Below are 57,671 nucleotides of genomic sequence, written 5' to 3'. Positions count from 1 at the left end.
CGTCTTGCTGACTTTCGCTGACCTCGTTTCGAACGGGCAGTTGCTGGGCTTCGGTCAAACCGGAAACGAGTTCCCCTTCAAATTCACTGTCGGTTGCTGAATTGTCGGCTTGACGTGCCAACTCATTAATGACTCGCAGCGCGTCCAATGCGGTAATTCGTCCGTCACCATTTTGGTCAAAGTACCGACCGGGGAAATCACTGATCGTCAGCGGGTCTAACAAAATTCCAGTATCTGGATCTGAAAACGTTCCTCGCGCCAATTCGTTGATGATTTGAAGTGCGTCCAAGGCTGTGACTGTGCCGTTGTTGTTGACATCGTTAATTTGCAACACGTTTTGCCAAACCGCTGGCTTGCTAACCTCGATTGTTTCTCCGCCGCCATCAATAGTTTCGGCAGTTAACCGGAACTGGCCGTCGACCGTGACCGGATCCGCCATCAACCAATCCTCCGCGTCGGAAACGATCAGCGTGTCGAAGTCGGTGCTACCATCAGACGCCGGTGTCGTTTCCCCCAATAAGATGGAAAGCCGTGCGGTGGCGGGCGACCAGGCTTGAATGGTCGGCGCATCAATCGTGACGGTATTCAAATCAGGATTGGATAGATCGAGAGTTCCAAAACCGGTCACATTGATATTGGCGGAGGTGAAATCGATTGCACCACCATCGCCGACGACCGACAACGTGTTGCTGCCCGCACCACCGACGATGCTGAGTCCGCCGTTGGGAAGATCGATTCCGTCGACAACGTTGACGGTCAAAGTCGTGTCTTCCTCCGCACCGGTCAACGTGAGTGTTCCGGTGGCCGTTAACGGAGCACGAAAAACTTCCACCGTCCCGATCCGAACAACCGCTTCACCCGACTCGGTCGCAACGCTTGTTTGATCACCGGAAAACTGTATGCCAACGTTGGGTGTTGCCGAGCCATCAAGCAACGTTACTTGATAGTCTTCGACTTCACCGTCATCTGCTTGACCAAGCGGCGACAAACCGCCTGCGGTGCTGATGCGGAATCTAGCAAAGGTGGTCCCGGAATTTGCACCAGCGGGAATAGAGAAGGGCAGGGTGTTTGATCCGGCGGTCACATCGACACTGGCAAAGATCTGTTCGCCTGCGTCCAACCAATCGCCATCTTGATTGAAGTCAATCCAACCGTCCAAACGCCCCGCTTCGGACGCTGTGACTAGGTAAGCGGCCGTCGTGCTGCTGCTAGCGGAGGTCACAAAATCGCTGATCGCGATCAGACCATCATCGTCGGAGCCATCACCGTCGGCGGTTGCGGAAACCTGTCCGTCAACTTCTGCATCGACCTGATTTCCCAGAAACAATGATGACACAACATGCCGGGCTCCGTCATCGGATGCCAAGACGGCGTAGTCACCGCTGGCATCGCCAAAGTCTAAAGTAGGCGTCGAAACGATCGTCGAGAATTCGAAGGATCCAATATCGATTCGGTCATTGATGACTCTGGGGAACCCGTCACCGCGTTGATCGGTCGTTTCACTGGGTTCGGTTGGTGGGTTCGGGAAATTGGTATCTCCCGCGTCGATTGCGGGGCTTCCGCCTAGCAACGAATGCGTCAGCGTCGGACCACCGTTATCAGCCAGATCGCCGAGCAACGGGTCGATCAGACCACTGCCGCTTGAATCGCCGACCAGATTACCGGAACTGGGGTCAACCGATTGTGATTCGGTTAGCCCAGTCCCAGCATTGTTGCCGATCAAACTGAACGTCACCGAACCGGCTGTGTCAAGCGAATCACCGACCAACAAATCAGGTGCGGTGCCGGCCGTGTCGGTGTTGGCGGCGATGATGGAATGAACAGCGGTCAGTACAACTTGGCTAGCAGTTTCTGGTACCGCGACACCGCCACCGTTTCCACCGGACTGGTTGCCCGTGATGGTGCTGTGGTTGATGTCAACCGTTCCTCGCGACGCATACAAGCCACCACCATTTTCTATTGTAGCGGTATTCCCTGAAATCGTGCTGTTGATCAGGGTGACGTCGGTTCGCCGCGCAAAGATGCCACCGCCGAGTGAATCTTGCTCAGCGGTGGTGTTGCCTGAGATTGTGCTGGATTGAATATCCAAGGTACTGTTTTGAATCGCCAAGCCACCGCCGCTTGAATTGATTCCCCTGGTCGAGTTGCCGCTGATGGTTGAGTCTGTAATTGTGACGACGGTGTTGGTGGTGTAGATACCGCCACCGATCGCACTCTCGCCCTGGGTTTGGTTTCCCGAAACGGTGCTGCCCGAGATCGTCAGCGTTCCACCACCAGAAAACACTCCACCACCACCGGCGAACAAGCTGCCTGTTTGGTTGTTGGAGATCACCGAATCGATCACGGTTAAGCTGCCGGGATTATCTCGGTCGGCAATCGAAAAACCGGAAATCACCCCCGCGCCGGCAGCTCCCTGACCAAAGGTATTGTTGCCAGTGATCACGACACCATCAATCGTCAACATCCCCGTCGATAGTGATCGAATCCCAGCACCACCGGCTAGATCAGCGGTCGTGCGTCCACCGGTCAGAGTTAAGCCTTCGATCCGAACATCACCAGCATTGGCCGACAACTGGATCACTCGCGAATTGTTCATCGCATTCAGCGTGATTGCATCGGCACCTGGCCCAATTAGATCGACGGGATCATCGATCAATAGCTGCCCCAGACCAACCTCGAATTCGATCGTTCCCGTCAACCCGTTGGCGAACGAAATCGTGTCACGGCCTGCAAGCTGGTTTGCTAACGAAATCGCTTCTCGCAGACTTAGGTCCGACAAGTCGTCACCCGGATTCTGATCGAGTTCGTCATCCAGCGTCGTGACGACAAACGTCTGATCTTCGCCTTCCGCCAAGGAACTATCGGTGTCGAATCCAACTGAATCAAATCCCAGCGAAGCTGCCAACAAGCGACGACTTTCAAGCGATTCGCATCTCAGCCGTCGGCGATTACGAACGGTTTTTTGGCGACGATGGTACGATCTCATCAGCTAACCTAAACGTCAAGAAGAACAGTTGTTTTGCAAAACAACAGTATAGACGTTTTCAACGCAGTTTGGTTCCGCAGAAATCAGAGTCGCCTTTGGCTACTTTCCCGAAGTGAATTTCATCAGCAACCAATCGCCGAAACGTGGCGTGGCTTGGCCAGCGGCGATTAGGTATCGCAAATAGCCGGGTATCAGGATGTCTGGTTTGCGTTTGCGGATCATGCGGAGGACCTGGTTGACGACTCGTTGCGGATCGAGTCCAGAAATCCGTGCTCCCGCGCCAGGTTTTTTGGCCTGATCCGGCAAACTTGCATCGAGTTGGTTGTCGTAACGACTGCCCGCATCGCTGCGACGGATCGGGCCTGGATTGACGAGACCGACGTGAATGCCCTTGGGTCTCAGCTCCAGTCTCATTTGTCCCGTCATGGCAGCGAGCGCGTGTTTGGCGATCGCGTAACCGCCTAGAAAACGCGGACTGACTTTTGCGGCTAGCGAACCGATGTTGACAATGACTCCACCGGACTTTTCAAGCAACTCTATTGCTGACTGGCAGCACAGCATTGCTGAGACGACGTTTTGATTGATCAGTTCGTTAAGTCGATCGACCGTCAGTGTCGCAATTTGCCCGCGATCACTTTGCCCGACACAGTTCACCAGGACATCGAGTCGCCCTTGATTCTTCAAAACTTCATCAAAGACTAATTTTGCGTCCGACGAAACGGTAACATCAGCAACCTGGAAGGCGACACCTTTGACCGATCCAGCCTCTAATTGCCGGGCGGCTTCGCGGAGTCGTTCTTCGCTACGTCCCACGATTACGACAAAGTAGTCTTGTCGAAGCAGAGCTTGAGCGATCAAAAAGCCCAACCCCGCAGAGCCTCCCGTCACCACAGCGACCTTATTCACATCGTTCATCTTGTTTGAAATCTCAGTTTCTCGGATAACCTCTTGGATCGAAGACCGTAACCCTACTGTAATCTCTGAAACTTTCCCCATCTATTCCACGCTCTGCAAAAGCTAAACGATGCCTCCATTTGCTGCTCCATCGATTCCCAAAAAACGCCCTTTTGCCGGTGAAGCGTGTACCAAAATCGTTGCCACGTTGGGCCCCGCGTCCGACTCGGTGGAAATGATTACCAAGCTGATCCAGGCCGGTGCCGACGTGTTTCGCATCAACACCGCCCACGGAGATCGGGCTGCCCACCAACAAACCCTGGACAATGTTCGCCAAGCATCGGCCGAAGCGGATTTCCACGCAGCGGTGCTGGTCGATTTGGCCGGACCCAAAATCCGACTGGGTCAGCTTGTTACAGAACCGCTGCAACTGGACGAAGGAATGACAGTCTCCTTCGTCGCCGGTGACGACTCACCAAGCGAACTTGAACTGACCAGCACCTATGAAAATTTGATTTCTGAATTGGAAGTCGGCGACCGAGTCATGCTGGCCGACGGATTGGTATCGCTGCGGGTCACTCAGGCTACCGAGCAACGAGCCGAGTGTGTGGTGACCGGAGGCGGCGCGATCCGGTCTCGCCAAGGCATCAACCTACCCGGCGTCAAGCTGTCCGTCCTGGCCATGCTGCCTCGCGATATCGATAACGCAATTTGGGCCGCCAAAAACGAAGTGGACATCATCAGCTTGTCTTTTGTCCGATCACCCGAAGACGTCCACTCGCTGCGAAAACTATTAGATGAACACGATTCCAAAGCCATTATTGTTGCCAAGATCGAAAAGCCCGAAGCGCTTCAATGCCTGGAAGAAATCGTCGACGCAACCGATGCGATCATGGTTGCCCGAGGTGACTTGGGCGTCGAAATCGACATCGCGGAAACACCCGTCGCACAGAAACGCATCATTCGAGTTTGCCGCAGCCGAATCAAACCCGTCATCGTGGCGACACAAATGCTGGAATCGATGCACCATCACAGTCGCCCAACACGCGCCGAAGTCAGCGATGTTGCCAACGCGATTCTGGACGGTGCCGACGCTTGCATGTTAAGCGGTGAAACGGCGATCGGCGATCACCCCGTCAAAGCTCTGCAGACCATGAACCATATCATGTGCTGCACCGAGAATGACTTAACGTCAACCAGCATATCGTTCGGTCAAAAACAACACCGCAGAGTCGGACGCGTCCACGAAGTGACGTCGGCGATGACCGAAGCAGCGACAAACGTTGCCGAATCGATTGGTGCGAAGTTGGTGGTCATTGCAACTCGCAGTGGAAACACCGCATGGGTAAAGAGCCAAAGCCGTTCAATCATCCCGACATTGGGCGTCAGCGAATCAGTCGGAACGCTGCGTCGGATGAATTTGATGTGGGGCATTAAACCGTTCCACGTCGAATCAGTTGGCGAACCCACCGAGTTCATCCAAGCGATGTCTAACTGGGGCAAAGAAAACGATTTGCTAAAAACAGGTGACCGCGTCGTATTCATGACTGGCACCAAGCTGATCGAAAAAGTTCACAATTCAGTGGTGGTGCATACGGTTAAATAGCGTTCGCATAAAACAGCAACAACGTTCCGTGATCAATCGTCAATTTCAATGTGAACGGTTCCGCACAACAGCGGTGATTGATCGCCAGATTTTGCAATCTGAATTTCAATCTTGTTGGACAATTCAAGCTGCTTGGTGATCTCAACCCGAAGCGGGGTTTCCATCGGATCGTTCCACTCGATTGCCTTCTTATTGACTTGCAAACTTTGCAAACTTCCTTGCCATTGACTAATGGCCAAGAAAACGCGTGCTTGTTCGCTTAGGCCGGTCGGGCGGTTGAAAGACCGCCGATAGATTTTTTTATCCGACGTATTTGACAGATCCGAATCCGGCACGTCCGCCTTTGAATCGGTATGCAGATCGCCGGACGAGTCCACAGAGTCTCTTGTCCAAGGTCGCCTGAGTCGAATGATGTGCATCGTGTGTTCTGTGCGTGTGAGATTGTTGATTCGCGAGGTCGCGCGGGGCCGAACGCGCGGGGCGATGCCCACGCGGTTAAACGATTGAGCGTTTGTGTAGGCCGGAACAAGCGCAGCGCAGTTCCGGCAATTGCATTGTACTACTGTCGGATTGCCGGAACTGCGCAAAGCTTGTTCCGGCCTACATCAATTTAAAAAGCGCTCCACGCGGTTAAACGATTTAGAGCTATTCCATCGAATCAAATGGCAAGTCAAAGGCACCGGCAACCGCTTTGTTGGTGACCTTACCTTGGTGAATGTTGAGCGACGCTCGCAGCGGTCGTGAACTATCGATCGCTGCTCGCAATCCTGAATCGGCGAGTCGCAAGACCCATGGCAAGGTTGCGTTGCACAGTCCGAACGTGCTGGTCCGGCCGACCGCGCCTGGCATGTTGGCGACGCAGTAGTGAACGACTTCGTCGACGACAAAGGTTGGATCGCTGTGAGTCGTGGGTCTGCTTGTTTCAATGCAACCACCTTGGTCAACGGCAATGTCGATGATGACGCTGCCAGGTTTCATACGCGACAGATCTTCGGCAAGGACCAATTGCGGAGCCTTCGCTCCGGGAATTAACACCGACCCAATGACCAAGTCCGCGCGCTCGAGCTGTTCCAGAACGTTATACCGGTCACTGAATAACGTGTTGACGTTGGCCGGCATGACGTCATCGAGATACCGCAGCCGATCCAAGTCAACGTCAAGGATGACAACATCCGCCTGGAACCCTGCAGCGATCCGAGCGGCGTTGGCACCGACCACGCCGCCACCCAAAACGGTAATGTGAGCTGGCGCGACACCGGGAATCCCGCCAAGCAAAATCCCACGACCCATTTGCGGCTTCTCTAAATACTTCGCACCTTGTTGAATGCTCATTCGCCCGGCTACTTCGCTCATTGGCGTCAACAACGGCAAACGTCCCTTGGCGTCGCGCAGCGTTTCGTAAGCCAGACAACTGGATCCGCTATCGACCATCGCATCGGTCAATTCACGACTGGCGGCAAAGTGAAAGTAGGTGAACAGCAACTGGCCCGAACGGATCAGGTCAAACTCACTCGGTTGCGGTTCCTTGACTTTGATGATCAAGTCCGCGCGTTCAAACACATCGCTGCCACCGGCAACCAATTCTGCACCAGCCCGCAAATAATCGTGATCTGCTAATCCGCTGCCAAGACCGGCACCCGCTTGCACAATCACTTGATGACCACGTCGCACCAATTCCTCTACACCGACCGGCAACATTGCAATCCGATACTCATCGGATTTGACTTCACTGGGGATACCTACAATCATTTCTAAGATCCTTTTAAGCCATTCCGGCTTGGGTTGCTGTTCTTGCTTCGGTTGACAACGCGTTCACCATGGATCGTAGCCGCTGGTCCAATTGCTGCATCAAAGGATCCGTTTCGCCACGCGGTGCTTTGGCGGCGGGAACTTCGATGGCTTCGTCACACTGAATCACGACTTTCAACGGAATCTCGACGTTGGCTTTCCCCAAGAATGTTTCTTGCATCCGCTGAATCGTTTCGACAATGCGGGTGTCCGTCACTTCGTCACCCTGCAGATACGAATCGGGATAAGACAATAATTCTTGCGCCAAATTCGCATTGTCTGCTTCTTGCTGCAAGCTGGCCTGATCAAAACTTGCAACATTATGCTGCACGGACTGATCACGAGGACCAAATTGACGCGATACAACTTCGGATCGAATCGCACGCACTCGATCACGAACATTCATCTTGTCATTTTTGTCGTCGCCCAAAGCCAAGCGAGATTCGCCTGTTGTCAGCAAGTGGTCGATCAATGCATCGCGACGGTTCGGCAGCGGGCCGCTGACCGAATGCCCGAAGTGTTCGATCTCTTTTAGCGACAGCATGGCTTCGGCCAACGCGACAGTCCGCTGCAACACGGTGCGATCGTTGAAGCCTTGATGATTCTTACCTGACCATCCAAGTTGCGTTTCCATTTGCGAAAGCTGTTGCTCGGCCCAAGGTTTGGCGTCACCGACGCACAAGTATTTTAGTGCCATCGGATGCATCACAACTTTACCTTGATCCACTTTGGACCTTCGCCTGGCGGCAGTTCGTGCGATGAATGCGACACCATCAAGCAACGGCTTCAGCACATCGTTGGTTCGGTTGGTCGTGCCTTCGGGGAATAGGATCAGTGGACGTTCGGCGGTGGCTAAGATCGAGATTGCGGTTTCCAGCGATTGCCGATCCGACGCTTCGCGATGAATGCTAAAGCCACCCATTTTGCGAATCGCAAACGAATCAAAAAATCCGGTGTTAAACAAATGCCAAGACGCCATCGCAAAGACGTGCGTCCCTAACTGCCTAGCAGGCTTGCCGATGACCAACGGGTCGGCGTACCGACAATGATTCGGTGCCAACAAAATCCCATCGCCGCGTTGCAACGATTGTTGCCAATGATGCATGCCTCGCAAATCGTAATCGACCACACCTTCTTTCTTGGCGAGGTACCAATCAACGATCCGAAGAGCCTGAATTAGTGACGGCCAGAGGTTGCCGCGATGAGGCCCGACAAATTCGTAGGGCCTCGTAAGAACAACACTCATCTAGCTGGTCACTCTGGCGAGAAAAAATCCGATCGCAGCGGCGACAAAAAACAGTACCGTCACCAAAGTCCCGATCAACCAGGGGTTCATTCCACCATACTTTTTTTTCCCAGACGTTTTCCCAGAAGTTTTCCCAGAACCTCGACTGCCCGAATGAGACAGACCGGATCGACTGGCGTGACGATCCAAACTGACGGTTGATTTCCCGTCGGCGGACCCAGACAAACTGCTGACGCTGCTGACACTCCGGTGGACCTCAGACGCACCCGACTTGGAGGAATCAAATTGCTTGTCGTTTTTGCCCACTTGGGAATTTGGACGATACCCAGATTCCAACTGCAGATCCAAAAAACTGCCGCCCAAACTATCAGAGCGAAGTTTGACGTCCACCAATCGACCGCTGTCACCGCTGCTGATGCCGCCTTCCCGCAGAATTCGACTACGCGATTCCGCAAGCGTTTCTTCGTTCTTGTTGCTAACGGTATCGCTACCGATTCCCGAAAGACGCTGAAGATCATCCAACGAGATTGACGAAGAATCGCCAAACGGATCGACTTGCTGACCCAAGCCGACTGAAATTTTTGCGCCCTTGGGAACTGCCGCCGCAAACCTTTCCAACACTTCGGCAACGTCGGCCGCGTTTTGGTAACGGTACTTGGGATCCTTTTGGATCATCTTGACGCAGACGCCATCCAATTCGCCCGGGCAATCTGGACGATGCAAACAAATCGGTGGTGGCATTTCCGTTTGATGTTTAGCGATACGTTGAGCCAGGGTTCCATCAGAGAACGGCGGCTTTCCTGTCAGCAGAAAATACAAGGTGCAACCCAAGCCATAAATGTCAGCACGATGATCGACGGTATGACTGTTGAGAGCCTGTTCGGGTGCCAAGTAGTCTGCCGTTCCCAAAACATTTTCGTTATTGACGACCGTCAATGATTCTTCTTCCCCAGACGCAACCAGTGCCAGTCCCATGTCCAACAGCTTGACCACACCGTCGGGATCCACCAACAAGTTGGCCGGTTTGACGTCCCGATGAATGACACCTTTGCTGTGCGCATGCTGTAAGCCTCTTGCTGCTTGAGCGATAATGTCGGCAGCGGTGGAGAAGTCGAGGGCACCGTCACGTTTGACCAGTTGTTGCAAATCCAATCCATCGACATGTTCCATGACAATGTAATGGACATCACCTTCGTTATCGATGTCGTAGGCCAGCACAATGTTGGGATGATTCAGCGAAGCGATCGCTTTGGCTTCCAGTTGAAATCGGGCCAAGTAAGTTGCATCGGCAACGCGGCTTTTGGGCATCACCTTGATCGCACGTCGGTCGCCCATGCGAATGTGTTCAGCCAGATAGACGCTGCTCATTCCGCCGGTACCGATGTGACCGAGCAGTTTGTGTTTGCCTAAAAAGAAACCTTTATACTTTCCCGCCAGCAGTTTTTCGGAGTGCCACGGTGTGATCAATTTCTTTTTCTCGAACAGAGCGGCAAGTTTCCTTGGATCGCTGGGCAATCGACCATCGAGTTTTTCGCGCACCTTTCCCACCAGGCGGTCAAGCGCCTTAGGATCAACGATGCCGCTCTTGGCGACAATCTTCAGGAAGTGTTCGGAGTCGATTTTTTTTTGCGTCATGGGCGTCCAGCCGAGATCGCTCACTGTGGTTGCTAGCCGTGTTCCGTAATGTTGCAAATCATAATGTTGCAAATCATGTCGCTGGCACGGTGCATGTGAGAAGTTTCTAATTCTAGGGCAATCAGTGAAACCATTGGGAACTGGCCGAGGGAATTCTGGGCGTGCCGATTTACCCAGCACCTGTCAAGCTCTCTCCACCTACCCTAGTCTGCAAATGATGAGTCTGACCGATAACAAGCAAAAACGAAAGCAAACAGAGCATTCCTCCGTGCTGGGAGTGATGGCAAAGTTCTGGCAACCCGGCCGCGTGAAGACTCGATTGGGTTCCACCATCGGAATGGAACGGTCCGCGCAGCTTCATCAGTTGTTTGTCGGTCATTTGCTGTCGGAAATGACCGGAGATGAATCCGGGAAAAGAGGCTGGCACACCCAATGGGTTTCTTCACCGTCGGATTGCCTGGAAGTCAGTCGCCAGCAGATTTCACTCTGGAATCTGGAACAGAACGAGCAATGCGTTGACGTTGTTGATCAGGGCGAAGGCGATCTGGGAGACCGAATGTATCGCTGGTTTGACCGTCAACTCGGTGCAGATGATCTAGCCGCACACGAGCCCCCCAAACGCGAGGCCATATTCCAAAAGGCAATCCTGATCGGTGCTGACTGCCCGCTGATTTGCCGATCTGACATCACGCTTGCTCTGGAAAAGCTGCGTCATAGCGACGCGGTCTTGGGACCAGCAGCGGACGGGGGTTACTATTTAATCGGGTTCCGAGCTCCATTGAATCCGCAAACAAAACGCGTGTTCAGTGAAATTGCCTGGAGCCAAGATGACGTGTTCGATGTCACTTGTCAGCGCATCAAAGAAGTTGGAATGACAGTTTCCTTTCTACCAACGCAAGAAGATGTCGACACAGAAGTTGAACTGAACCGACTTCGCACGTCGCTTGCTGAGAATTTTCCAACGAGCGCTGCATCCGTCAAACGACTTTCTGAATCCATCGACCAAGTGTTGAAAACTGAACATGAATCCTAGCATCATCGTTGTCGGCGGCGGCGCGGTCGGACTCTCCTTGGCGTGGGAACTTGCACGACGAGATTGCGAGGTCACGCTGATCGATCGCGGCGAAGTCGGCAGTGGGACCACTTGGACGGCCGCAGGAATTTTGCCGCCAGCCAACTTGGAACACGCAACCGATCCCATGGACCGTTTACGCGGGTTGTCGCACCAACTTTATCCGAAGTGGTCTGAACAACTTTTGAAAGAGACCTCGATTGACATTGAATTGCGTCGATGCGGTGGTTGGTACCTTGCCGAAACCGCGGGGGAACGAGCGTTGATGGCGGGGATGATTGCATATTGGAATGAAATGCAAATCCAGTGTGACGCGGTGCCTTTGCCCGACGTTGCCCGACGCGAACCTAGTCTTGCAAACTGGACCACTCAGACACCCAGCGCTGCCGCGTGGTGGGTTCCCGACGAATACCAAATCCGACCACCACGATTGACCCAGGCTTTGCATGCAGCGTGTGTTAGTTCAGGCGTCACCATTCGCCAAGGCTGCGAAGTTGTTGATGTCGCCAGTAACGATGTCGCCAGTCACGATGTCGCCAGTAACCGGGGAACCGCAGTCGTTTCGCTTGCCGATCGTACAACCATCAAAGCCGATCATGCGATCCTTTGCAGCGGAGTTTGGACCGGCGGTCTGGCCGATCGATTGCATTTGAACCAATCACTGATCCCGATCCGCGGACAAATGTTACTTCTAAAAACAGACCGCCCAGTGATTGAAAGTATTGTGAACGTTGGCAACCGTTATGTGATTGCTCGCGAAGACGGACACACGTTGGTGGGATCCTGTGAAGAGGAATCCGGATTCGATCTGTCCACGGATGAAACCATGCTGGAAACGCTGCATCAGTTTGCGATTGCGACGGTGCCAAGTTTACGGACAGCATCGCGAGTGTCCGCGTGGTCGGGACTGCGGCCGATGACGTTCGACGGATTCCCGATGATCGGACCGGTGCCCAGCCAACCAGGTTTGTGGGTCGCATCAGGTCACTACCGCAGCGGAATCCACTTGGCCCCCGCCACCGCCGTCACGCTTGCCGATGCCATTTTAGGCGAACGACCCGCCATCGATATCAGCAGTTTTGCAGTCGGCAAACAACAGGTTTTCGACACTTCTCTGTGAAAGCTCTGGTTTTGCAAAACAACTCTGGTGGCGGTTGCTGAACACCACTCTCTACATCACTCTGTTTTCATTATCCTGACCGCTGATGCACCGACTCTCCAGCAAACTTTCTCCCGCGTCTTACATTATGCAGCCCGATTCTGACTCGTCGCTTGAATTCGCCACGCTCGATCCGCCCGGTACGATTGCCGTGATTGGGGGCGGTGCGTTGGGGGTGGAGGCTGCTTTGTATGGTCGATTTCTTGGCTATGCGGTGACTTTGATCGAAGCGGAATCGATTGGCAGTTCGGCTGAAGCGATGCGTGATCAACCGCTGCCGGTTTTGCCGGATCGCTGCTTGTCGTCTCTGGCAATGTCGGCTCTGGCGACTCAGGCTCATGAATCAGGTCCGCAGGTTTTGCCAACCACGATTGGGGAGTGGATCGACGATGGATTGGTGGGACTGACCCAAACCGATCTGATGCGCGGTCGTGTGATGACTCAAACGAAGGTGGATTCGATTGAGTTGGTTCCGATTGAACTGGATTCAGAAGACGAAGAACCCGAAGTTGAACAGTTCCTTCCCGATGATTTTCGCCTTCACTTACAAACGGCCAGTGGCGAAAAGTCGACGTTGAATGTCGAAGCCGTGATTGTCGCGACCGGCAATGATGACTCGTTGCACCAATCCCTGCCGGCATCGACGGAGTATTGGTTTCGGATCGGCGGCGAGTTCGATGACGTGGCTGCGGACGATATCGAACGGCAGTTTCGATCCGGCTATCAGCAAATCGTTGACGTTTTTGCTCGGCTTGGCGGTCGCGAGACCCTGGATCTCTATCGGCCACGACGACTGTAACGATTGCACCGGCTACGGAAGAGATTCCATGTCGGTAGACGATGTTTCTTTTTTGCAACATACGACCTGATCCCTAGTCGTGTTCTAGCTTTGAGCGTTCAGTGTATCCGCACCGAATGCATTCGCAGTCGCACAACTGCTGAATGAGTACGAATCAAAACGGGGACTTCTTGATGATCAAACTAACTCGACTCGACGGCGAGCACTTTGTGCTTAACGGTGATTTGATCAAGTATGTCGAACAGCGTCCTGACACGTTCATCACACTGACGTCGGGCGATCGCATCGTGGTCGCTGAATCGATGGATGACGTGATCGAACAAGCTGTTTGTTATCAACAACGAAAACACTTCATACCGCCGACGGCCTTGAAGTCCCACGTCTCTGCTGACCAATCCTAAACCTCGACCTCACCAACTGCAGCTAAAACACTATGGATATCGCCAGCGTTATTGGATTGATTCTTGCCATGGGCTTGATCCTTGGCTCGATCGCAATGGGCAACGCTCCGTTCGCCGCGTTCATCGACGTTCCTTCGGGGCTTGTCGTGATCGGTGGTGCGTTCGCAGCCGCTCTGATCGCATTCCCGCTGAAGAGCATGCTGAAGTCGCCCAAGATCGCGTTGAAGGTGATCTTGAACAAGGGCGAAGATCGCCTTGGCCTGATCAAGCAAATCGTTGACCTTGCCGAAACGGCTCGCCGCGACGGTTTGTTGGCCTTGGAATCTAAGGTCGGTGAAATCGACAACCCGTTGGTTAAAACAGGTATTCAAATGGCAGTCGATGGCAGCACGCCTGAGGTGGTCGAAGAAGTCCTGCGAACCGAAACCGAAGCGATCGCGGTTCGGCACAAAGAGGGCAAAGGCATCATGGATCAACTAGGGCGTTTCGCACCTGCGTACGGAATGATCGGAACCTTGATGGGTTTGATCATGATGTTGCAAGACATGAGCGATCCGTCGGGCATTGGTGCCGGGATGGCGGTGGCTTTGATCACGACCATGTACGGTGCGATTGTCGCCAACGTGTTCTTCTGTCCGTTCGCCGAAAAGCTTGGACTGATCAGCCGCAACGAAATGGTTAGCCTGGAAATCGCCATTCGTGGCGTGATGGCGATCCAGTCCGGTGAAAGCCCGCGTGCGATCGATCAAAAGCTGAAGACGTTCTTGCCACCTAGCCAACGCGGTGAGGAGTAAATCATGGACGAAGAATCAGATGAAATTGGCATTCCCGAATGGGTCGTCACCTTTGGTGATATGATGAGCCTACTGTTAACGTTCTTTATCATGTTGGTTTCGCTTAGCGAGATCAAAGAAGAAGAAACCTATCAGGCGCTCGTCGATTCGATGCAGCAACAATTCGGTTACCAGAAAACACTGGACGCTTTGTCACCCGGTGAAAAGAAACCGCGTTCCACTGCGTTCACACCGTTGGCGACGACCGGCCGGGCCAAGAAGAAAGACACCGCGGTCGGCGGAGTCCCAGAAAAGGCTCCTGTTGGCGAAGACCCCTTGGTCCGAATCGTCCGTCCTGGACAAGTGACAGCGGTGGGCAGCGTGGTCTTTTTCGAGATGGGCTCTTACCAGCTTGGCGAAAACGACATCGCAGTGCTGAGGAACCTGGCGAAACAACTTCGTGGGAAACCACAGAAGATCGAAATCCGCGGACACGTCTCGGCAGAGTTTGCCGCTCGTACCGCTGGTACCGATCAGGCAATGTTGTTGGGCATCAAGCGAGCGTCGGCCGTGCGTCGATACTTGGTTGAAACCGAAGGCATCGAATCAGCACGATTCCGCATTTCATCGGCCGCGGACAGCGAACCGATGAGCACCAGTGGTCATGGTGGATCCGTCACGCAAAACCCGCGTGTCGAAGCCTTCATGCTGGACGAAACAGTCGAGGATTTGCTCGGAACAGCCGATGAAAGAAATGCGGCGACGATCAACATCAACGGCTCAAACAGTCGAACCCGTACGTAATCACGATTCAAATATCATGGCTGACGAAAACAACGAACCTGAAGTCGACGGCGAAGAAACGCCCCAATCCAGTGCTGCAGGCGGCTCCGGTGCTGGAGGTAGCAGTTCACGGGTGCTGATCATGGCATTCGTGGGAGTGATCGTGTTGCTGGAAACGGCCATGTTCTTCTTCTTGGTGCCCAGTGCCGAAGATGTCAGCGCGCTTGCCGAAGCTAAGTTGATTAAGTCGGTTCAGGAATTGGACGTCGAGTCGGCGGAACAGGCGACCGACGAAAATAAGCCGATCGAATTTCAATTGGGACGCTACGGCGAAATTTTTAGCCCACACGATACAGTCAAGAATTACCGTGTCGAAATTGATATCTACGGGCTAATTCTGACCAAAAACGAAGAAAAGATGAAGGAACAGTTTGTCGAAAAAGAAGGCAGGCTCCGAAACGCGATTCGCCGAAAAATTCGCAACAGTTCAATGGAAGAGCTGAACGAGAACAATCACGGAATGCTGGAACGTCGCATTTTGACTGAATGCAATCATTTGCTTTCAGAAGACATGTTGCTTGGAGTTGGCTTCAAAGCGTATCAATTGATCGAACAATAGAACGTTTCTGTTTCTAAGCCAGAAAACTGGCGTGAAACTGTCCAACGGAAGGACGCTTACGTGGCTGATCCCACCAACGAAAACGACGAAGCCAAAACTGACACACCGGCGGAAACCGGTGAAAATGCAGGTAGCGATTCGCCCGCTTCGGTTGCCACTGACAAAGCAACCGATGTCGGTGCCGATGACTCACAAGAGAGTCTCGCGACAGACGACATCGAAAAACTGCTCGCTGAGGCATCGCAAAATCTTGATCAAGCCGTTGATGATTCAGCACCCGCGGCCGCTGGCGATGGTTCGCCCAAGCCCTATGCACTCGGCGATCTGACACCCGATTCAGACGCCAATCCGTCGCAGCCGATCGATTTGCTTGGCGAAGTGGAAATGGACCTGCGGGTTGAACTCGGTCGAACCCGCATGCGACTGGAAGAGGTTCTGCAACTTCGCGGCGGCAGCGTCGTGGCGCTCGACAAGTTGGCGGGCGACCCGGTTGATATTTTTGTCAACGGACGCTTGGTTGCTCGCGGAGAAGTATTGGTGATGAACGATAATTTCTGTATACGCGTGACTGAGCTTGTCGGCGCGTAGTTGAATTTTTTGCTTTGCAGGTTCGGTAAACCGTATTGAGCGGAGCGAAATACGGCCTCAGCATCGGCTTCCAGGAAAACGCAGCATGAATCGATCCATCATCGTCACTTGCACTCTATTGCTGTTCGCGATTAGTTCATCAATCGTCAGTTCACCAGTCGTCAGTTCACCAGTCGCAAACGGCCAAGACTACAACCATCAATCATTCGCCGGACGTGAAAACGTCGAGGCCTCTGTTTACGGACGACCGCCGGATGTTGCGGTTGCTTCTGAACCGACAAAGAAAAGCTCGTTTCCAAAATTGCTGATCAGTAATAACAGCGATGGCGAACCAGTCACTGCTAGTGAATCCAAGAACCAGTTCGCCGCACCGCTGGTAACCGTGACGTCCAGTTTGGCGGTTGTCTTGGGCTTGTTCGCAGCTCTGGTTTGGGTGTCGCGAAAGTACGGATCCAAGACCATGGGCGGTGCGATTCCAAACGAGGTCATTCAAACACTCGGCACCACGCCGATCGACCCGCGAACACGGATCACGATGATTCGCTTGGGCAGTCGTATTCTGGTCGTGGCGCAAACCGCCAGCGGAATCACACCGATCTCTGAAATCACCGATCCCGAAGAAGTAAGAAACCTGACCGCGCACTGCATCGGTGATTCGAAGGCCAAATTCACCGACACGCTAAAGTCAATTGAACGCGAACCAGCCGGCGACGGTTTCCTGGGTCAGCCCGCCGCAGCGCCCGCACCACGAACCCGCGGCAGCCTGTTCACGACCGCGTAACGCAGTGCAGCGGGCCGCAGTGCAGCGAGCCGCGTCACGACCGGGCGACTAAAGTGAGCCGCGACGCGTAAGCGGCCGGGCCTACCGCATTGCCCGGTGATCCAGGCTGAGAAGGTTGTTTGTTGCATTGATTCCGGGGGCTTCGCACCCGGCACCGAGCTTTCGTCCCTCCAGGACTAGCGTCGCCGCACCTCGCTGAAGGCTTGCCACGGCCTACCCTGAATCCAGCATTACGACTATCAAGGTGGGAAACCAGCTCTTTGCTTCCTTCCTTTTCATACAGTCACTTTGTGAGTACTGCCGCTAACTCCCCCACCCATTCTGTGCCGACGCACTTGACCGGAACCCGCCAAAAATTGCGGACTTACGGATCAATTTTGAAGACGGCACTCGGTGAACGATTGGTTTATCGAGGTGATTTCGCACTCGGCACCCTGATGCGGTTTCTGCCCATCGTGACTCAGGTGTTCCTTTGGTTCGCCGTCTTCGATGCGATCGGCAATGCCGAAGGCGAAGAAGCCGCAACGATTGGCGGATTTGGGTTTCGCGAGATCGTTGCTTACTACCTGCTAACGATGATCGCAAGAGCGTTTTCCAGCATGCCTGGTTTGGCGTCCGGAATCGCTCGCGAGATTCGTGAAGGCGAAATCAAACGTTACTTGATCCAACCAGTGGACCTGATCGGATTGCTGCTGCTGACGCGGATCGCACACAAGTTAGCGTTCTATGCGGTTGCGATCGCTCCATTTGCGTTGGTGTTTTTTCTGTGCCGCGATTACTTCGTCGATGGTTGGCCGCCACCGTATCGCATGACTGCGTTCATCGGCACGCTGCTGATGGGATTCATGATTGGCTTTTTTCTGGAAGCCGCGATTGGAATGATCGGTTTCTGGTTCTTGGAAGTCTCTTCGCTGCTGTTCATTTACATGCTGTTCAGTTTCTTTCTGTCGGGACACATGTTTCCACTTTCGTTGTTGCCCGATTCGATTGAAACCATCGTCACTTTTCTGCCTTTAAAATACTTGGCCTACTTTCCTGCGGCGGTGTTCTTGGGAAAAATCCCGGACGAGGACTTGCCGATGGAAATGGCAATCGAAGCGGCTTGGTTGACGTTCTTTATCGTGGTCTGCCGGTTTGCGTTTAATCGAGGCGTGCGTCGTTACAGTGGCTACGGAGGCTGACGCAAATGAAACCTTCCTATGGAAAAGTCCTAGCAACGTTCGCGCGGAACTCGTTAGTGCGTGACATGACCTTTCGCACCAACTTCATTCTGCAATGCATCAGCAGTTTGGGTTGGACGGCGATGAACGTTGGTTTTTACCTGATCATTTTTCAGTACACCGACACGATCGGTGAAGGCAGCGGATGGGACCGCGAAAAATTCTTTCTGTTCATCGCAACGACGTGGTTCATCAATTCATTGGTGCAAGCGTTCTTCATGCCCAACGCGGAAGAGTTTAGCGAGATGATCCGGACCGGCGGGCTGGACTTTGCTTTACTGAAACCGATTGACACTCAATTCCTGATTTCGTTTCGTCGGATGGATTGGAGTGCGCTGTCGAACTTCTTCGCAGGACTGTTGATCGCGGGAGTCGCGTTATTTCGACTCGCCACCCGAGACGTCGATCCGATGATTCCGTCGGCACTGTCGGTGATTCTGTATTTGATTTTCTTGGCCTGCGGCGTAACGATCATGTATAGCCTGATGATTTGTTTAAGCGCGACCAGCATTTGGTTGGGTCGCAATCAAACGCTGTACAATTTTTGGTTTTACATCACCAACTTCAGCCGTTACCCGATGGAAATCTACAATCGCGGTTGGGGCGCACCGCTGTACGGTTTCTTTACCTTCGTGATTCCCGTTTTGTTGGTCGTCAATGTGCCAGCGCGACTGATCGCCAAACCGATCGATCCCCGCACCGACCAAGAATGGATGTTCATGGGTTGGGCGTTGGTTGCGACCGTCCTGAGCGTCCTGGCTAGCCGTTGGGTATTCCGAAAAGCACTGCTCAGCTACCGCAGTGCAAGTTCTTAGAAATCGCATGAACCATTGATACTGTTATTCGGTCCTGATCAACATGATGTAGGCCGGAACAAGCGAAGCGAAGTTCCGGCAATACGGCACAGTAAAATGCAGTGCGATGCAATTTCCGGAACTGCGTTTCGCTTGTTCCGGCCTACTTCACTCGCGAAGCAGCGAAGAAAACACATTGAAAACCCTGGTCGCCTAGCGATCAGACATTTTTCTTTTATGCTTTAGCCCCTGTCCTTTTCCCACTCTCTTGGAAGCACTTCGATGACGACATCCTCGCAGCCCCACGAATCGCCGCGGATGATCCGAATCTTTGACACCACGCTGCGTGATGGCGAACAGTCGCCCGGTGCGAGCATGAACCTGGCCGAAAAGCTGGAAGTTGCCAGCCTGCTGGACGAAATGGGCGTCGATATTATCGAGGCCGGTTTTCCGATCGCGTCGCCTGGTGATTTTGAATCCGTCAAGAAAGTTGCCGAAACAATCCAGCGTTCCACGATCTGCGGATTGGCACGATGCAGTGACAAGGATATCGATGCGGCGGCGGAAGCGGTAAAGCCGGCCAAGCAGGGACGGATTCACGTCTTCTTGGCCACCAGCGCGATCCATCGTGAATTCAAGCTGCGAATGACGCCTGACGAAATCGTCCAGCGAGCAATCGCCGGCGTGAAGCGGGCTCGCAATCTTTGCGACGACATCGAATTTTCACCCGAAGACGCTTGCCGAACCGAAGACGATTTCCTTTGCCGCGTCGTCGAAGCCGCGATCGACGCTGGTGCCACCACGATCAACATGCCCGACACCGTTGGCTACACCACGCCCAACGAAATTTTTGATCGATTTTCGATGGTCCGCAATCGTGTGCCCAACATCGATAAAGCGATCTTGAGTACGCATTGTCACAATGATCTTGGAATGGCAGTCGCCAACAGCATGGCGGCCGTGGCAGCCGGGGCGGGGCAGATTGAATGCACGATCAACGGCATCGGTGAACGGGCCGGCAATGCGGCTCTGGAAGAAATTGTAATGGCGATGAAAACACGTCAAGACTTTTTCAACTGCACGACCGCGATCGATACCCAGCGACTGGTCCCCGCCAGCCGCTTGGTTAGTAAGACGACGGGCATTCAAGTGCAACGCAACAAGGCCATCGTCGGTCGCAATGCCTTCGCACATGAATCCGGCATCCACCAAGACGGCATGCTGAAAGAACGCAGCACCTATGAAATCATGTCGCCCGAAGATGTTGGCTTCTCGAAAACCGATCTTGTGCTTGGCAAGCACAGCGGACGAGCAGCCTTAGCCGACCGAGCAAAGACGCTTGGGTTTTCTTTGAGTCCCGAACAGTTGGTCACGGTGTTCGAGCAATTCAAAATCTTGGCGGATAAGAAAAAAGAGATCTATGACGGTGACATCATCGCGTTGGTGCAACAACAAATCAGCGGTAGCGTCGAACAGGAATGGGCGTTGATCGATTACACGGTCACCAGCGGCAAAAATCGTACGCCAGTGGTCGAGGTCACGCTGAAGCATGGCGACGATGAAAAGACCCAAAGGGTAGAGCAGGGCGATGGACCGATCGACGCTGCGTTTTGGGCTGTCGAAAAGATCACCGGCATCGAAGTGGTCTGCAAAGACTTTCGCGTCCGCAGCGCCACGCTGGGTCGGGACGCGATTGGCGAAGTAAATCTGGAAGTGGAATACAAAGGCAAGACTTACCGAGGCATCGGAGTTAGTACCGACAGCGTTGAGAGCACGATTTTGGCGATGCTAAACGCAATCAACCGAATCATTTCAGAAAAACGCGAGTAGACGACGCTACTTTGAATCGTCGTCGTCCAGGAAGTCAATTAGCAAATCGTCTGTGTCGTCATCGGCATTCTGATCGGTCGGAGTATTAAATTTCAGCTCGCCGGTCAGCGGATCGGGTTTGACTTGAATCGAATCTTCGTCGGGAGAAAATGAATCTTCATTTCGCAGCGGCGTAATTGCGGGATTCATTGTTTCATCGTCAAGACCGACTGTTTCCAATCCTGGATCGACTTCGGAATCGCTTAGCAAATCGCCGACGTCCAACGCGGGTTCATCGACTTGCAAGTCTTCCAAATCGACAGTTTCCTCGTTCGCAACATCCGAAATCACGACGTCGGATGTCTCTAAAACGTCGACTTCGGCATCACTGGGACTTGGATCCAAATCAAATTCCACCGAATCCTCGTCAATCTCTTCTTCAATGCGGACCGTTTCGTCATTGTCTTCGATTTGGGTGGGCAAGTCGGCCAGATCGGACTGATCGTCGCCTGAGTCATCTGCCAATTCTTCGACCACCGTTTCCATCGACAAAGTGTCGTCGACCGAATCAGCCGCATCAACTTCGACCATCCCGATCGCACCCGCAGCCAACGCCGCGGATGATCCGGCCAACAGGATGTCGTCAACGGTTGCGTCGGGGTCTTCTACGATCGTATCGCTGGCACCTGGCTTGGAAAGTGGCAGATCACGAGCCGGGAAAATTTCATCGACGTTGTCGCGAAGAATCCGCCGGCCCAATTCAACCGCCCGCTCTTCGTTCCATCCGCAGCGACCGACAAAATGTTCCGCCAGCAAGTCGGCCAAGACATTTCGGTACATGTCAAATTTGGGCCAGACAAATTCCAATTTGTAGGCATCGCTGTAGTACGCGATTTGTTTGTTTTGCGGGACTGCTTCCAAACGAGCCATTGCATCACGAGCAATAAACGAAGGCGTATTGCTGTACCACCAATGCCCATTGGTGATGACGTTGGGAAAAATCCAAGCGTGGCTGACTAATTCTTGATTGGTAACACTGGCCAGGACAGAAACTGGAAACTTGACGTTCGGAAAAGCATTGAACAATTCACGATACTGAGTCAACGACACGCGACTGTCGTACAAATCTTGCCCTTGATAAACGCCGCCAGGATAGACACCGCGATTGACGCCAATCATCAAATCGAACGGCAATCCAAACTCGTCACACAATTCTGCCAAGGTCCAAAACACTCGTCGAGACAACGCATCACGGTGGGCGACGTCGGCGAGTTCGCCTTGTTTCAAAACTTGCGTTAACGCGCTGGCCGCACGACCATCGCTGACCGGTGTGGGAACGAAAGTCGGTGGAATTGAAATCGCGCACGCCCTGGCTCCGCGACCAACAAAGTGTTCAAACCGTTGATGCAAACTGGATCGCAGGCTCGCCAACGAACCATCCAACTCGATGCCGCTACATCCAACCAAGCGTTCTTGCACCGATGATTTTGCCAGATGGAACACCAAGTCATCGGTTCGCAGACACGGGATGTAGGTGTTTGAATCGAAGCCTTCCAGATCATCATCAAAATCGTTCGTCAAAAAAACCGATTCGACGTTGCTCTGGTCCAAGACCATCTGAGACCAATCGGCGCGGGCCATCTTTGACTCGGCTGAATCGTAGAGCGATTCCCAATTCGATGCGTTGATTCGATCGTGCTGGAAACCAAAAAACTTGCGGCACAATTCAATCAGCCAACGATAATTCGCTGTGTTTTCGATCGGCTGCAGGTTCAGCGCAAGACGTTTGACCAGTTCCCTTGGTCCGATCCCTGGTTCCTCAATCTGGTCTTTAGGCATCCCCGCCGAATGGGCCAATTCAGTGTAATAGTGGTAGCCCAGAATATCCGCCAATGTCGATGATGCTGGCGCGTGCGGATCAATGTGGGTGTGGGGATCGATCAGCCGAATTGAGGCGATTTCATCGTAGATCGAATCGCGAATAGATTGAGTCATGGATTAGCGGCGGGATCGTTTTGAGGTTGAAACCAGGAAAACTAATAGTTTCGCATCGTGAAAGTCTGAAAAATCGCATCGGCGACATCGTCTCCAATCAATACAAGATACTCCGCCAGCGAAGCGAGCGCCCAGATGCGTTAGCCGTTAAGCCTGCTGGAATTGGTCACATTGCGCCGGTTTTTCTAACCCACATTTCCGTCCGTTTTGCAAAAAAAACGTGCGGCGCTGCGTGGCGGGCGCTACAATGGACGTCACGATCCCGAGGCTTCTCTTCGACTCTCCCTTTTGGAACCGAGCCCATGATGCATGACGATTCGCAACGCGAAGAAGCACCATCGGAAGCTTATCCAACAGAATTCGGGCGACTGGAATCGTGCCAAGAGCATCAAGCGATTGACGAAAACACTGGCGAGCCAACCGATATTGCCAGCCGCGATATTGGCAAAGACAGTGAGGAGATTTCGAGTAACGAAAGTCGGCATCGTTCAAGACAAGCAGACCCGATCACTCAAAGCCTGGGCGTGCTGGCCACAATCGGATTGATTTTGCTGGCCGCCCGATTCCTGGTGCCGCAGGTCGTCGAAGAGGTTCGGTACGCGTGGCATCGCGGGGAATTGCGAGCTGAATATGAAACCGGCACCGATGGCCTAAAAAATGTTTCGCTTGAAGCACTCAGCGACGCTTACGAAATGGTGACCGCTGCGGTTGGCCCGAGTGTCGTCCACATCGATGTCAGTCGTCGCCTGACCGTTGACCAGGCTAGCCTGCCATCAGGTTTGACGGCTCGGTTATTGCCCAGTTCCGATCAGGGCAGCGGAGTGGTCGTCGATTCCGAAGGTTACCTGCTGACCAATCGCCACGTCATTTCCGATGGCGAAGACATTACGGTGACGCTGAGTGATGGCCGACGTTTGCCTGCGCTGGTTGTTGGCACAGACGCGTTGACTGACTTGGCTGTTTTAAAAGTCGATGCCAAGCAACTGATTCCGATCGCTTGGGGTGATAGTGATCGATGTCGCGTGGGTTCGCCGGTGTGGGCTGTCGGCAGCCCCTTCGGACTTGATCGTACGGTCACGTTTGGGATCGTCAGCGGAAAACATCGAAAGGTCCGCGCCAGCACAGAGTGGCAAGACTTTATGCAAAGCGATGTTGCGGTGAATCCGGGCAACAGCGGTGGACCGCTTGTTGACGCTCGCGGCACGTTGGTCGGCATCAACACCGCGATCGTCGGTGAAACTTATCAAGGCGTCAGCTTTTCTGTTCCCAGCAATGTCGCCAAGAAAATCTACACTCGCATCAAAGCCGACGGACGTGTGGAACGCGGTTGGTTGGGCGTATCGTTGGCGACGGTAACGGACGAACAATTGGTCGGCGGCAACCGCAGGTTACGAGGTTCTCGAATCGAACACTTGCACGACAAGACCGGCCCGGCAGCCCGAGCAGGAGTTTTGAAGGGAGACATTGTTCTGGAAGTTAACGGCGTTGCGGTTCGCGACACTCAGCACTTGATGCAGGTGATTGGCGAAGCGGTTCCGGGCGAAGAAGTGAAGTTGAAAATTGATCGATCGGGCGCAGTTTTGGAAATACCGGTAGTATTGGGCGTCAATTTGGCTCTTCGATAGTTCCGAGCGAGGTATTTTCATCATTGCTATACGAAAATCGCCTTGGTCAAGTATGCTGGTTTTCGGCTGACCTTCTTGCTTCCTGACCGCTGAAATCGACGACCCCTGACGTGCCAACTCTCGCGACCACCAATTCAACTGCCGGCGAAGAATTGCAGGGCAATCGTGATTACTCGATGAGTGGATTGCGAGCGTTTCCGATCTTGTGTGCTGGCCTGTTGGCGCTCGCTTGTTTCTTTAACACGGTCGATTTGAACTACGGGTATTCTGGCGGCGAAGACCATGTCGGTTTGGATTGGCAGGTTGCCATCAAGCTGGTCATTGCCGCGGCTTGTTCATCGCTAGGCTTGCTGGCAATTTTGTTTAGCGCCCAGGTTCGATCTGCTCTTGTTTCGCTGCCCGGGTGCATCTTGGTGGCGTTGGCGTTTGTGTTTATTGTCACGTCATCGGTTGCGTTGCCAGAAGCCGCGACGGTGGCACGCGTGGCAGCGATCGTTAACTTTGGATATTTGTGTTTTGTCCCGGCTGCGATCTCGCTGCTCGGACTTCGGCGATTGACAATCATCTGCTTGATTGCATTGGTGACCAACTTGGTAATCAACTGGATTATGTATCTGGGCTTTCCGGCGTCAGGTGTTTACGAAGAAGAATTGTGGAGCAACGTGATCGCGCGGCGTATGGGCGGACTCGGTCACCCCAACTCCGTCGCACGTACCGGAGTGCTGTCAATCATTTTGGCGTTATCGATGTTGCGAAGCCGTGACTTAGCGCCGCGTCTTCCACTCGGCCGGACGCTTTTGATTGCTGTGATCGTCCTGGGTTGCATGACCATGCTGGCGACTTTCAGCCGGACCGCGATCGTTGCCGGCGCTTTCGCAGTCGGCTTGTTGTTGCTGGACAAGATCTTCACGCGCATCGGTATGTTCTACACCGTGTCAGCGATCACGATGCTGATCGCTGCGGTGGTCAGTCTAGAATTGATTAGCGGCGGAGGTTTCTTTAGTGATTCATTTCTTTCGATGACAACCAAAACAGGTGACATGGAAGAGCTGACTTCGGCGACAGGACGAACTGCAATCTGGGCCGAATCGTTGCGTCTGATTTCGCTGAGCCCGATCACCGGCTATGGCCTGAACAGCGCTCCGTTCATGATGAAAGAGTTTTCGTTGCACCCGCACAATGTCGTGCTCCATGCATCAATGTCAGGCGGCATACTGGCTGGGTTACTGGTGCTCGTTTTGCTCGGATGGAACTTCTTCTTTGGCCTGACCAGCAACGAACCTCTCGTCCGAGCCATCTCGATTTACGTGCTCGTTTCAGGCATTTTCGAGGACACTGTGCTGGACACGTTTGCATCACCTTCAACCCTGCTGTGGCTAGTCGTCCTGATCTATCCAACGCTTGAAGGACTGTCTCGTTACAAAGCTTCGCGGCAGCCCCAACCAACGAATCTCTCCCACCTTTAGAGTTCCCTTTGATGCTCCATCGTTTCTTAGTTGCCGGTTTGATGCTTGTTTCCTTTGCCGGTTTCTCGGCGGGCGTTTGCAAAGCCGAAATTGCTGATATCAATGTCGCCAACAAGCCAGGCATCTCCAAAACCAAACCCAGCGAGGGCCCTGCGATTGAAATCGATGGCGGCTTCATGGTCCCTTACACGCAAATCATTCCCGGCACCGATCTGACCTTCGAGATGATTCCGATTCCGGCTGGTTCTTTTCAGTTGGGAAGCCCCGACGCAGAACCCGACCGATCTGACGACGAAGGACCGCAGGTCAAAGTTAACGTTGCCCCAATGTGGGTCGCCAAGACCGAGGTCACGTGGGCTCAGTACGAAGAGTTCATGAGTCTTTACAGTGCGTTCAAGACGTTCGAGTCGGACGGTGTTCGGATGGTAGACGATGGCAACAAGGTTGATGCGATTACCGCGCCGACTGAGTTGTATGATTCCAGCTTCACTTACGAATATGGCAACGAGCCTGACCAGGCAGCCGTGTCGATGACGCAGTACGCGTCACAACAATTTACGAAATGGCTTAGCAAGATCACCGGCTTGCAATATCGATTGCCGACCGAAGCCGAGTGGGAATACGCGGCACGTGGTGGCACAACGACGGCCTTCTATTGGGGCGACGATCCAGATCAGGCTGATCAGTTTGCGTGGTTTTTTGACAACGCTGGTGAAGGTCAAAAACAAGTGGGGTTATTGAAACCGAACGGCTTTGGATTGCATGACATGCTGGGTAACGTTGCGGAGTGGACAGTGAATCAGCACACTGAAAACTACAACGACTTAAAAGCCAAAGAGCCATTGGGGGCGACCGATGCTGGGGTTTGGCCCGAAATGGGTACCGAGTGCGTCGTGCGTGGTGGTCACTGGGCTGACGATGTCGCGGCCCTTCGCTGTGCTGCCCGGCTGGTTTCCGATGACGAAGCTTGGAAAGAAGAGGACCCAAACTTTCCGCTTAGCCCATGGTGGTTCACCAGCGATCCGGCTCGCGGTGTCGGCTTTCGATTGTTCCGTTCCTATCAACCGCTCTCCAGTGAAACGATTCAAAAGTTCTGGGAACCCACCGCGGAAGATGTCATCGAAGACGTTGAATCTCGTATTTTCAGCGGACGCAGCGGACGCGGCTTGGTGGACCCAGAGTTGCCTTCGGCGCTGAAAGAATTGGAAGGTTGACGTTTGACTGAGGGACGTCTGAACCATAGGTGGCTAGGCTTCCAGCCTTAGATTGAGAAACCACAGGCTGCAAGCCAATGCCACTTACTGGTACCGGTGCCCAATCACGGACGCGATGCCCGGCTCACTTTCTGAATGGCAAAACTGCTCCAGCCGTTCCCTCAATCTGTGTTCTAGCTATGATTGGCGGCAGTTCAATTACTCATTCACTTATCCAGAAATAGTCCCGTGTACGAAACCGTTGCTCTTGTTGGTGCCACAGGTGCCGTTGGCCGAATCGTTTTACAACAGCTTGCCGAACGTCAGTTTCCGATGAAGCGGCTAAAGCTATTGGCCTCCCAGCGAAGTGTTGGCAAGGAAGTTCGCTTTCAAGGCGAAATGATCAAGGTGGAATTGTTGGAACCGGGTGCGTTCAAAAACATTGACTTGGTCATCGCCAGTACGCCCGACGAAGTCTCTGCCGAATTCGCGTCTTGGGCGGTCGATGCCGGTGCGGTTGTCGTGGACGAAAGCGGCTATTGGCGAATGGATCCCAAGGTGCCTTTGATCGTCCCCGAAGTCAATCCAGAGGCAACGCTTGGACACGAAGGCATCATCGCCAGCCCCAACTGCAGCACGACTCAAATGGTTGTCGCGCTTGCGCCTTTACACAAAGCTGCCCGCGTCCGACGCGTCGTCGTCAGCACCTATCAAGCAACCAGCGGTGCTGGACTAGCTGGCAACGAAGAACTCAACGACAGCATCCGACAATCGCTGGCTGGCAAAAAACACACACCCAAAACTTTTCAGTATCCGATTGGATTTAATCTGATCCCGCAAATCGGATCCGAAAAGCACGAAGGTTACACCAGCGAAGAAATGAAGATGGTCTACGAGACCCGCAAGATTCTGGGCGACGAAGAAATCCAGGTCTGTCCGACTTGCGTTCGTGTTCCCGTCGCGATCGGCCACAGCGAATCGATCCTGGTCGAAACCGAACGTCCGCTAAGTGTGGCCGAAGCCAAAGAATTGTTCGAGGCCGCCGAAGGAGTCACCGTCGTCGATGATCTTGATGCACAGAAGTATCCGATGCCGCTTGACTGCGACGGCAAAGATGATGTCTTCGTCGGCCGCATCCGCCCAGACATCAGTGGCGGAAACGGGATTTCGTTTTGGTGCGTCAGCGACAACTTGCGAAAAGGCGCTGCCACCAACGCAGTCCAAATTGCCGAATTGCTAGTCAAGCAGGCCGCCGCAACCGCAAGCTAACGCGTCAATCAGCTTCAGTCAGCTTCAGTCAGCTTCAGTCATCGTATTATCCTGCGCATTCATCTGCAAAGCTGGGCTGGTTCCAATCCGCTGCATTGTGAATCGTCCGTACGGTTTGCTCTCTTTAACAAACTGGACAAAACGATGAGGGGGCAAAACGATGGTGCGCTGCATGCGAGCGAGAAAGCGGCATGATTACCGCGCACCATCGTTTTGCCCCCTCATCGTTTTGCCAAAAAATCCGCTCATCCGACCGCGAACGGCGCCGCGACCGCGAACGGGGACAGGGCACGAGGGCGCGAAAGCGCGAACGCGAACGGGGAGGACGCGAACGGGGACAGGGCACGAGCGAGGGGCGCGAACGGGGACAGGGCATGAGCGAGAGTTGCAGGCTGAATTGATAGCAAATGCAATTGCGGATTGTCCCCGTTTTGCAGGAGTATCGGAGGCTTGCTAGCACAAAATTTGACAGTTTGGTCGCAATCTCGTTAATTTCATCGCAACTGAACGCATTGCCACTCTCTTTGATGTGTTCAATTCCTCTGACCTGGATCAGCGTGATGCGAAAAGCTCGATGTGAGGTAATTGACTCATCCGAAATCAATGTCGTTCATGTTTACAACCGAACCGTTCGACGGTGCTTCCTCTTTGGCCAGGACCCTCTGACCGATAAGAATTTCGATCACCGTAAAGTCTGGATCGAAGAATGGCTCGAACACTTCGCCGCCCACTTCGGTATCGATTTATTGACCTTCGCGGTGCTCAATAACCATTTTCATTTGATCCTCCGCAATCGGCCCGACGTGGTCAGAACTTGGTCCGATACCGAAGTCGCTCGCCGCTGGCTGATGATCTGCCCGCACCGAACCGACAAGCAAGGCAAGCCGATGGCACCCAGCGAGGCGGAACTGAACCTGATCCGAAATTGCCCGCTCAAGCTAGCGCAGACGCGAGAGCGTTTGGCTGATGTCTCGTGGTGGATGCGGCTTTTGTGCCAGCGAATTGCCATGCGAAGTAACCGAGAAGATCAGGCGACCGGACGCTTCTTTGAAGAACGTTACAAAGCCATTCGGTTGATCGACGAAGCTTCGATCATCGCTTGCAGTGCCTACGTGGATTTGAACCCCATCCGAGCGGAGATCTGCCAGACGATCGAGTCGAGTGAGCATACTTCAGCCCGGCGTCGCATCGATTCGATGCGGCAGCAACACCAAGCCGAGCGCCCCGAACCGAAGTCCTTTCAGCGAGACCCTGCTGCTTTCTTGAGTCCATTATCGATCGATGAGAAGTCGGATCCCACCGGACCATGCGCCAGCGACCAAGGGAAACGATGCAGCGAGAAGGGGTTTCTGGCGATGTCCTTGCTTGACTATATCGAACTGCTCGACTGGACGGCTCGTCAGAGTCACCGAAGCAAACGAGGCAAGACGCCCACCGATCTTCCCCCGGTGATAAAGCGTCTGGGAATCGCCCCAGATGATTGGTGTGAATTGGTGAGCAGTTTCGGCAGGCTGTTCCATCACGTGGCCGGTAATCCCGATACGATTGACTCAATGCGCAGCCATCGCAAGCACCAGCGTTTCCGAGTCCACCGCCGGGTCCGCGAGTTAATGTCAACGGAAGACTAACCGGCAACCACGTCTTTTCTTTCTTCTAGAGCAGCGACCCAATTGGTTTGCCATAACGCATGCTGCGCTTTCGCGTATGTTTGACCGCAATTTCTGCTTGGATTCGCCGCCTAATAGCGTTATTGAGCATCAAGCATGCCCGTAGATCGCAATATCACGTCGGCGTGCGACTCTGCTCCGTCAAGAATATGCCCTGTCCCCATCAGGACTGTCCCCATCAGGAGCACTTGAAAACTCAACACAAGGCCTGACCCTGGGCTGATGAAAATGTCGTGCAAAGGCTTTTACTGCTACCCGGATGAGTTTGCTGCTTCCTGGTAGGCGAGTTTGCGTTTCGCTGCGAGCGTGCTGCCAAGTTCTTGTTTCACCCATTGGTCAACTTGCTTCGTGCTGACGGTCGGAAGCAATTCCCTGACACGTTGCGGTGTCCAGTGACAAAGCACAGTACCCATCGCTGCTGAAAGGCTCGTCAGACCGCCTTTACTATGCTGGCCCTCAAGTCGTTTGAACTGCCCAAAACCGGACTCGAGATTCTCCGTCGAGATCCAAGTTCGTTCGTCGTCCTTCAGCTTGGATTCTTCAGCGAGTGCAAAGCTGACGAGTTCCTCGCACATCGCATCACTGGTTGAACAGTCCCATGAATGACGCACCTTGAGTTGAGTCAGTTCTTCTTTGAGCCGCAAGGAAGTCCCTGCGGACAATCCTACGCGATTGATCAATCGCAGCGACGTTTGGATGATACTTTGACATCGACTCCAGCACTGGATGTCATCTCGGTAGGTTCGGACCCATCCGAGCTTCTCGTTCATTCGTGACTCGCTGATTGTTTTCCTTGTCTTGGAACCGGGACGATCCAGGTGATACAGGATCATCGATGCCCAACGCAGCGTCGGGCCAAGATTCATGAAGCGAGCCTTTTCTTTTTGTGCTGGCGGAGTGAAGTAGCCCAGTTCGGTTTGTTGGATCGCGCTTCTTGTTTGCCCCCATTGCTTGCGAAATGCTAAAAAACGATCGCTTTTGCCGATCGACCTCTTGAAGACATTCGCCGCGTAGTGCTTGAAGTCACGTAGCACGATCACCTCTTTATCCGGTTTTTGCAGGACATCGACCGTTTCCCAAAGTTCCTTCGCCCCATCGGTGACAATGTATCGTGGCGTTCCAATTCGCTTCGCAAGTTGAGCATACTCTTTGCGAACGTCGTCCCATGTCCATCTGGTTTTGATCGAGACGGCCAGCGGTCGCATCTTCTCCAGCGGTAAAGTCTCTCCCGGACTGGGCAACTCACCGGCTCGCACACCAAGGATCTGCATCGCCTTGTCCTGACCGATTTGACATGAGTGATCCACAAACCAAATCCAGTCATCGGCTGCTTCGACAGGTTCCTTCAGCAGCGCAACGCCCGCTCGACAACTCCACTTTCGGATCGTGCTCCACGTCGGTGGCTTGTCGGGAATTCCAAGGAACTCAAAAGTCATTTTGAGAGCTTGTTCGGTCGGTCGAAACCCGATTTTGTTGCTCAGATTCAAACACAAAGCGATCATCTTGGGCCCAAAGCAGTGGTGCTTCAGCGGGAGGTCGCTGGGCAGACGATTGGTACGCTCTTGGAGTTGGTCGGCGCGATCCTGTTGCTGTTTCAGTTGCCTGCGTGCCTCGTGCAGATCGTCGTTGGTGCGTTGCCACTCGTTTTTGAGTCTTTCCGCCTCCACGCGAGCTTCGCCAAGTTGCTTTTGTAGTCTTTGAACCTTTGCAAATTGATTGTTCCGACTTCGCAACAGATTGCGTGCCGTTTCGTAAAGGGAGGACCTGTACCGCGAGACGGATTGGAATAATAATTGTGCCACTGCTGCGCTCCTTCGCTTGGTGTGATTTGATACCAAATCAAGTAAAGGATGCGTAGCAGTTTTGCAATTCTAACCTTGCCCAAATTTCCAGCACAGCTCGTTTTTCATCAGCCCAGGCATCGCCCCGCGCGTTCGGAGCCGCACGACGCGCGGGGCGATGCCCACGCGGTTAAACGATTTAAAAACCCTTCACGGCGTTGGGCATCGCCCCGCGCGTTCGAGGCCAGCACAACGCGCGGGGCGATGCCCACGCGGTTAAACGATTTAAAACCCTTCACGGCGTTGGGTTCGGTCCACGATCGGATTAGGCTCGACTGAACCCTGGCGGGATCAGCTACGGGCAGGTCGCGGGCAACCTCTCAGGTTGTTTTAAAACAGTTGCTCAACTGTCGCTCGACTTACTCGGCTGCATGTTGCTCTCGAGCGGCCTTGGCTGCTGCGTTTTGCAGGGCGAGACGATCTTCGGCGTGGGCGGCCTGTTCGTCTGGAGTCGAAAGCGTTTCCTCCAGTGCTTGTGGTAGTTCGCCACGTTCGGCGGCTTGCATTCGAGTACGAGCGTCGGAGAGATTCCTGAGCCCATCGCGAATCGAAATCACCGCGATAATGACAACCATTGCCCAGGCCAGGTAAAGCAGGCCGCCGGTCAAAAACAGCGATGCTCCCAGACCAAAGAGCACGGCAACAACAGCGACCCCAAAATTCATGACGCCCGCCATTTGCATGTTGCGAGTCTGAATACGGGTGCTGCGGCTGATGGCGGTCCTGGCAGACTGGTTTGCCAAGTCACGCATCGCTGACAGATCGCTGTTCCGCTCCGGTGCGTGCGAGCGGGGTACCAAAGGAGCGTCGGGATCAATTTCCGATTGCGGTGCGATTGGCGAAGAACCACTTTCCGATTCCACTTCCGACGCGTCTTGCGGGCTCACCGATACGGAAGACAGCGATACCGATTCGGCGGGCGCTTTGCTATCCGTTCCCGGAGTTCCCTGAACGCGTCCAAGCAAACGGTTCATGTACGCTTCGATCGAATCATCATCCGCTTCTTCTGTTGCACCCATCTCTTGTGTGGCACCGGCGTTGCCGCCCGATTCGGGTGAAGTTTCAGCAGGCGTAGCAGAGGATGGTTCCGCATCGATCGCTTCACTTTGTTGCTTAAAGCTGGCATAGGAATCTTCTTCGTCCGACTCCTCGTCTTCGAGTTCTTCCATGCTAGGCATCATCGCCGTCACATCCACACGGTCTTGCGAATGATCATCTTCGGATTCGCTTACTGCGGGAGTGATGGCCTGATCCTCGGCCTCGCATTGGTCGTACGCATCACGAAAGCTGTCTGCGTTGCTTTCACTTTCGTCGTTGTTGGCTTCGTTGTTGGCCTCGACGTCCCAAACGCTATCACTAGACGATTCTGACATCAGATGCGACTCGGACTCTTCTACGTATTCGCGGTCCCATGCAGCAACGCTCTCAGATGTCGGCGAATCTGAAACGTCTTCGCTGGCCCCTTCATCAACCGAATCATCCGCAAGCAACGCCATCAACCCGATCGGTTCCTCAGCAAGATCGTTTTCAGCAACATCATTTTCAGCGAGACCCTCGACAACCGGATCTTCCGTTTGGTCCATTGCCTGATCCAGCGAAATGGGACCGTCGTTCTCGACTTCATCAACTTGGCCCGATGGCGTGATCACTTCTGATTCGTCACCGTCACCCAAGTCGGCAATCAACTGGCTGGCAAGCGATCCAGTCTTTGGCCCAGCTTCGTCTTGATTCTCTTGATGGGTTGCCACCTGGTTCCAGATTGAAACTTCGGGCTCATCTGATTCACCTTCCAACTGTGATTCGACTGGGGATTCGACTGGGGATTCGACTGGGGCTTCAATCGGGGCATCGACTGGATCATCGATGGATGATTCCCAACTCGATTTGGGTGACTCGAAAGCAAGTTGTTGAGGTGTGTCTTGGTCAATGTCGGAAAATGCGTCTTCAGCGGGGCTTGGATTCCAGACCCCGGTATTCTCGATCATTTCTTCTGGTTGATCGTCGGATGATGCCAAGTCCCAAACCGATCGCGAACTTTCAGCTTCGATCTCTTCGGAAACCTGCTCGGGCTCAGTCTCCGTTTCGGGCTCAATTTCGGGTTCCGGAGTTTCCGTCACTTGATAGGTCGGCCAAACATCGTCAGGCGTCTCTTCGATCGACGCGTCAACATTGGATGGTTCTTCCTCTTCTTCAACGACCAATTGGTCCTCAACAAGCATCTCCTCGGCCGGAGCCTCATCAATCGAATTCGCTTCGGGAAGCTCCCAAACCGACAAACTGGATGCTTCCACGCTGTCATCGGCAACAGAGACAACAGATTCAACGACTTCGCTAGCGGAATTGTCGTCGCTATCACCTTTGGTAATTCCCTGACGCAAATCGGCCAGAGTTTGGTTGGCGTTTTCGAGTTCGCTACGCAGATGATCGAATGCTTCGCGTGTCGGGCGATCGGAAACCTCTTCAATCGCGTGGTCGCGTTCGGTTTCCACTTCATGCAACCGAGTGTTCAGCGATTGATTTGCTTGTCGCAAACTATCGAGTTCTTCGCGAGTTTTTTCCAGATCAGTTGAAAGCGATTCAATTTCCGCTCGCAGGCAATCCGCATCGGACGCCCATTGATCACGATCGGTATCGCCCCGCTGATTGCTTTGCGCGACCAGTTCTTCGAGTTGACGCACGGAATCAAGAGCGTCGCGGTAATCGCTGCGAAGTCGGTTTGCTTCTTCGGATGCTTCGTCAACGTTATGCTGCAGGCCTTCGACTTGTTTACGAAGCGAATCGATTGTCGCTTCGTTTTCTTGCAACCTTTGGTCGTCAACCTCGCCGCATTCGGCTTGCTCGGTTCGCAGCCGGTCAAGTTCCGCCGACATCTGTTCAACACGATCGAGTGCTTCGCGACGGCGAGCATCACTTTCGGCCTGAGCATCGATCGCAGCGTCTCGCTGTGTTTCCAGATCGCGTCGCTGACGTTGGTTTTCTTCCCGCTCGGTTTCTTCGTTGCGTTTCAGGTCGCTCTGTTGGTTCGACAGCTCTTCGATCTGCTCATTGAGCGCCTCGAACTGCTGACGCATTTCCTTGACCGCTTCGGTCGCCGCGGTCGCCTGGGCTTGCGATTGCAACAGGTGTGCCGTTGCCTCTTCTAGTTGCTGGCGATACTCAGTTTCCTGGCGAGCGAATTCGGATTCGCGCTGTTGGATGTGACGTTGTTTCTGGTTCGTATCTTCGCGCAGCCGCAGCAGTTCTTGTTGACGTTCGGCATAATCATCGTGCATTTGATACACGGCGGATTCTTGATCTTGAATCTTTGCCTCGCGGCGATACAAGTTTTCCGCTCGCGACCATAGTTCAGATTCGCGACCGCGCAGGTGGGCTTCACGTTCATCGCATTGACTGGCCCGTCGGTCGCATTCGACTTGCTTGGAACGCCATTGGTCGATCTCTTTGCGAAGCCTTTGTCGCCAAACGGCTTCCTCATGATCAGTCTGAGTGCTGCTTGGGTTGTTCAGGACAGGAGCGGTGTCGTAAGTCGCTGAAGAAAAACTTGACGATACGTCAGAGGAACTTGAACCGCTGATCGCCAACAGTTCAAACTCGTAATCACCAAGTCGCAGTTGGTCGCCCACAGCAAGTGTTGTTTCGTTGACTCGATTGCGATTCACCTCGATCGGAACCGAGTAAGCACGGACCACCACGCGGTCTCCATCACGCGTCAGTACCGCATGCATGGGGCGCAGGCTGGGCTCGTTCAAACGGATCGAGCAACCTTCGGCGCTGCCAAAGGTGTAACGGTTTCCGGTCAGGCGAAGTCGGCGTACGGGCGAGTCGGCGCGAGCGACGCGGAATTCAATTGATTGTGTGTCGGCGGTCTTGTTTGCGAAGTTATCGAGCGGGCTGGCTGAACGATTTCCACTGCCGCTGCCCAACAAACTCGATTGCCCAGGAATCGCTGACTGTGGCATCCCTGACTGCGGGATCGCTGACTGCGGGATCGCTGTTTGCGACTCGGTTGCGGAGTTGCCTGGCGTTTGAAAACTAGGCAGCGGCGGAAGTGTCCCACCCGCAGAAGTGGGTGAGAACATCGAGGTCGAATCTGCGTGAAAGGAGGTGGAATCCATTCCCGAGAGCGGTTCGTTTGTTTGATCCATGCTAAACGCCCGTTGTCTTTCCGTATCAGATCAGTGAAGGCACATCCTGCCTGCCTTGGAACCCGAATTTCGCGGTCAGCGCGAAAACCCGCTACTGCGCGAAGGTCCCTTGTCTTTCGTACTTCGGCGATCGACGCGACAGCGGTGAGCCAATTTGTCGGATCAGTCAAAGTTGAACGATCCTGACGATCAACCCTACCGCCAAATGTGTACAAACGAACACTTAACTGCGTTCTGGCTATGATTCACAGACGGCAGGTGCTGGCGAATCTGAGTGCATTTTTGCGTCGAAATCCCCCTAAACGCACTACAACCGGTGCTAGGCGGCCCCTAGCGGGACACTTTTCGCCAGAATCTTGGCAAGAAAATGCTGTCAACGCGGGGGTCCGTCCCTATCATAAGCTGTCGGTCGGGAGTCATCTGACGCGAAGGGCCCCACAGTTGCTAGCGACCGAATCCCTCCCCAACCGCCTCGATTCGCGGCGACCTTCTCTTCCAACCAAAAGGTGAATGCGATGCCTCGAAAAGATTCCATCCAAAAGCTCCGTGACCAATTAGTCAGACGTCGCGAAGCGTTGCAACGAGCGTTTGACGGTGACCTCAGCCTGCTGCGGGAACTGCATCAAGAGCGAACTGGCGACGTACTTGACGCCGCAGCCAATACGGTCCAAGACGAATTGAACAGTCAATTGATCGAAGCGGAAAGTCGAGAGCTATCCGCGATCAACGAAGCGATCGCTCGTTTCGATGCTGGGTACTATGGAAATTGCGACGGCTGCGGCAAGCCGATCCCGCTGACTCGATTGCGAGCGATTCCCTACGCCACCGAGTGCATCGACTGCAAGCGTCGTGCGGAAGTGCGATCAGCACGTGGCGGCGGCGTCGCCTGGAACCGTGTATTCGATAACGTCGAAGCGGACCCGGTCTAAACGGCCATCCTTGTCGTTACCTTCGTTACCAATAACGCAAACGGTCGGTGGATTCACCGGCCGTTTTTAATGCGCTGAAATTGAGGGTTTTGCCAGATTGCCCGCTCAGGAATGCCGCCGGTGACAAGTGCCAAGCTTTCCTATCCAGGTGGACGATGCGTAAGATAGCACTGGCTCCTCCTAAACTGGCTCCTCCCAAAGCCGCCGTTGCTAACGCCCCCGCTCCTCCCAAACTCTCGCATCCCATTGCCCGCCCATGGTCATTGATTCTCTCGCCAAAGCACCTGGAAAGAAGCACCGAAATCGATCCGGCTCCGTTTTGAAAACCGTTCTGCGTCGCTGCGTCATTGCGATTGCCTGCGGCAGCTTCGCCGGACTTGCGGCCGGTTCGTTGTCAGCCCAAGATGCAGTTGCTCTGCCCTATGGTTTTCAGGGAAGCCAGGGCTTTCAGGGAAGCCAGGGTTTTCAGGGCAACCAGGCCTTCCAAGACAACCAATCCGTCAGCGTTCGCAAGCCGTCCATTGACGAACTCGCGCCGATTCAAAAGGTCGATATCGACACGCAGCGAGAGCGGTTGTTCAACGAACTGGCGGAAGAGTTTGAAGCCTTCGACCGACTTGGATCACTGGTCCGACGAGTTTCACTGTTAGTCAAACCAAGTGTCATCCACATCGAAGCTCACAAAACCGAAACCAAGGGCGGCGCGCGTCAATCGTACGACGAAGCCGGCAGCGGCGTGGTCATTGAAGCAATGGACGGCTCGCTGTGGGTGCTGACCAATCGCCACGTGATTGTGGGTGCCAGCCCGCGAGAAATTTTACTGCGTAGCAGCGACGGTCGCGAATTCTATCCCAGCAAAGTTGTCTCCGACGCCAGCACCGATGTCGCAGTCATGCGAATCGATAACACCGGTTTGCCGGCCGCGAGATTAGGCGACAGCGAAGCGATCGAAATTGGTGACTTCGTGATCGCAATCGGAAGCCCCTTTGGTTTAAGCCATAGCGTGACGTTTGGAATTCTAAGCGCCAAAGGTCGGCGAGATCTTTCGCTGGGCGAGCAGAAGATCGACTTGCAAGATTTCTTTCAAACCGACGCGGCAATCAATCCCGGCAACAGCGGCGGTCCGCTGCTGAACCTGCGTGGCGAAGTGGTCGGGCTGAACACTGCCATCGCCAGCAGCAGCGGCGGCAGTGAAGGCATCGGTTTTGCAATTCCAATCGACATGGCAATGCGAGTCGCCGACCAACTGACCCGCCAAGGCCGCATGCGACGTGGGTACTTGGGCGTCACGCTAGATCCCGACTTCACACCCGCAGACCTTGCCGCTGCCAATCGCGAACTCGTGCAAGCAGGCATCCTAAGCGGAGCTCTGGTGAAAAACGTTCGCCCTGGCTCACCAGCCGAACAAGCACATTTGCAACGCGGTGACATCATCGTTCAATTCGACGGCAAAGCGGTCGAGAGCGATGACCACTTGGTCGCTCGTGTCGGATTGACGCCCATCGGCGAATCAACGCCGATGATCATCTACCGCGGCGGCAAACGTTACCGCACCGAAGTCAGCTTGGCTGACTTGAACTAACGTTTCTGGCCGCCAAGAATTCGGAACAATCGTAGGCCGGAACAAGCTTGGCGCAGTTCCGGCAATTGCATGGTACTGCGCTGGATTGCCGGAACTGCGCCAAGCTTGTTCCGGCCTACATCCATTCTTTACCTGAACTAATCCACCATTCGCATTTTTCGCCATTGGCCGGTCGCGAATCTCAAGGCCATCAGGACAGCCAACAAGCACACCCACAACGCCAGCACGGTCCACCACCAATTCAGCCCCGCGTTGTAAGAGGTGCCCGAACCAATGTTCGCGACGCTTGGTTCAAACGCAAAGCCGATCGACAACGCGATCGCTGATGCGGTGATGCCGCCAAAAAGCACAAACCAGGTGTCGCCTGCGCCGCGAAGTGCCCCCGCCAGAATCAATTGCGTGGCATCGAGCACGACATAGATCGCGACGAAGCCGAGCAATCCTCGTGAAAGCTCAATCGCCCGCGCGGAGTCCTCGCCATCGCTATTGAATTCATACAGCGACATCATCACGTCGCCGATGGTCAGAAACGCGATCATCCATAGGCTGCTGTAGACCAGCCCAATGGCCATGGCAGCCGCGACACTTTTTGCAGCTCGGTTGGGCCCCGTCTCTGTTAGATGCCGCCCCACCAAGACACTTGCCGCAATCGAAACGCCAATCAGCGGAATGAATGCGATCATATTAAAATTGATTGCCATCGTGGTTGCACGTAGCGGAACATCGCCCAGCGTTCCGATACGCAGCACCATCACCGTGAACGCACCGGCCTCGTTCAGGTACATCAAGCCAGTGGGAAAGCCAAAGAAAATCAGCTTCACCAGCATCCCCCGATCCCATGCCCTGCCCGACGAAAACTGATACACCGCTTCGAAGCGAGGCCGCGTCAGCAACCATCCATAAACGACGACCTTAAACCAGAATGAAATCACGCTGGCGATCGCGGCCCCCTTGATTCCCATCTCGGGTAAGCCCAACATGCCAAAGATCAGTAAGTAGTCCGCCAACAGGTTGATCAATCCCGAAACGATCGAAACCCACATAACGGTTCCCGTACGTTCGGTACCGCTAAAAAAACCGCTCAGTGCCGTTTCAAGCACCTGACCCACCGCACCAATCATCAAAATTCTAAAGTAGATCGAATTGAGATCGATCAGAGATTCGGGCTGGCCGGTTGCTCGAAAAATCCAGGGTGCAAAATAAGCGAGCGCGATGAAGAAGGGCGTAAAACTGAGTGAAATCCAGACCGACTGCCAAAGAAAACGACCAACCCGTTCGGGCTTACCCGCTCCGATGTACTGGCTGACGATCGCGCCCGTCATCGACACAATCCCCATCGGTAAACAAACCAAAACCCAAAACAAATTACCGCCTGTCATCGCTGCACTCATCGACGCGCCGTCGTACTTCAACAGCAATGTTCGGTCGGCAAACAGCACCAGCGAAAACGTCCCCGTGCTGATCATCAACGGCAACGCAATTCGCCACACTTCGGCGATCGCGGCAGCAAACGAAACCTGTTGCCCCTGCTTAGTTTCAGTGCTCAAAACGAATTCAGTCTCCTGAAAACGAATGAGAAGATCGCTTTGATGCAGCGAGCTTGCCGAAGAACGGAATCGCACCTAACACCAAACCCGCAATCAATCCACCCAGGTGAGCACCGTTGGCAACGTTGGGTACAAATTCCAGGATCCCGGCGAACAACATCACAAACATCAAGACGACGTTGATGGGCACCAGGTTGATCGGATAGTCACCGTCCACCCAAGGACGAACCAGCAGGAACCCGAACAAACCATAGACTGCACCGGAGGCACCGACCACAAACGGGCTGCCGTGCAATGACTGGGGCACCCAATCCTCCGCCGGCAACCCAACTTGCAACGCCATCCCGCCCAACTGAGTCAACGTGACCAGGACTGCAAAAAATAGCGAGCCGTGCAACTTTTCAATCACGGATCCCAAAAAGAAGATCCACAGCATGTTAAACGCCAGGTGAAATTCATCGCCGTGCAAAAACATCGGCGTCACAAACCGCCACACTTCGCCTTTACGAACCGATGCAAAAGAATCGCCACCTTCGCTTCGATACAAATCACGATCGACAAACGATGTCGCCCGATAAATCTTCTGCTCCAACGTTTCGGTGCCCAAGCGATTCGCACGCGGCTTCGAAAAGTTGGTGGACAGCGACATGACGACCGAAATGATGATAATCCCAATCACCACTGGAATGCTTTGTTGTCGCGCAACATCACCGACGGGCATGTCCAATTGATTTAGGTCACGCGAAGCGGCTCGCCGCCGCGCGGATTTGACGCGATCCTTTTCTTGACGGCGATCGGCTTGTCGGGCTCGTGCTAAGCCAGGATTTGATCGACTGGGCAGGTCGGCCAGCGGAACATCGAACTTGGGCGACTCAGGCGATTCAAGAAAATCTTTATAGGCCGATTTCGCTTCGTCCACATCCACTTCGTCGCGGACCCAAAGGTTCCACGGTCCAGAGTTTTGCGGCCCAGAATTTTGCAGCCCAGGATTTTGCAGCGCAGAGTTTTTTTGACTGCCATCTTTTGAATCCCCCTGGTTGGAATCACGATTGAGCGAATCGTCCACCGGGTCGATCATGGCGTCGATGGACTCGCTTTGCAGATATCCGAGCAGTTTGCGGGCCTGATCGGACGTATCTAAGGTGCCAATTCGCCGCATGGGACTCTATTTGTGGAAGGATTGAGATGAGTTTGGTCGCCGTGAAGCCATTGTTCTAAGCATTTGAGTGAAATTTCGCACTCCCAAGCATTCCGGGCAGCTCGCGCTTGCCCAAAACTGACTTTCTTGAATATGATGGGGCAGACGGAATCAGGTTTGCCAGCCGCATAAACTGCGTCGCAGACCTCCACTTAACCAAACTCATGATCGCTTGCGATCAATCCAGCCTAGGGTGACTAAGAACGATGGCAGTTAAACTGACCGAACGAGCAGCGGAACAAGTCAAGCAGTTTCAAGTCGAGCACAACTTTGGCGACGAAATGGTGCTCCGTATCGGCATTGCAGCCGGCGGTTGCAGCGGATTCAGCTACACGCTGAATTTCGACGACACGTTCGACGAAAAAGCTGACACCAAATACGATTGCGGCGGCGTCGCCGTCGTCGTCGACAAGAAGAGTGCGTTGTACTTGGACGGCACCACCGTCGATTGGTACGAAAGCCTCGAAAAGCAAGGATTCACCTTCGAGAATCCCAACGCAACCAAGAGCTGCGGTTGCGGAAGCTCCTTCCAAGCGTAGGAACGAGCGAGGAATAAGGGTCGCCTTTCGCTCCGCGAAAGTAGCGAATCCGCTGCTTTCGCGGAGCGAAAGGCGACTATCAAAAGGCGCGAGTTCCTTAGTTGGAAGTATTCCAGCGAATTTTTGACTTCGATAGTCGCTAGGTCCATCGAACCCAGCGACTTTTTTCGTGCGCGGCAAGCTGCAAGCTGCAAGCTGCAATTTTGTGGGCCGTATTGCGCTCCGCTCAATAAGGCCTACTTTAGCCTTTTCAGAAACTGAACAAACGCCCTACTTCCCGTCCCACCAAGCTGGACCGTCGGACGCGGAAGCTCGATTCCAGATGTCATCTGGCAACGCGGGTTCTTCTTGGCCAACCCAACCGTTCTCGATCAAGCGTTGGTCGTCCCATTCGTCGCTGGTAATTGCGGCGAGCGCTTCTTCGGCTTCGTTGATCCGTCGCTGTGGTTCTCGTTCAAACCACGCCCACCCAATCGCGGCGGGTTCCGGCTCCGGTTCAAACACTCGTTCTGGTTCGACATAGACCGGTTCCGGTTCGCGTTCGATGTACTCGACGACCGGTTTGGGTTTCTTTTTCGGCTTGGGTGCTGGTCGATCCACATAAACGATTTTGGTTTCTGGCTCTGGCTTCGGTTCAGGCTTTCGCTCAACCACGATCGGTTCCGGTTCGGGCTCTGGTTCAACTTCTTCGACCTGCTCTTCCGGTTCCAGCTCCATTTCCTCTTCGACGTATTCGTATTCTTCCTCTTCTTCGTACTCCTCTTCTTCAACTTCTTCTGGAATCAACACCGTCGCGCGGCCGGGTTCACCTTGTGCTGGCATCAAGCGGACTTCGACGTCGATGTCGTGGAAGATATCGACGATGTGTTCGTGACAGGTAAACATCATGACTTGATGTCCAAGTTCGGCGAACGTTTTCAGTGTTCGAGCTGCATGAATGGCACGGTCACGGTCAAAGTTGACCAGCACGTCGTCCAGGACCAACGGCAGCATCACACCGCGGCGTGAATAGGCTGCCGCCAAGGACAATCGCAGTGCAATGAAGACGGCTTCACGAGTACCACGACTGAGAACATCAAGCGGAAGTGATTTCTTATCCTTGTCATCGATCTTCAGTTGGTTAGTGCCCAACGGAGTCCAGATGCGTTTGTATTTTCCGTCGGTCAATTGCGACAAGAACGAAGACGCTTCACGCAGCGTTTCGGGCTGGCGTTCACGCTCGACCGTGCTGCAAACGTCTTCCAGCAAACAACTGGCCATGCCCAACGTTTGCCAACGACGTGCCAGCGATTCAATGCGACGTTCGATGCAGCCCAATTCCAACTGAGCGACCGACAAACGATTGTCATCGCCAAGGTGTTTCATTTCTTGAGCAAGTTGCCCGTGCGAGGTTCGCAATTCAGCGATCCGAGACTCGGTTTCCGTCATGCGATTGGTGAGCGATTCCCAACGCTTTTCGAGATCGCCAGCGGTTGCCCCGTCGATTTCTCGTTCAACGTCTTCATAGGAAACGTGGTTGCCGATGATCGAACGAATTTGCTTATCGAGTTCACGATGATTCTTGTCCAGTTCGGCCAAACGGGCTTTCGTGTCAACCATCGTGTAGAACTGTTCGGGCGTTGCAACGCCGCACTTGGCCCACAAAGCTCGACGCTGTTGTTCGCTGCGTTCCAGATTTTGATGATGACTGGATTGTTGACGTTTGAGCTGTTGATCTTGTTCTTTCAGCTCGCGACGCCGTTTGATCCAGTGTTGCTGGCGAGAAAGTTCTTCGTGCAGGTGGTTGAGTTGTTCCAGTGGACCGCTGCGCGACTTGACCGCCAATTGGCCGTTGCCGGTTGAGTGTACGTCTTCTTTATCGATCTCGAACTTGTCAGACGAAGATTCAAGTGTCGATTCTTTGCCGACTTCCAGTGATTCCAGGTACAGCAATTCAATTCGCTTGGCGATCGTTTGTCGTTCGCTTTTTCGCTGATCCTTTTCAGCCAACAATTCATCCAACCGACGGCGACTCGCTTGCAGCGTTTCGTATCCATCGCCCAGTTTGCGAACGCTTGATGGTGACATCGATTCGCTAAGCCCCAGGTGTTCCAGCGTGGAAGCCCATTCTCGCTTGGCTTCCCGCAAACCTTCGGCCGCACGCTGTGCATTGGTGCGAGTAGTTTTGTAAGCTTGGATCGCGGCTTGGTGATTGTGATAGGTCGGCAGCGATGCTTCCAATTCGTCAAGCAGATGCTCGGATTCACGGAGCCGAAGTTCCAGCGATTCGCCGGTGGTGGGAAGCGAACTGTCAATGTCGCCTCGCTCGCCTTCGATTTCGCGGATCTGTTTTCGCATCGTTTCGATTTGACGTTCGGTTTCTTCACGATCAAACGAATTCGATCGCATTCCATTTTCGCGACCGAAGTAATAGGTCATCATGCCCATGATTCCGACCATCAAGCAAAGCATGCCCCAGGTCGGATCAGGCTCATCGACCAACCAATTAATGCCGAAAAGATTTGCACATCCGTAGATTAATGCGATGCCGCCAAAGATGAACGGCACAGCTAACAGTATTAGCCGGTCGATCGGCAGCGCTTCCGCAGTGGTCAGTTCGATCGATTCCTTTTCAAGTTCACGGTAATGCCGTTTCAGCTTATCTAAATGCTCGCCGACTTGGATGCGATGCTTCAGCGTCGCGATCAACTTGGTTTGATCACGGATCGCTTGTTGCAAGTCGCTGGCGCGAGCTCGTTCAAGCGTTTCGCGAAGCTGGTCCGACATTTTGTCGGCACGCTTTTTGTGTTCGGCTCCGGTCGCACGAGCTTGCTTGAGCAGGAACGATTGCTCCTTGACCTGTTTTGCCGGAGCCGACAACGCGCTGAGCGTTTGACGCGACATGTCGGGCAAGTTGCCCGCGTTGCCTTCGACCAAGTCACGACGTTCTTCTTCGTCCAAACCCAAACGATCAGCATCGGCATCCAATTGTGTGCGTGCTTTACCGATTTGGGAATCAAGACGCGTGATTTGTTCTTCGAGTGCTTCCACCCAAGTCGCTTGTTCAGCGGCCGCTTCGATCCGACCTTGCAGATCAAGCATTCGTTTCGAAACGGGCAACTGATGTGCTTTTTCGCGGATCGCACGCCGTTTGTTTTTGACTTCTTCCAGTTTATGACGACGCTCTTCCATCGACGCATCGATTTGGATCAATTGCCCGGGGGCTTCGTCGGGCAGATGAACTTCGCTCTCACCTTGCTTAATTTGCTCAGCGATCTTTTCACGCTCACGCCAAGTCTCAAAAACACTGGTGGCCGTTTCGACCGTCTTGGCTTCCTGTTCCCAAACGCCGATCCGTTCGGTTAACTGTTCGATTTCTTGCAGACCGCTGCGACGCTGTGACGCCAATTCGCTCCAACGACGTCCGCCACGCGTCAGCCCGGCAACTTCATCGCGTAGTTTTTCTCGCTTGGAAATCAGCCCCGCCATTTTGTCGGCATCAGCATCATCGACGACGCTTGACTTGCCGACCAACGACTTGCGCCCGCCACGCAGGCTGCGCATCACGTCCACCAAGCTGACGCGATCGAGACCGCTGGACAACTTGTACAGTTCATCAGCAGCGGAGGTGTCGTCCAACGTGCTTAGCTCTTGCAGTTCGCGCATGCCGATGGCAAACACGTTGGTAAAGATCGGTTCGTCGATCTGGCCCAGCAAACTGCTGAGGCGATGTTGACCTTGGCTAAGCCCGTCTTGGCCAGTCACGGTCAAGCGGCCGGTGACGTTGGTGTCGGTCAATTGACTGTGACGACGAATTTCGTACCCGCCGCCCGGTCCGGTCACTCGCATCGCTCCACCGGGCGTTCCGCCGTGAACCGGTGGCAAGTATTTTTCGCGGCGGTCGGCAGTGAAGCCGTACAGCATCGCGCGGACGAACTGCATCAACGTTGTCTTGCCCGCTTCGTTGGGGCCATAGAACAACGTCATGCCTTCGGGCAGCGAATCGACTGACAGGCCGGTCCATACGCCGAATCCATCGATCTGAATGTCTTTAATCTTCATGATTTCATTCGTTTCGTTAGCCGTTTTGGCGTTAGTAACATTTCTGACTTTGTGAGCCGCGACGCGTAAGCGGCCGGGATTCTCTCGTTGCCCGAGGCCTTACGGCCAGCGGCTCACAGTTGTTGCCTAGGCAACAGGTTGTTTTAGTTTTCCGCCACGCAGTAACTCGACGCCAAGCAACGACGCCTCGCCAAGCAATTCACTTCGCTCGCTCGATGACACCTCCGCCAAAATCGACTGCGTCGTCGATGGCAGCGAAGGCTCTTCTTCGGTAAACGGCAACAGATTCAAATCGCGACCTTCGGTGGCACGATGCTTTTCAGCCGCACGCAAAAAGTCGCCAAGAATCGTGTCTTCGTCTTGCCACGATTTCGGATAGGATCGCGGCGTGCGAACCTTGATTCGTGTTGTCCAAGACGATGGCGTTCCGTGTCCGTATTCGCGGCGTGCCCAGGTGATCAGTTCTTCGACGTCGCCGATCGATTGCAAGGACTCGCCGCTGGTGATCGAGATATCGAAACCGACGATCAAATGACGCCCGCCGGCATCGTGTTGCAGTCGCGACATCTTTTCGCCGATTAGATTGCGAATGCCGCCAACCGATGCAATCTCGTCCGCCGATACTTCCACATCGGCATAGCGAAACGCGTCACACTCGATCGCGTGGACTCGCGTGGTTCCGTCCGAATCAACATCGACGGTGCTGTAACCGTGGGCTCCTGTTTCTTCGATCGATCGTCCTTGCGGCGAACCACAATAGATCGCCGCCGACTGTGCGCCGCCTTCGATTTCGCTGCGGTTGTGCTGTCCGCCCAATGCCCAGTAATCGAATCGGCCTTCCGCTAATGCGTCGGCATCGGCATCGCCGTAACCGACCGCGACGGTGTATTCATCAGTGGGATCAACGCGAAAGCTGGGGACATGCAAAATGCTTCGACCGTCACTGCTGCGACCGACCACAACAGCGATCGTTCGTCCAGCCCGTTCAACCGGAACCGCAACGGCGCGGTTCTTGGGGAACATGGTCACGTTGGGTGGCAGCGGTACTGAATCAGGCCAACGTGCGGGATCGTCGGCGATGCCGGCGGACCAGAACACAGGCGTTTTCTTGGCGTGCAATTTGTCAAAGTAGTCCAACAACAACGACATGCCGTGCGGACCGGCCGAAGCGGGCGAAAGCAAATCGCCGCTTAGAACCAAGAAGTCGATATTGTCGGCGAGCGCTGCCTCAAAAACCGCTGCGGCGGCGCGGCGTGGCGCGTCCGCCATCGCGTCTCGCAAGTGTGCGGGCAGTGCATCGAGATCGCCCAGCGGTGTTTCGAGATGAAAATCGCTGGCGTGAATGAACCGGAATGATTCGCCTGACATTGTCTACCTTCCATGGTTTTCGCGAGCGGTGGTGCTTCACATCATGTAAAGACAAATCCGCCGCGCTCGGCTACGTAGGCCTGGGAGTTTAACGGATTTCGTGAAACCGAGCCAAGATCAGAATCTTTTTTGTGAAACTGGGTTGCTAGCAATGTTGTCAAATACGCGAGTTTTGCTCGCCATCCGAACTGGAGAGCGATCGTTTGCAGGTTCTTTCTAGGTGCAAGTATCCGTCGATCGATGTAGATTATCAGAGTCGATGTCGTATCCAAGCCTGCCAAGTCACACACTATCAATTCGTGATTCAACCACTTCAAAAATCAATTCTAACTCGCAAAGCTGCTCGAGCTCGTGGTCGAGCAGCCAGCGAAAAACTGGCTGATGGAGCGAGGCTCTATGATTTGAGCCGTGCGGTGTTGATTCATTCGATCATTGGCCAGCATCCAGATTGGTCAGAGATGCAGGTACGGGAAGAGCTGAAGCGTCGGCGGAACGCAACACGGCAGGTCCACGAGAAAGAAATCTACGTCAACGTTTCTACCGATGAGTTTGCCTAATGCGATCAGGTTATTGCGATAGATGAATAGCTTGGAAGCGATTCGGGCCGTGATCATCGAGTTAGAGAAACAAGATATTGAATACTTGTTGGTCGGTGCATTCGCTTGCAACTTGTATGCGGTACCTCGATCCACCAATGACGCAGACTTTGTCGTCACTTTACCTCAGCCTGACATTGTTAAATTCACAAAGTCTCTTGGGGACGATTTCAAACTCGACCCACAAATGATGATGGAAATCTTCACCGGATCAGTGCGACATGTTCTTTGCTATTCGCCGACGGACTTCGAGATCGAGCTGTTCCAAGCCACCCAAGACCCGCACCATCTTGAACAGTGGCAGCGAAAGGTAAAAGCAAGCATCGCTGAAATTGACTGCAAAGCGTGGGTGCCGACTGCCGAGGATGTTGTGATTCAGAAGTTGCGATGGGCTCGGCGTAAAGACCTGGACGATGTCGTCAACCTTCTAGTCGTTTCCGGAGACAAGCTCGATTGGTCCTACATTGATGACTGGGCGACAAAACATGAAACGACTCAGCAATTGAAGCAGCTTCGCTTGGAAGCCGGAGTGTAGTAACAAAAGCGTTCGAATCGACCTGCGAAAACGAACCTAACGTCGCACCGAATCTTTTTCAGTGCCGTCATCCATGCGATGCTTTTTGTGCAGATACAATTTGATTGGGACTTCGCCGAACGACAAATGGTCACGAAGGACATTTAAGAGGTATCGCTGGTAATCGTTGCTGAATGCTTTGGGGTCGTTGCAGACCAGCACGACCGTGGGCGGTTCCGTCGCGACTTGCGTGGCGTAATAAATTTTGGGCCGACGGTTTTGATACATCGGTGGTTCATGAGCATCAATGGCGGCTCGGATCACTCGGTTCAGCACGCCGGTTGATACTCGTTCGCGTGCTTGCTTGAACAACATCGCCGAGTGATTTAACAGTGACTTGACGTTCTTGCCCGTTTCGCCGGTGATGAACGCGATCGGAGCATACGCGAGCGTCGGAAACTGGCCACGCAAGTATTGAACCCAGCGATCCGTTGGAACGGTTCCATGCAGTTTGTCCCATTTGTTGATCACAAAAATGCAAGGCTTGTGATGTTCCATCACGTAACCGAGCAACTGCTTATCAACCTTGCTGGCGGTTTCGACGGCGTCGAAGAACATCAGCACCACGTCGGCGCGACGAACGCTGCGTTGGGCGCGGTGCATGCCGTACCATTCCAGGTCCGTGCGTTGGCTTTTTCGTTTTCGTAATCCCGGCGTGTCAATCGCGATGAAGGTTTGGCCGTCAACGTCAAAGTGAACATCCACGCTGTCACGAGTCGTTCCGGCGACCTCGCTGACGATCATTCGATCGGTCTCGGCCAACGTGTTGACGAACGTACTCTTGCCAACATTCCGGCGACCAACGATCGCGATCTTCATCGTAGGCTCTTCGACGGTTTCGTCATTCGCTTCGGGCAAACGATCGACGATCAATTCCAACAAGTCGTCGCGGTGCCGATTTTGAGTCGAGCTGACGCGAATGATGTGTCCTCGTCCGAGCTTTTGGAACTCCTCCGCTGCAATGTCTTGATGCGGTTGGTCCGCTTTGTTGGCAACCAAAATTACAGGTCGTTCGATCCCACGCAGTCGTTCGGCAACCGTCACATCCAGCGGCATCAAACCGGTTTGGATGTCCACGACGAACAGAATGATGTCGGCGGACGTGATCGCCATTTCGATTTGGCGGACGACATCTTCGGTCAGGTTATCATCGTCGACGACGCCCATTCCACCGGTATCGGTCAATTCAAAGAACCGATCGTCGTGTTCGATCAGGGTCGTCATTCGATCGCGGGTCACGCCGGAATAATCATCGACGATGGCCAGCCGCCGGCGTGCGAGCCAATTAAAGAGGCTGCTTTTGCCGACGTTTGGACGTCCGATGATGGCGACTTTGGGGACAGACATTCAGGTTAAGTGCTTGGTAAACGGGTTGAGCTGTTTTGCTCGTCGTGATGTTGGCCGTGATGTTGGCCGAAAGTAGATCGAAACAAGCGAAGCGAAGTTCCGGCAGTAGCCACCGCGAAAAGCCGGAACTGCGCCGCTGTCGCGTCTTGTTGCCGGCCTACATTTTTACCGGCCTGTTCGGAGCCCCACAGCTTAATCCGTCCAGTAAATTTCACACAGGTGCCGACTAACTGTATTTCGATCGATATACTGCCCAGCATGTCTGACAACGAATCACTCGATCCTGCCGAAATCCACGCCCAAGCGGCTGCATTAGCCGCCCATCTCCAGCGATCGGGCGTTTCGTTCTTGCCAGTCGCCAATCCGGCGAGCGTCGAATTATTGGCCGACCAGTTTGCCGTCCCAGAGCCCTCATCGCCCGATCCGCCTGCTGTCTCGCCACCCAAACCGCCTGCTCCGGCCGCCGCGTCCAAGCCAGCGATGCCGAAAACCCGGCTAGAAACCGTCCCCGCATTTTCGACCACCGACGGCGATTACGACGGGAAAGCATTGTCGGCCGACGATCGCAAGGCACAGTTGCAAATTCTGGCTGAACAAGTTTCTCAGTGTACGTCTTGCGAAATTCTGGCTAGCTGTCGAACTCAAACCGTTTTCGGCGAAGGCAGTCCGCAAGCACGGTTCCTGTTCTTTGGCGAAGGCCCCGGTGCCGACGAAGATCGCAGCGGCCGTCCCTTTGTTGGCAAGGCGGGACAGTTGCTAACCAAGATGATCGTTGCCTGCACGCTGGACCGCGCCGATTGTTACATCACCAACACGGTCAAATGTCGCCCACCGGGGAATCGAAATCCCGAAGGCGATGAACTGCAAAATTGCAAGGCGTTTTACCAACAACAACTCAACCTGATTCGCCCCGAATACATCGTCTGTCTCGGTGCGATTGCCGCTTCTGAATTGCTCGGCACCAAACTGTCCGTCGGACGACTCCGCGGAAAATTTCATCAATATCGTGGCAGCAAAGTCCTGGTGACCTATCACCCCGCTTACCTGCTTCGAAACCCGGCCGCAAAAAAAGCTGCATGGGAAGATTTGCAGAGATTGATGGCCGATGCGGGCATCGAATTGCCGGGGAAATAGCGGCAACCAGCTTTGCAAGCAAATGTCGCGTCCGAGGCTCCGCCGGAACAAACTGAAAGTTTTCGGCCTTGACCGTTTTTGCTCGATGGGAACAATCACGCATATCGAGAAGCGAGGAACGCTTTTCTTTTCTCGCAGTCGTCACCCATGATTCGGTGAAACACGACCGCGAGAAACAAATCCTACGATGTGCAAGGAGGCCATCATGCGTCAGAAATCTACTGACACCAGCGCGATTGAATTCTCATCCGCCCCGACAGATGCTACCCGTACCGGTATCACCTCTACTTCCGAAGCTCCCACGCAATCGCTTCGTGGGATTCTGGCTGGTGCTCGGTTCCATGCTGGCAGCGACGTTGAATTTGTTTCGGTTGCCGAATCATCCAAGACCGCAATGCCCGGCGACCTAGTCGTCTATCGAATCGGCCAAGACGATCCGATGCGAATCGTTGCCGACGCGTTGTCGCGCGGTGCATCGGGAATTTTGACCGAACAAGTGCTGCCTTGCCCGTTGCCGCAGTGCATCGTCGGCGACATCGAATTAGCGATGGCGGATATCAATTCTGCATTGCTGAACAACCCCGATCAGAAATTGCTGACGATCGGCGTTGTCGGATCCGCGGGCAAGACAACCACGTCGCTGTTGATCTCAACGTTGTTCCGTGCCAAGAACATTCGCACGGCGTACCAGACCGATCTGGGCAGCAGCGATGGTGTGGTGCAGACCACTCAAACCGAAAAAATGCACTCAGCGTCATCGCTTGTCGATTGGGTCGGCGAAGCCGTTGACTGCGATAGCCAAATCGCGATCATCGAAATGGTCGATACCGATCTTCGCCAAGGACGCTACGACTGCATCGGTTTCGATTTGTTAGTCGTAACTGGATCAACCATTGCCAGTCAAGATTTTGGGCCGTCCGCACTTTCCTGTGCATTGGAAACTCTCAATCCCAACGGCGTCGTCATCGCACCGGCCGACGACAACAAAGCGATGCAGATCATCCAAGAAGCCGGCGTTCGCCAAGTCAGCTACGGAGTCCGCGGCAGTGCTGATGTGACCGCAAAAATCATCGATCAATCCTGTGGCATGACGACCTTGTTGGTCACCCACGATGACAGCACCGCCGTGATGGAAACACCACTTTGCGGCGGAGCGATGGCCGCCAATCAAGCAGCCGCAGTGACGGTTGGCTTGTTAACAGATTTTGAATTACCCGAAATCGCCAGCCACCTGGGAAGCCTACGATCGGTTCCCGGTCGCGGCCAAACGCTTAGCCGTTACGGTCACGCATCGGTGATGATTGATGTTGCCGGATCAGCAGAACGATGTGCCACCGCGATGCGAACAGCTCGTTCGATGAAGGCCAGCGGCCGACTATGGTGCATCGCAGCGATCAGTAACGAAGAAGACCCAACATCGCTCGCACGTTTGGGGAATTTATTGGAACGGTTCGCGGACCACGCGATCGTGACATCGTTTCCTGAACAAAAGAAATCGTTCTTGGCTGCATCTCACGCCGTGCTCGACGGCGTCGAAAAATGTGCCGCCATGCGAATGGTCACGGATCAAACCAAAGCGATCCAGTGGGCAATGGCCCACGCAAAACCGTCCGACACGATCTTGGTAATGACCAATCAATCGGCGACCAACGCGCATCAAAGCCGCAAAGAAATCGAAGCGATCGAAACGTTGGTCGAAAAGGTTCGCGACGAACAGGAAATCGCTCGACCAATGCCAACGCTAAAAGTGTTTGGGTAAGCAGTCCTTGGATTGTGAATTGATGTAGGCCGGAACAAGCTTAGCGCAGTTCCGGCAAACCAACGTCGTACCATGCGATTGCCGGAACTGCGGCAAGCTTGTTCCGGCCTACAAGAATGTCAAATGCCAAGAGAGATCAGGCGGGACGCCAACCGTAGACATCCGACAGGGCAGTGCAGATCAAGTCGCTAATTTGCTTTAACCGAATCGGCTTGGAAAGCACTTCGTAGGCGGATACTTGCTTTGCCTGAGCCCGGATTGTTTCGTCCAAGTCGGCACTCATTAACACGCACGGAGTTTGCTGGGACGTTCGGCGAATGTGCCGGATGACTTCCAGCCCGTTAAGCCTTGGCATGTGAAAGTCGACTAGGCAGACATGGACTTCACTTCGCTCGATCAGCTCGATCGCTTGCATTCCGTCCCCCGCTTCGGTGACCTTAAATCCACGACGCGCAAGCCCTTCGCACAAAACGCTGCGAAACGCTGAGTCGTCATCGGTGACCAGTAAGTTCGGTATCGACGAGTTGGGGATTAACATAGGGCTCTCAATCCGACGAACTGCCACCACGGCAGCCCATTGTCTAGGTACCATGATAGTAGCAATTTCAGTGCCGATGTTCCTTAAATGTAAACGACGCTCATGGACCAAGCTGACCAGCCCCCGATGGCGAAACCTGCGGCGAAACCTGCCGCAAAAACGCCATACGCGAAAGCGCCCGCTGCGAAAATGGCAGTCAAGGCGACGCCTCCAGCCGACCAGGCCGCCATCGTCAGCGATCTGGCTAAGCGGATCATTGCCAACGTTGAACTGGCGATCGTGGGCAAACGGAAACAACTTGTTTTGTCGCTGGTAACCTGGCTCTCGGGAGGCCACATTTTACTGGAAGACGTTCCCGGCGTCGCCAAAACCATGCTCGCTCGGGCATTGGGACGCAGCGTGGGCTGCAAGTTCAAACGAGTTCAATGCACGCCAGATTTGTTGCCCACCGATGTGACCGGCACTTCGATTTTCAACCAAAAGACATCCGAGTTTGAATTTCGCCCTGGTCCTGTCTTCACTCAGATTTTGTTGGCCGACGAAATCAATCGCGCCACACCGCGAACCCAAGCTTCACTGTTGGAAGCGATGGCGGAAACACGCGTCACGGTCGATGGAACCACGCACACGCTCGATCCACCCTTCATCGTCATCGCCACCCAAAACCCAGTCGATCACGAAGGCACGTTTCCGCTGCCCGAAGCCCAGCTAGATCGTTTTATGATGCGGTTCAGTTTGGGATATCCGACGATGGAAGAAGAGATGCGAATGCTGGAAATGTTGCAGCACCAGCATCCCGTGGACACGCTGCAACCCGTTGCCCAGGCGACCGAAATTGTGCGAGCCCAACAGATCGTCAAGAAAGTTCGCGTCGATCCAAAACTTCGCGGCTATCTGCTGCAAATCATTTCGCAAACTCGGTCACACGAAGACCTGGCACTCGGCGGCAGCCCACGCGCCAGCATCGCACTGTTTCGTTGTGCCCAAGCAATGGCCGCGATCCGAGGTCGCAACTATGTGCTTCCTGACGATCTGAAAAAAATTATCGAACCGGTGATGAACCACCGTGTGATTTTGCGTCCCGAAAGTCGGTTGCGTAAAGTCAGCACCGAGAGCGTGATCGACGAGATCGTCAGCGAGATTGCAGTCCCGACGATCGGAACGTGACAAGACTTCGCTAAATGAAACCACAGAGACGCAGAGATCACTTTCGATCACTCATTCACAACCCTCTGTGTTTCTCTGTGCCTCCGTGGTTCAAAACCTGATCGGATCAATGAAATCTTCGTCGCCACCTTCTGCCAAGTTGACCATCGCGGCAGGCGTAAGCACCTTGCTGTTGGTGGGCATTCTGTTTGGTGCTTCGCTTTGGGTATTGGCCGGAATTACGATCGCTTTATTGGTGGGCGTCAATTATCTGCTCGCAAACACTTGGTCCACTTCCGCGACCGCACTGCGAACGACCGGCGATCGTGAACTCAAAGTCGGATCCAAGGCGAACGCGCGAATTGAAATCACTAACACCGCCAAAGTCCCAATGCTTTGGTTGTTGGTGGAAGACCTGTTGCCCAAACAAGTTCTCAGTGCAAGCAAACATTCACCACCGTTAAAAATTGACGGCGAGCGTTTGGCGGTGATGTTGTTGTGGCCGGGGGAAACCAAAGCAATTGACTATGACGTCGATTGCCGCCGCCGAGGCTATTTGCAAATCGGACCGACGGTTCTGGAAACCGGTGACTTGATGGGCTTGTTTCGCCGGTTCCGTGTTGGCACCGATCCGCAGTACATCACCGTCATGCCAGAGATCGTTCCGCTGACGCAGTACGAAATTGGATCGAGACGTCCGATCGGTGAAATCCGAATGCGAGCCAATGTGATGGACGACCCGACGCGGCTAAGAGGGATTCGCCAATGGCAAATCGGCGACCCGATGCGAAGCGTTCACTGGGCTGCGACCGCGCGAACAGGAACGCTGCACAGCAAGATCTACGAACCATCTTCGATCGCCGGTGCCACCCTGATCTTGGACATGCACACCAGCACCAACCCCAATTCGCACGAACCCGTGCGCACGGATCTGGCCGTCACCGCTGCGGCGTCAATCGCTGCGTCACTGCACGAATCCGGTGAACCGTTTGGCTTGGTCACCAATGGACGCGACGCCGCCGACCGTATTCGCACCGAAGGATGGCAGGGCGATCAACGAATTTCGCATCCGCAAAAACGCTCCGACGTTTCCAATGCAGCAGCGATGCGATCCGAAAACGATCGCCTGAATCCAGTCATCATTTCACCCTCGCGCGGCCCAGCCCAGTTCAAAGACATTCATCGCACGCTGGCACGACTTGAACGAACCGATGGCCTGACGCTTTCTGAATTATTGGTCGAATGCGAAAGCCAACTTTCGGGCGACACAACGTTGCTGATCATCCTTCAGCAAGCCTCTGCGGCAACGATCGCAACGCTGGTCGGACTGTCCAAACGAGGCCGCGCCGTCGCCGTCATTATCAACACTCACGACATCAACGACTACACCTCGATCGCTGGCCCCTTGATCGCGTCTAGAATCCCAACGTTCTATCTGTCCGACAAAGATTCCATCGCCAACGTCTGCCGCAGCGTTCTGGTCCGGGCTTGAAGTGAATTGCCCTGGATCGACGATCGGACTCAAAAAGACTATTGCTTTGGATGTATCATGCAACTGATGCCACTACTTTCGGGATTCGATCCCATTTCGATTCACCTTCACTAAAAGGTCGCCATCATGGCCAGCCAAGAACTGCTAAACCTACTCAACGAAATCCTAAAGCATGAATGGACGGGCGTTGCCCAGTATTCGCAAAACAGTTTCATCGCCGAAGGTGTTTGGCGTGAAGTCTTTGCCGAAAAATTTATCGGTGACGCCAAGGAGTCATTTGGTCACGCCCAACTGGTGGGTGACAAAATTGTCGCACTTGGTGGAGTCCCCGTGGCGACTCGCAACGAAATCAAGCAATCGCGTGACTTGCAGGAAGTGCTGCAATTCAGCCTGGAATTCGAGTCCAAAGCGGTCGAAATGTACCAACAAGCCCTGGAACTGGCCGAAGGCAATCGCCCCTTGGTGATCTTTCTGGAAGACATCCTCGCCGACGAACAAGAAGGCGTCGACGAATACACCAAATTGCTTCGCAATTCAGAAGGATCCGCTGCTGGAACAAAGCCGTCCGAAAAGACTGCATAGAAAATAAAAAACCAACACAAGGTCTGCCGCCAGCGACGCGTTCTCTGATGGCAGAGGTTTTCAACGCAAAGATGCTCAGCCGCAAGGTCGCAAAGGTTTCGGAAATGCCGCTTCTTTGCGTCTTCGCGGCCTGGCGACTTTGCGTTTGATTTTGATGAGCGTAAATCGAGAGTCGAGGGTGTCAGAAACCCTTTACTTGATGGTTTAGCTCGCCTGCTCGAATCGTAGGATTGCCGGTGCGTCTGGATCGGCCGTTTCGCGGCGGGTGGTACCGGTGACGCTTGCGGGTGAGAGGGTCATTTTTAGCCCGGCGACTTGTGCGGGCTCGATCGCGACGCTGCTCTGCACGAACCAACCGATGTCAGCCGAATGGGTTTCTTGACGCAAAACGAGGTGTTCCAGGCCGCACAGAGTGGTGCAGCGGGCCAGAACCAAACGCTGCTGGTCGCTCGCACCGGGGAAAACATTCAGGATGGTCTCAGTTTGCACAGTCGTTTTGCTCTGAAAGAGGTTTCTGTAACGAATAGGCTTGATGAAAGTGATTCTCAATAAAGAATAGACCGAGCCAGCCAACCGTCAATGCCAATGCATCTTGATGGTCAGCATGAGGGCTGGCACGTGAATCGGCAGACATTTTTTGTAGGCCGTAGCGAGTGGAGCGAGTTACGGCATTTTGTTGCAGCCCTGCCGTAACTCGCTCCACTCGCTAAGGCCTACTTTACGGCTTCCTGCCGATTAGCATGGCGGCCCACAGCATCTTCATACCCCAGCGGATTCCGATGAAAACGTCCGAACTGAAATCTGCCGGCCGCAAATGCGACAAACTTGGGTTGGGGCAAGCCGAGCGAACGTTGCTGGTCTGCATGGATCGGAAAACGGCCAAGTGTGCCGGATCGAAACAGATGCAACAAGTTTGGAAACATTTGAAACGGCGTTTGAAAGAATTGAAACTCGACCAACGTGGCGGGATCGTGCAGATCAAAACCGGTTGTGTCGGAATCTGCAAAGGCGGCCCAATCCAGGGCGATTGCGCCACGATAGGTAATCTGGGAGACTGAGCGAAGGTTCGTGTTTGGACGGCTGATTTGCAGTTGTCGGGCGAATCGCTTCGTACTGGTGACCTTCGATGGAACGCTCCGCCTCGC

The 57,671-nt window shown here is 54.0% G+C and carries 46 protein-coding genes (1 of these 46 running past the window's edge); 28 read left to right on the top strand and 18 right to left on the bottom strand.

Features of this window, described 5'->3' with window-relative positions:
- Together RC85_RS05300 and RC85_RS05295 are read right to left on the bottom strand one after the other, a co-directional pair.
- On the bottom strand, positions 1 to 2,986 hold the 5' portion of the coding sequence (locus RC85_RS05300) for a choice-of-anchor Q domain-containing protein (RefSeq protein ID WP_068259476.1). 44 nt of this gene lie to the left of the window's left edge; only the first 2,986 of its 3,030 coding nucleotides appear in the window; its start codon is at positions 2,984 to 2,986; the stop codon falls past the left edge of the window.
- Between the two features lie 99 nt (positions 2,987 to 3,085).
- Entirely contained in the window at positions 3,086 to 3,901 is an 816-nt protein-coding gene (locus tag RC85_RS05295; RefSeq protein ID WP_068259475.1) for an SDR family NAD(P)-dependent oxidoreductase, read from the bottom strand.
- 109 nt (positions 3,902 to 4,010) lie between these two features.
- Between RC85_RS05295 and pyk the strand changes: the two genes are divergently transcribed.
- Positions 4,011 to 5,486, top strand: a complete 1,476-nt coding sequence (gene pyk / locus RC85_RS05290; protein ID WP_068259473.1) for a pyruvate kinase — start codon at positions 4,011 to 4,013, stop codon at positions 5,484 to 5,486.
- A gap of 32 nt (positions 5,487 to 5,518) precedes the next feature.
- Here the strand turns inward: pyk and RC85_RS05285 are convergent, their stop codons facing one another.
- From RC85_RS05285 to RC85_RS05270, 4 genes are all read right to left on the bottom strand, one after another.
- Entirely contained in the window at positions 5,519 to 5,905 is a 387-nt protein-coding gene (locus RC85_RS05285; protein ID WP_149752793.1) for a hypothetical protein, read from the bottom strand.
- A 226-nt stretch (positions 5,906 to 6,131) separates the two neighbouring features.
- Positions 6,132 to 7,235, bottom strand: coding sequence for an alanine dehydrogenase (ald, locus tag RC85_RS05280; protein WP_068259469.1), 1,104 nt, complete (start codon positions 7,233 to 7,235; stop codon positions 6,132 to 6,134).
- A gap of 13 nt (positions 7,236 to 7,248) precedes the next feature.
- On the bottom strand, positions 7,249 to 8,520 hold the full coding sequence (locus RC85_RS05275) for a lysophospholipid acyltransferase family protein (protein ID WP_068259468.1): 1,272 nt from the start codon (positions 8,518 to 8,520) through the stop codon (positions 7,249 to 7,251).
- Positions 8,521 to 10,155 (bottom strand): serine/threonine protein kinase, encoded by a 1,635-nt coding sequence (locus tag RC85_RS05270; RefSeq protein WP_084422361.1) that lies wholly within the window; start codon positions 10,153 to 10,155, stop codon positions 8,521 to 8,523.
- A gap of 217 nt (positions 10,156 to 10,372) precedes the next feature.
- On the opposite strand from RC85_RS05270, the gene RC85_RS05265 reads away from it, so the two are divergent.
- The 12 genes from RC85_RS05265 (at position 10,373) to RC85_RS05210 (ending at position 20,974) form a co-directional block, all read left to right on the top strand.
- Positions 10,373 to 11,188, top strand: a complete 816-nt coding sequence (locus RC85_RS05265) for a TIGR04282 family arsenosugar biosynthesis glycosyltransferase (protein WP_068259467.1) — start codon at positions 10,373 to 10,375, stop codon at positions 11,186 to 11,188.
- The gene (locus RC85_RS05260; protein WP_068259464.1) at positions 11,178 to 12,347 is read left to right on the top strand and encodes an NAD(P)/FAD-dependent oxidoreductase; all 1,170 of its coding nucleotides are present in this window, start codon (positions 11,178 to 11,180) and stop codon (positions 12,345 to 12,347) included. The genes RC85_RS05265 and RC85_RS05260 overlap by 11 nt, the downstream gene beginning before the upstream one ends.
- A gap of 85 nt (positions 12,348 to 12,432) precedes the next feature.
- Positions 12,433 to 13,185 (top strand): hypothetical protein, encoded by a 753-nt coding sequence (locus RC85_RS05255; RefSeq protein WP_157593883.1) that lies wholly within the window; start codon positions 12,433 to 12,435, stop codon positions 13,183 to 13,185.
- Positions 13,186 to 13,358: 173 nt separating this feature from the next.
- Positions 13,359 to 13,586 carry a flagellar FlbD family protein gene (locus RC85_RS05250; RefSeq protein ID WP_068259544.1) on the top strand — a complete coding sequence of 76 codons (228 nt, stop codon included), beginning with the start codon at positions 13,359 to 13,361 and terminating at the stop codon, positions 13,584 to 13,586.
- Between the two features lie 32 nt (positions 13,587 to 13,618).
- On the top strand, positions 13,619 to 14,380 hold the full coding sequence (locus RC85_RS05245; RefSeq protein ID WP_068259458.1) for a motility protein A: 762 nt from the start codon (positions 13,619 to 13,621) through the stop codon (positions 14,378 to 14,380).
- A 3-nt stretch (positions 14,381 to 14,383) separates the two neighbouring features.
- Entirely contained in the window at positions 14,384 to 15,163 is a 780-nt protein-coding gene (locus RC85_RS05240) for an OmpA/MotB family protein (protein WP_068259455.1), read from the top strand.
- 16 nt (positions 15,164 to 15,179) lie between these two features.
- A complete protein-coding gene (locus RC85_RS05235; protein ID WP_068259452.1) occupies positions 15,180 to 15,761 on the top strand; it encodes a dihydrolipoamide acetyltransferase in 582 nt (193 codons plus the stop codon).
- A 60-nt stretch (positions 15,762 to 15,821) separates the two neighbouring features.
- Positions 15,822 to 16,349, top strand: coding sequence for a flagellar motor switch protein FliN (gene fliN / locus RC85_RS05230; protein ID WP_084422359.1), 528 nt, complete (start codon positions 15,822 to 15,824; stop codon positions 16,347 to 16,349).
- Positions 16,350 to 16,434: 85 nt separating this feature from the next.
- Positions 16,435 to 17,130, top strand: a complete 696-nt coding sequence (locus RC85_RS05225) for a FliO/MopB family protein (RefSeq protein WP_068259449.1) — start codon at positions 16,435 to 16,437, stop codon at positions 17,128 to 17,130.
- A 290-nt stretch (positions 17,131 to 17,420) separates the two neighbouring features.
- Positions 17,421 to 18,311, top strand: a complete 891-nt coding sequence (locus RC85_RS05220) for an ABC transporter permease (RefSeq protein WP_420821379.1) — start codon at positions 17,421 to 17,423, stop codon at positions 18,309 to 18,311.
- Between the two features lie 5 nt (positions 18,312 to 18,316).
- On the top strand, positions 18,317 to 19,165 hold the full coding sequence (locus RC85_RS05215; RefSeq protein WP_068259443.1) for an ABC transporter permease: 849 nt from the start codon (positions 18,317 to 18,319) through the stop codon (positions 19,163 to 19,165).
- Positions 19,166 to 19,426: 261 nt separating this feature from the next.
- Positions 19,427 to 20,974 (top strand): 2-isopropylmalate synthase, encoded by a 1,548-nt coding sequence (locus tag RC85_RS05210; RefSeq protein WP_149752794.1) that lies wholly within the window; start codon positions 19,427 to 19,429, stop codon positions 20,972 to 20,974.
- Between the two features lie 6 nt (positions 20,975 to 20,980).
- Here RC85_RS05210 and RC85_RS05205 read toward each other — a convergent pair whose 3' ends face one another.
- Positions 20,981 to 22,948, bottom strand: coding sequence for a glucuronate isomerase (locus RC85_RS05205; protein WP_068259437.1), 1,968 nt, complete (start codon positions 22,946 to 22,948; stop codon positions 20,981 to 20,983).
- Positions 22,949 to 23,250: 302 nt separating this feature from the next.
- Between RC85_RS05205 and RC85_RS05200 the strand changes: the two genes are divergently transcribed.
- The 5 genes from RC85_RS05200 to RC85_RS05180 all read left to right on the top strand — a co-directional run bounded on the left by RC85_RS05200 (position 23,251) and on the right by RC85_RS05180 (position 30,129).
- Positions 23,251 to 24,573 (top strand): S1C family serine protease, encoded by a 1,323-nt coding sequence (locus RC85_RS05200; RefSeq protein WP_068259434.1) that lies wholly within the window; start codon positions 23,251 to 23,253, stop codon positions 24,571 to 24,573.
- A gap of 110 nt (positions 24,574 to 24,683) precedes the next feature.
- On the top strand, positions 24,684 to 26,039 hold the full coding sequence (locus tag RC85_RS05195) for an O-antigen ligase family protein (RefSeq protein WP_068259431.1): 1,356 nt from the start codon (positions 24,684 to 24,686) through the stop codon (positions 26,037 to 26,039).
- A gap of 11 nt (positions 26,040 to 26,050) precedes the next feature.
- Complete coding sequence (locus tag RC85_RS05190; protein WP_068259429.1) at positions 26,051 to 27,253, top strand: formylglycine-generating enzyme family protein; 1,203 nt, start codon at positions 26,051 to 26,053, stop codon at positions 27,251 to 27,253.
- A gap of 228 nt (positions 27,254 to 27,481) precedes the next feature.
- Positions 27,482 to 28,501, top strand: a complete 1,020-nt coding sequence (locus RC85_RS05185; RefSeq protein ID WP_068259427.1) for an aspartate-semialdehyde dehydrogenase — start codon at positions 27,482 to 27,484, stop codon at positions 28,499 to 28,501.
- 560 nt (positions 28,502 to 29,061) lie between these two features.
- A complete protein-coding gene (locus RC85_RS05180; protein WP_235033308.1) occupies positions 29,062 to 30,129 on the top strand; it encodes a hypothetical protein in 1,068 nt (355 codons plus the stop codon).
- 290 nt (positions 30,130 to 30,419) lie between these two features.
- Here the strand turns inward: RC85_RS05180 and RC85_RS05175 are convergent, their stop codons facing one another.
- Entirely contained in the window at positions 30,420 to 31,970 is a 1,551-nt protein-coding gene (locus RC85_RS05175; protein ID WP_157593882.1) for a hypothetical protein, read from the bottom strand.
- A gap of 398 nt (positions 31,971 to 32,368) precedes the next feature.
- A complete protein-coding gene (locus RC85_RS05170) occupies positions 32,369 to 36,124 on the bottom strand; it encodes an FHA domain-containing protein (RefSeq protein ID WP_068259417.1) in 3,756 nt (1,251 codons plus the stop codon).
- 545 nt (positions 36,125 to 36,669) lie between these two features.
- On the opposite strand from RC85_RS05170, the gene RC85_RS05165 reads away from it, so the two are divergent.
- Positions 36,670 to 37,083, top strand: coding sequence for a TraR/DksA family transcriptional regulator (locus tag RC85_RS05165; RefSeq protein WP_068259416.1), 414 nt, complete (start codon positions 36,670 to 36,672; stop codon positions 37,081 to 37,083).
- Positions 37,084 to 37,339: 256 nt separating this feature from the next.
- Complete coding sequence (locus RC85_RS05160) at positions 37,340 to 38,665, top strand: S1C family serine protease (protein WP_084422358.1); 1,326 nt, start codon at positions 37,340 to 37,342, stop codon at positions 38,663 to 38,665.
- Between the two features lie 137 nt (positions 38,666 to 38,802).
- Here the strand turns inward: RC85_RS05160 and RC85_RS05155 are convergent, their stop codons facing one another.
- Both RC85_RS05155 and RC85_RS05150 read right to left on the bottom strand, forming a co-directional pair.
- Positions 38,803 to 40,212: an MATE family efflux transporter gene (locus RC85_RS05155; protein ID WP_235033418.1), complete on the bottom strand. Its 1,410-nt coding sequence runs from the start codon at positions 40,210 to 40,212 to the stop codon at positions 38,803 to 38,805.
- Between the two features lie 7 nt (positions 40,213 to 40,219).
- Positions 40,220 to 41,371 carry a rhomboid family intramembrane serine protease gene (locus RC85_RS05150; RefSeq protein WP_068259415.1) on the bottom strand — a complete coding sequence of 384 codons (1,152 nt, stop codon included), beginning with the start codon at positions 41,369 to 41,371 and terminating at the stop codon, positions 40,220 to 40,222.
- Positions 41,372 to 41,616: 245 nt separating this feature from the next.
- Between RC85_RS05150 and RC85_RS05145 the strand changes: the two genes are divergently transcribed.
- On the top strand, positions 41,617 to 41,949 hold the full coding sequence (locus RC85_RS05145) for a HesB/IscA family protein (protein WP_068259406.1): 333 nt from the start codon (positions 41,617 to 41,619) through the stop codon (positions 41,947 to 41,949).
- 270 nt (positions 41,950 to 42,219) lie between these two features.
- Here the strand turns inward: RC85_RS05145 and RC85_RS05140 are convergent, their stop codons facing one another.
- A complete protein-coding gene (locus tag RC85_RS05140; RefSeq protein WP_068259405.1) occupies positions 42,220 to 45,990 on the bottom strand; it encodes an AAA family ATPase in 3,771 nt (1,256 codons plus the stop codon).
- 126 nt (positions 45,991 to 46,116) lie between these two features.
- Positions 46,117 to 47,358 carry a metallophosphoesterase family protein gene (locus RC85_RS05135; RefSeq protein ID WP_068259404.1) on the bottom strand — a complete coding sequence of 414 codons (1,242 nt, stop codon included), beginning with the start codon at positions 47,356 to 47,358 and terminating at the stop codon, positions 46,117 to 46,119.
- Between the two features lie 203 nt (positions 47,359 to 47,561).
- Between RC85_RS05135 and RC85_RS05130 the strand changes: the two genes are divergently transcribed.
- Together RC85_RS05130 and RC85_RS05125 are read left to right on the top strand one after the other, a co-directional pair.
- Positions 47,562 to 47,915, top strand: a complete 354-nt coding sequence (locus tag RC85_RS05130; protein ID WP_162273168.1) for a hypothetical protein — start codon at positions 47,562 to 47,564, stop codon at positions 47,913 to 47,915.
- A 22-nt stretch (positions 47,916 to 47,937) separates the two neighbouring features.
- Positions 47,938 to 48,489 carry a DUF6036 family nucleotidyltransferase gene (locus RC85_RS05125; RefSeq protein WP_068259398.1) on the top strand — a complete coding sequence of 184 codons (552 nt, stop codon included), beginning with the start codon at positions 47,938 to 47,940 and terminating at the stop codon, positions 48,487 to 48,489.
- 36 nt (positions 48,490 to 48,525) lie between these two features.
- Here RC85_RS05125 and der read toward each other — a convergent pair whose 3' ends face one another.
- Complete coding sequence (gene der / locus RC85_RS05120) at positions 48,526 to 49,875, bottom strand: ribosome biogenesis GTPase Der (protein ID WP_068259394.1); 1,350 nt, start codon at positions 49,873 to 49,875, stop codon at positions 48,526 to 48,528.
- A 258-nt stretch (positions 49,876 to 50,133) separates the two neighbouring features.
- Here der and RC85_RS05110 point away from each other — a divergent pair, with 258 nt between their 5' ends.
- Together RC85_RS05110 and RC85_RS05105 are read left to right on the top strand one after the other, a co-directional pair.
- On the top strand, positions 50,134 to 51,009 hold the full coding sequence (locus RC85_RS05110) for a uracil-DNA glycosylase (RefSeq protein WP_068259388.1): 876 nt from the start codon (positions 50,134 to 50,136) through the stop codon (positions 51,007 to 51,009).
- A 205-nt stretch (positions 51,010 to 51,214) separates the two neighbouring features.
- Positions 51,215 to 52,768, top strand: a complete 1,554-nt coding sequence (locus RC85_RS05105; RefSeq protein ID WP_160148201.1) for a glutamate ligase domain-containing protein — start codon at positions 51,215 to 51,217, stop codon at positions 52,766 to 52,768.
- Between the two features lie 136 nt (positions 52,769 to 52,904).
- Here the strand turns inward: RC85_RS05105 and RC85_RS05100 are convergent, their stop codons facing one another.
- The gene (locus tag RC85_RS05100) at positions 52,905 to 53,306 is read right to left on the bottom strand and encodes a response regulator (protein WP_068259381.1); all 402 of its coding nucleotides are present in this window, start codon (positions 53,304 to 53,306) and stop codon (positions 52,905 to 52,907) included.
- A gap of 189 nt (positions 53,307 to 53,495) precedes the next feature.
- Here RC85_RS05100 and RC85_RS05095 point away from each other — a divergent pair, with 189 nt between their 5' ends.
- From RC85_RS05095 to RC85_RS05085, 3 genes are all read left to right on the top strand, one after another.
- Positions 53,496 to 54,473, top strand: coding sequence for an AAA family ATPase (locus tag RC85_RS05095; RefSeq protein ID WP_235033511.1), 978 nt, complete (start codon positions 53,496 to 53,498; stop codon positions 54,471 to 54,473).
- Between the two features lie 109 nt (positions 54,474 to 54,582).
- Positions 54,583 to 55,944: a DUF58 domain-containing protein gene (locus RC85_RS05090; RefSeq protein ID WP_068259375.1), complete on the top strand. Its 1,362-nt coding sequence runs from the start codon at positions 54,583 to 54,585 to the stop codon at positions 55,942 to 55,944.
- Positions 55,945 to 56,070: 126 nt separating this feature from the next.
- Positions 56,071 to 56,526 carry a ferritin-like domain-containing protein gene (locus RC85_RS05085; protein ID WP_068259372.1) on the top strand — a complete coding sequence of 152 codons (456 nt, stop codon included), beginning with the start codon at positions 56,071 to 56,073 and terminating at the stop codon, positions 56,524 to 56,526.
- A 204-nt stretch (positions 56,527 to 56,730) separates the two neighbouring features.
- Here the strand turns inward: RC85_RS05085 and RC85_RS05080 are convergent, their stop codons facing one another.
- The 3 genes from RC85_RS05080 to RC85_RS28375 all read right to left on the bottom strand — a co-directional run.
- Entirely contained in the window at positions 56,731 to 57,015 is a 285-nt protein-coding gene (locus RC85_RS05080; RefSeq protein ID WP_068259369.1) for a hypothetical protein, read from the bottom strand.
- Entirely contained in the window at positions 57,005 to 57,160 is a 156-nt protein-coding gene (locus RC85_RS27400) for a hypothetical protein (protein WP_162273167.1), read from the bottom strand. The genes RC85_RS05080 and RC85_RS27400 overlap by 11 nt, the downstream gene beginning before the upstream one ends.
- A gap of 79 nt (positions 57,161 to 57,239) precedes the next feature.
- The coding region (locus tag RC85_RS28375; protein WP_238383091.1) for a hypothetical protein at positions 57,240 to 57,671 on the bottom strand (432 nt) is incomplete at its 5' end.

Source organism: Rubripirellula obstinata (genome assembly GCF_001642955.1).
Lineage (GTDB): Bacteria > Planctomycetota > Planctomycetia > Pirellulales > Pirellulaceae > Rubripirellula > Rubripirellula obstinata.
This window is presented reverse-complemented; position numbering and strand designations above follow the sequence as displayed.

What these genes read in the sequence shown, in the direction of transcription:
- RC85_RS05295 (WP_068259475.1), bottom strand. Translation starts at nt 3,901, where the DNA reads ATGAACGATGTGAATAAGGTCGCTGTGGTGACGGGAGGCTCTGCGGGG.
- pyk (WP_068259473.1), top strand. Translation starts at nt 4,011, where the DNA reads ATGCCTCCATTTGCTGCTCCATCGATTCCCAAAAAACGCCCTTTTGCC.
- RC85_RS05285 (WP_149752793.1), bottom strand. Translation starts at nt 5,905, where the DNA reads ATGCACATCATTCGACTCAGGCGACCTTGGACAAGAGACTCTGTGGAC.
- ald (WP_068259469.1), bottom strand. Translation starts at nt 7,235, where the DNA reads ATGATTGTAGGTATCCCCAGTGAAGTCAAATCCGATGAGTATCGGATT.
- RC85_RS05275 (WP_068259468.1), bottom strand. Translation starts at nt 8,520, where the DNA reads ATGAGTGTTGTTCTTACGAGGCCCTACGAATTTGTCGGGCCTCATCGC.
- RC85_RS05270 (WP_084422361.1), bottom strand. Translation starts at nt 10,155, where the DNA reads ATGACGCAAAAAAAAATCGACTCCGAACACTTCCTGAAGATTGTCGCC.
- RC85_RS05265 (WP_068259467.1), top strand. Translation starts at nt 10,373, where the DNA reads ATGAGTCTGACCGATAACAAGCAAAAACGAAAGCAAACAGAGCATTCC.
- RC85_RS05260 (WP_068259464.1), top strand. Translation starts at nt 11,178, where the DNA reads ATGAATCCTAGCATCATCGTTGTCGGCGGCGGCGCGGTCGGACTCTCC.
- RC85_RS05255 (WP_157593883.1), top strand. Translation starts at nt 12,433, where the DNA reads ATGCACCGACTCTCCAGCAAACTTTCTCCCGCGTCTTACATTATGCAG.
- RC85_RS05250 (WP_068259544.1), top strand. Translation starts at nt 13,359, where the DNA reads ATGATCAAACTAACTCGACTCGACGGCGAGCACTTTGTGCTTAACGGT.
- RC85_RS05245 (WP_068259458.1), top strand. Translation starts at nt 13,619, where the DNA reads ATGGATATCGCCAGCGTTATTGGATTGATTCTTGCCATGGGCTTGATC.
- RC85_RS05240 (WP_068259455.1), top strand. Translation starts at nt 14,384, where the DNA reads ATGGACGAAGAATCAGATGAAATTGGCATTCCCGAATGGGTCGTCACC.
- RC85_RS05235 (WP_068259452.1), top strand. Translation starts at nt 15,180, where the DNA reads ATGGCTGACGAAAACAACGAACCTGAAGTCGACGGCGAAGAAACGCCC.
- RC85_RS05225 (WP_068259449.1), top strand. Translation starts at nt 16,435, where the DNA reads ATGAATCGATCCATCATCGTCACTTGCACTCTATTGCTGTTCGCGATT.
- RC85_RS05215 (WP_068259443.1), top strand. Translation starts at nt 18,317, where the DNA reads ATGAAACCTTCCTATGGAAAAGTCCTAGCAACGTTCGCGCGGAACTCG.
- RC85_RS05210 (WP_149752794.1), top strand. Translation starts at nt 19,427, where the DNA reads ATGACGACATCCTCGCAGCCCCACGAATCGCCGCGGATGATCCGAATC.
- RC85_RS05205 (WP_068259437.1), bottom strand. Translation starts at nt 22,948, where the DNA reads ATGACTCAATCTATTCGCGATTCGATCTACGATGAAATCGCCTCAATT.
- RC85_RS05200 (WP_068259434.1), top strand. Translation starts at nt 23,251, where the DNA reads ATGATGCATGACGATTCGCAACGCGAAGAAGCACCATCGGAAGCTTAT.
- RC85_RS05190 (WP_068259429.1), top strand. Translation starts at nt 26,051, where the DNA reads ATGCTCCATCGTTTCTTAGTTGCCGGTTTGATGCTTGTTTCCTTTGCC.
- RC85_RS05180 (WP_235033308.1), top strand. Translation starts at nt 29,062, where the DNA reads ATGCGAAAAGCTCGATGTGAGGTAATTGACTCATCCGAAATCAATGTC.
- RC85_RS05170 (WP_068259417.1), bottom strand. Translation starts at nt 36,124, where the DNA reads ATGGATTCCACCTCCTTTCACGCAGATTCGACCTCGATGTTCTCACCC.
- RC85_RS05165 (WP_068259416.1), top strand. Translation starts at nt 36,670, where the DNA reads ATGCCTCGAAAAGATTCCATCCAAAAGCTCCGTGACCAATTAGTCAGA.
- RC85_RS05160 (WP_084422358.1), top strand. Translation starts at nt 37,340, where the DNA reads ATGGTCATTGATTCTCTCGCCAAAGCACCTGGAAAGAAGCACCGAAAT.
- RC85_RS05150 (WP_068259415.1), bottom strand. Translation starts at nt 41,371, where the DNA reads ATGCGGCGAATTGGCACCTTAGATACGTCCGATCAGGCCCGCAAACTG.
- RC85_RS05145 (WP_068259406.1), top strand. Translation starts at nt 41,617, where the DNA reads ATGGCAGTTAAACTGACCGAACGAGCAGCGGAACAAGTCAAGCAGTTT.
- RC85_RS05140 (WP_068259405.1), bottom strand. Translation starts at nt 45,990, where the DNA reads ATGAAGATTAAAGACATTCAGATCGATGGATTCGGCGTATGGACCGGC.
- RC85_RS05135 (WP_068259404.1), bottom strand. Translation starts at nt 47,358, where the DNA reads ATGTCAGGCGAATCATTCCGGTTCATTCACGCCAGCGATTTTCATCTC.
- RC85_RS05125 (WP_068259398.1), top strand. Translation starts at nt 47,938, where the DNA reads ATGAATAGCTTGGAAGCGATTCGGGCCGTGATCATCGAGTTAGAGAAA.
- der (WP_068259394.1), bottom strand. Translation starts at nt 49,875, where the DNA reads ATGTCTGTCCCCAAAGTCGCCATCATCGGACGTCCAAACGTCGGCAAA.
- RC85_RS05110 (WP_068259388.1), top strand. Translation starts at nt 50,134, where the DNA reads ATGTCTGACAACGAATCACTCGATCCTGCCGAAATCCACGCCCAAGCG.
- RC85_RS05105 (WP_160148201.1), top strand. Translation starts at nt 51,215, where the DNA reads ATGCGTCAGAAATCTACTGACACCAGCGCGATTGAATTCTCATCCGCC.
- RC85_RS05100 (WP_068259381.1), bottom strand. Translation starts at nt 53,306, where the DNA reads ATGTTAATCCCCAACTCGTCGATACCGAACTTACTGGTCACCGATGAC.
- RC85_RS05095 (WP_235033511.1), top strand. Translation starts at nt 53,496, where the DNA reads ATGGCAGTCAAGGCGACGCCTCCAGCCGACCAGGCCGCCATCGTCAGC.
- RC85_RS05090 (WP_068259375.1), top strand. Translation starts at nt 54,583, where the DNA reads ATGAAATCTTCGTCGCCACCTTCTGCCAAGTTGACCATCGCGGCAGGC.
- RC85_RS05085 (WP_068259372.1), top strand. Translation starts at nt 56,071, where the DNA reads ATGGCCAGCCAAGAACTGCTAAACCTACTCAACGAAATCCTAAAGCAT.
- RC85_RS27400 (WP_162273167.1), bottom strand. Translation starts at nt 57,160, where the DNA reads ATGTCTGCCGATTCACGTGCCAGCCCTCATGCTGACCATCAAGATGCA.